Annotated in this window: 37 protein-coding genes; 24 read left to right on the forward strand and 13 right to left on the reverse strand. The window is 58.7% G+C overall.

Translation table 11 applies throughout. From position 1 onward, the window contains the following. Together ABRP64_RS08815 and ABRP64_RS08820 are read left to right on the forward strand one after the other, a co-directional pair. A partial coding sequence (locus tag ABRP64_RS08815) for a site-specific DNA-methyltransferase (protein WP_349866173.1) occupies positions 1–1,997 on the forward strand: 1,997 nt, incomplete at its 5' end. A gap of 1 nt (position 1,998) precedes the next feature. Continuing rightward, positions 1,999–5,076, forward strand: coding sequence for a type III restriction-modification system endonuclease (locus ABRP64_RS08820; RefSeq protein WP_349866175.1), 3,078 nt, complete (start codon positions 1,999–2,001; stop codon positions 5,074–5,076). A 391-nt stretch (positions 5,077–5,467) separates the two neighbouring features. Here the strand turns inward: ABRP64_RS08820 and ABRP64_RS08825 are convergent, their stop codons facing one another. Continuing rightward, the gene (locus ABRP64_RS08825; protein WP_349866177.1) at positions 5,468–7,681 is read right to left on the reverse strand and encodes an NADP-dependent isocitrate dehydrogenase; all 2,214 of its coding nucleotides are present in this window, start codon (positions 7,679–7,681) and stop codon (positions 5,468–5,470) included. 161 nt (positions 7,682–7,842) lie between these two features. Here ABRP64_RS08825 and ABRP64_RS08830 point away from each other — a divergent pair, with 161 nt between their 5' ends. The 11 genes from ABRP64_RS08830 to ABRP64_RS08880 all read left to right on the forward strand — a co-directional run bounded on the left by ABRP64_RS08830 (position 7,843) and on the right by ABRP64_RS08880 (position 17,579). Continuing rightward, the gene (locus ABRP64_RS08830) at positions 7,843–9,126 is read left to right on the forward strand and encodes an MFS transporter (RefSeq protein WP_349866179.1); all 1,284 of its coding nucleotides are present in this window, start codon (positions 7,843–7,845) and stop codon (positions 9,124–9,126) included. A gap of 35 nt (positions 9,127–9,161) precedes the next feature. Continuing rightward, positions 9,162–10,055 carry an exodeoxyribonuclease III gene (locus tag ABRP64_RS08835; RefSeq protein ID WP_284784433.1) on the forward strand — a complete coding sequence of 298 codons (894 nt, stop codon included), beginning with the start codon at positions 9,162–9,164 and terminating at the stop codon, positions 10,053–10,055. Beyond that, positions 10,055–11,002, forward strand: coding sequence for a trimeric intracellular cation channel family protein (locus ABRP64_RS08840; RefSeq protein WP_349866181.1), 948 nt, complete (start codon positions 10,055–10,057; stop codon positions 11,000–11,002). Before ABRP64_RS08835 ends, ABRP64_RS08840 begins: the two co-directional genes overlap by 1 nt. Positions 11,003–11,052: 50 nt before the next feature. Next, positions 11,053–11,244 (forward strand): hypothetical protein, encoded by a 192-nt coding sequence (locus tag ABRP64_RS08845; protein ID WP_023025362.1) that lies wholly within the window; start codon positions 11,053–11,055, stop codon positions 11,242–11,244. Positions 11,245–11,259: 15 nt separating this feature from the next. After that, positions 11,260–11,739: a DinB family protein gene (locus ABRP64_RS08850; protein ID WP_284770118.1), complete on the forward strand. Its 480-nt coding sequence runs from the start codon at positions 11,260–11,262 to the stop codon at positions 11,737–11,739. 11 nt (positions 11,740–11,750) lie between these two features. Beyond that, entirely contained in the window at positions 11,751–12,782 is a 1,032-nt protein-coding gene (gene trpS, locus ABRP64_RS08855; RefSeq protein ID WP_349866183.1) for a tryptophan--tRNA ligase, read from the forward strand. Between the two features lie 94 nt (positions 12,783–12,876). Next, positions 12,877–13,956, forward strand: a complete 1,080-nt coding sequence (locus ABRP64_RS08860) for a YhjD/YihY/BrkB family envelope integrity protein (protein ID WP_284784437.1) — start codon at positions 12,877–12,879, stop codon at positions 13,954–13,956. A gap of 55 nt (positions 13,957–14,011) precedes the next feature. Continuing rightward, on the forward strand, positions 14,012–14,908 hold the full coding sequence (locus ABRP64_RS08865) for an RDD family protein (RefSeq protein WP_349866185.1): 897 nt from the start codon (positions 14,012–14,014) through the stop codon (positions 14,906–14,908). A 37-nt stretch (positions 14,909–14,945) separates the two neighbouring features. Then, positions 14,946–15,866: an adenosine deaminase gene (locus tag ABRP64_RS08870; RefSeq protein WP_349866187.1), complete on the forward strand. Its 921-nt coding sequence runs from the start codon at positions 14,946–14,948 to the stop codon at positions 15,864–15,866. A gap of 31 nt (positions 15,867–15,897) precedes the next feature. Beyond that, complete coding sequence (locus ABRP64_RS08875; RefSeq protein ID WP_023030183.1) at positions 15,898–16,575, forward strand: type 1 glutamine amidotransferase domain-containing protein; 678 nt, start codon at positions 15,898–15,900, stop codon at positions 16,573–16,575. Between the two features lie 179 nt (positions 16,576–16,754). Then, the gene (locus ABRP64_RS08880) at positions 16,755–17,579 is read left to right on the forward strand and encodes an alpha/beta hydrolase fold domain-containing protein (protein WP_349866188.1); all 825 of its coding nucleotides are present in this window, start codon (positions 16,755–16,757) and stop codon (positions 17,577–17,579) included. 159 nt (positions 17,580–17,738) lie between these two features. Here ABRP64_RS08880 and ABRP64_RS08885 read toward each other — a convergent pair whose 3' ends face one another. Genes ABRP64_RS08885 through ABRP64_RS08895 form a run of 3 tightly spaced genes read right to left on the reverse strand, consistent with a single transcriptional unit; the run spans position 17,739 to position 20,219 of the window. After that, positions 17,739–18,977 carry a SatS C-terminal domain-containing protein gene (locus tag ABRP64_RS08885; protein WP_284852083.1) on the reverse strand — a complete coding sequence of 413 codons (1,239 nt, stop codon included), beginning with the start codon at positions 18,975–18,977 and terminating at the stop codon, positions 17,739–17,741. A 54-nt stretch (positions 18,978–19,031) separates the two neighbouring features. Then, complete coding sequence (locus ABRP64_RS08890; RefSeq protein ID WP_349866190.1) at positions 19,032–19,940, reverse strand: C40 family peptidase; 909 nt, start codon at positions 19,938–19,940, stop codon at positions 19,032–19,034. Next, entirely contained in the window at positions 19,941–20,219 is a 279-nt protein-coding gene (locus tag ABRP64_RS08895) for a chemotaxis protein (protein ID WP_349866191.1), read from the reverse strand. Positions 20,220–20,276: 57 nt separating this feature from the next. On the opposite strand from ABRP64_RS08895, the gene upp reads away from it, so the two are divergent. The 4 genes from upp (at position 20,277) to ABRP64_RS08915 (ending at position 24,098) form a co-directional block, all read left to right on the forward strand. Beyond that, positions 20,277–20,912 (forward strand): uracil phosphoribosyltransferase, encoded by a 636-nt coding sequence (upp, locus tag ABRP64_RS08900; protein WP_284770107.1) that lies wholly within the window; start codon positions 20,277–20,279, stop codon positions 20,910–20,912. A 56-nt stretch (positions 20,913–20,968) separates the two neighbouring features. Further along, positions 20,969–21,331 carry a helix-turn-helix domain-containing protein gene (locus ABRP64_RS08905; RefSeq protein ID WP_005281543.1) on the forward strand — a complete coding sequence of 121 codons (363 nt, stop codon included), beginning with the start codon at positions 20,969–20,971 and terminating at the stop codon, positions 21,329–21,331. 78 nt (positions 21,332–21,409) lie between these two features. Further along, positions 21,410–22,600: a M20 family metallopeptidase gene (locus tag ABRP64_RS08910; protein ID WP_349866209.1), complete on the forward strand. Its 1,191-nt coding sequence runs from the start codon at positions 21,410–21,412 to the stop codon at positions 22,598–22,600. Positions 22,601–22,670: 70 nt separating this feature from the next. Next, positions 22,671–24,098 carry an NAD(P)H-quinone dehydrogenase gene (locus ABRP64_RS08915; protein ID WP_005281545.1) on the forward strand — a complete coding sequence of 476 codons (1,428 nt, stop codon included), beginning with the start codon at positions 22,671–22,673 and terminating at the stop codon, positions 24,096–24,098. Between the two features lie 9 nt (positions 24,099–24,107). On the opposite strand, the gene ABRP64_RS08920 is transcribed toward ABRP64_RS08915, so the two are convergent. Continuing rightward, complete coding sequence (locus tag ABRP64_RS08920; protein WP_284770106.1) at positions 24,108–25,421, reverse strand: short-chain fatty acyl-CoA regulator family protein; 1,314 nt, start codon at positions 25,419–25,421, stop codon at positions 24,108–24,110. A 165-nt stretch (positions 25,422–25,586) separates the two neighbouring features. Here ABRP64_RS08920 and prpD point away from each other — a divergent pair, with 165 nt between their 5' ends. From prpD to ABRP64_RS08945, 5 genes are all read left to right on the forward strand, one after another. Then, on the forward strand, positions 25,587–27,098 hold the full coding sequence (gene prpD / locus ABRP64_RS08925) for a 2-methylcitrate dehydratase PrpD (protein WP_349866193.1): 1,512 nt from the start codon (positions 25,587–25,589) through the stop codon (positions 27,096–27,098). Beyond that, positions 27,098–28,030, forward strand: a complete 933-nt coding sequence (gene prpB, locus ABRP64_RS08930; protein ID WP_349866195.1) for a methylisocitrate lyase — start codon at positions 27,098–27,100, stop codon at positions 28,028–28,030. The genes prpD and prpB overlap by 1 nt, the downstream gene beginning before the upstream one ends. 13 nt (positions 28,031–28,043) lie before the next feature. Further along, complete coding sequence (locus tag ABRP64_RS08935) at positions 28,044–29,204, forward strand: bifunctional 2-methylcitrate synthase/citrate synthase (RefSeq protein ID WP_284852087.1); 1,161 nt, start codon at positions 28,044–28,046, stop codon at positions 29,202–29,204. Positions 29,205–29,749: 545 nt separating this feature from the next. Further along, a complete protein-coding gene (locus ABRP64_RS08940; protein ID WP_349866197.1) occupies positions 29,750–33,181 on the forward strand; it encodes a pyruvate carboxylase in 3,432 nt (1,143 codons plus the stop codon). A 110-nt stretch (positions 33,182–33,291) separates the two neighbouring features. After that, positions 33,292–34,634, forward strand: a protein-coding gene (locus ABRP64_RS08945) for an IS3 family transposase (RefSeq protein ID WP_502880528.1) whose coding sequence is annotated in 2 segments (ribosomal slippage) — positions 33,292–33,733 and positions 33,733–34,634 — 1,344 coding nt in all. Because the reading frame shifts where the segments join, the coding sequence is not laid out codon by codon here. 84 nt (positions 34,635–34,718) lie between these two features. Here the strand turns inward: ABRP64_RS08945 and ABRP64_RS08950 are convergent. Both ABRP64_RS08950 and ABRP64_RS08955 read right to left on the reverse strand, forming a co-directional pair. After that, complete coding sequence (locus tag ABRP64_RS08950; RefSeq protein WP_349866199.1) at positions 34,719–35,939, reverse strand: NupC/NupG family nucleoside CNT transporter; 1,221 nt, start codon at positions 35,937–35,939, stop codon at positions 34,719–34,721. A gap of 33 nt (positions 35,940–35,972) precedes the next feature. Next, on the reverse strand, positions 35,973–36,374 hold the full coding sequence (locus tag ABRP64_RS08955) for a cytidine deaminase (protein WP_284770095.1): 402 nt from the start codon (positions 36,372–36,374) through the stop codon (positions 35,973–35,975). A 243-nt stretch (positions 36,375–36,617) separates the two neighbouring features. On the opposite strand from ABRP64_RS08955, the gene ABRP64_RS08960 reads away from it, so the two are divergent. Continuing rightward, complete coding sequence (locus tag ABRP64_RS08960) at positions 36,618–37,904, forward strand: thymidine phosphorylase (protein WP_349866201.1); 1,287 nt, start codon at positions 36,618–36,620, stop codon at positions 37,902–37,904. Here ABRP64_RS08960 and ABRP64_RS08965 read toward each other — a convergent pair. From ABRP64_RS08965 to ABRP64_RS08990, 6 genes are all read right to left on the reverse strand, one after another. Further along, the gene (locus ABRP64_RS08965; protein ID WP_284852089.1) at positions 37,901–39,025 is read right to left on the reverse strand and encodes a DUF1648 domain-containing protein; all 1,125 of its coding nucleotides are present in this window, start codon (positions 39,023–39,025) and stop codon (positions 37,901–37,903) included. The two genes, ABRP64_RS08960 and ABRP64_RS08965, sit on opposite strands and share 4 nt — an antisense overlap. After that, positions 39,022–39,390: a GntR family transcriptional regulator gene (locus ABRP64_RS08970; protein ID WP_284770092.1), complete on the reverse strand. Its 369-nt coding sequence runs from the start codon at positions 39,388–39,390 to the stop codon at positions 39,022–39,024. The genes ABRP64_RS08965 and ABRP64_RS08970 overlap by 4 nt, the downstream gene beginning before the upstream one ends. Positions 39,391–39,477: 87 nt before the next feature. Continuing rightward, complete coding sequence (locus tag ABRP64_RS08975; RefSeq protein ID WP_349866203.1) at positions 39,478–40,983, reverse strand: ATP-binding cassette domain-containing protein; 1,506 nt, start codon at positions 40,981–40,983, stop codon at positions 39,478–39,480. Between the two features lie 157 nt (positions 40,984–41,140). Continuing rightward, positions 41,141–41,608, reverse strand: coding sequence for a hypothetical protein (locus ABRP64_RS08980; protein WP_284784451.1), 468 nt, complete (start codon positions 41,606–41,608; stop codon positions 41,141–41,143). A gap of 22 nt (positions 41,609–41,630) precedes the next feature. Further along, a complete protein-coding gene (locus tag ABRP64_RS08985; RefSeq protein WP_284852092.1) occupies positions 41,631–43,391 on the reverse strand; it encodes an acetyl-CoA carboxylase biotin carboxylase subunit in 1,761 nt (586 codons plus the stop codon). A gap of 150 nt (positions 43,392–43,541) precedes the next feature. After that, positions 43,542–44,405, reverse strand: coding sequence for a sulfurtransferase (locus ABRP64_RS08990; protein WP_349866205.1), 864 nt, complete (start codon positions 44,403–44,405; stop codon positions 43,542–43,544). Between the two features lie 275 nt (positions 44,406–44,680). Here ABRP64_RS08990 and ABRP64_RS08995 point away from each other — a divergent pair, with 275 nt between their 5' ends. Beyond that, positions 44,681–45,154, forward strand: coding sequence for a hypothetical protein (locus ABRP64_RS08995; RefSeq protein ID WP_349866207.1), 474 nt, complete (start codon positions 44,681–44,683; stop codon positions 45,152–45,154). The last annotated feature ends 16 nt before the right edge of the window (positions 45,155–45,170 follow it).

Raw genomic sequence — 45,170 nt, forward strand, 5'->3', positions numbered from 1 at the left:
GAAGCCGAGACTTCGGCTATACTGACCACAGCAGCATAGCTAGCCCCCGATGTGTCCACTTTCCGGGGGTCGGGCCCCTCTTCCCCCAAGTCGTTACCGAGTTAGCCGATGACAACGGGCACATCAGTCGCGCGATCGATTTTGATTTGCTGCGTCAGGAGCTAAGTAACGATCTTGTTGAAGGCCCTAAAGAGCGCTTCCGTTTGGAGTGGCCTGGCAAACGCGCCGCCACCCTGGTCGCGAATGCCCCTATCGCAAAGACACTGCGTCCCGTCCGCGAAGACTCTGTTAACTTCGATACGACCGAGAATCTTTTCATCGAAGGCGATAATTTAGAGGCTCTCAAACTCCTGCAGGAATCCTACCTGGGCAAAGTCAAACTCATCTACATTGATCCGCCGTATAACACTGGCCATGATTTCGTCTACAACGATGATTTTGCCGAATCTACTGAGGAATACCTCAAGCGTTCCGGCCAAGTTACCGACGAAGGCGAACGCCTTGTCACCAACCCCGAATCCAACGGCCGTTTCCATTCTGATTGGCTGTCAATGATTTATCCGCGGTTGCGGCTGGCGCGAAACCTGCTCACCGAAGATGGAGCTATCGTGATCTCGATCGACGATACGGAGTTTGGAAACGTTCAAGCTATAGCCAAGGAAGTGTTTGGCTCTCAGAACTTCGTAGGAACCTTTGTATGGAGCGGTGGTCGCAAGAACGATTCGCGATTTATTTCTTCCTCTCATGAGTATGTCATCTGTTTCGCTCGTGACCTTGCTTTTTTGAAAGAGCAGAAAGCCGACTGGAAGGTCCGCAAGGCGGGACTTGACGATATTTATTCCGCTGCAGCCAAGTTCGTGAAGGAGACCAATGGGAATTATGAGGCCGCTACTGCGAAGTTAAGGGCGTGGTACAAGGATCTTCCATTGGCAGATCCGGCACGCCGGAATAAACATTACAAGAACGTCGATGAAGTCGGCGTTTACTTTCCAGGCGATATTTCATGGCCGGGCGGTGGGGGACCGCGCTACGAGGTGCTGCATCCGAAGACAGGATTGCCAGTGGCCATTCCGAGTCGTGGTTGGCTTTTCCAGAAGTCGGTGTTGGAGCAAAAAATCATCGAAGGTCGCGTTGTATTTGGAGCTGATGAGACCAAAGTTCCCACCTATAAGCGCTATCTCCATGAGACCGAGTTTGAAGCTCCTTACTCCGTGCTTTATCAGGACGGGCGTGCGGCGACGAAACGCGTGAAGACTCTGTTTGATGGCGATAAGGTCTTTGATTTCCCCAAAGATGAGACTATTTTGAAGCGATTCGTCCAGATGATCGCAGGAGAGGATGACGTCGTCATGGACTTCTTCGCGGGTTCATCGTCAACTGCACACGCAGTCATGGAACTCAATGCTGAGGACGATGGAAACCGGAAGTTTGTGATGGTCCAGATCCCAGAGGAGACTTCAGCGAAGTCGGAGGCACGTTCAGCCGGTTATTCCACGATCTCGGAGCTTTCGCGCGAGCGAATCCGTCGCGTGGGTCGCAAGATTGAACAGGACTTCGGGGAGAAGTTAGAGGGGCGTGAACGGCCGCTGGATGTGGGCTTTCGAAGCCTACGTATTGACTCGACCAACATGAACGACGTTATTGCTACGCCGGATGAAGTGAGCCAGTCTAACTTGTTTGATTCAGTGAGTAACGTGAAGGCAGACCGGACCGGTGAGGACCTGCTATTCCAAGTGCTGCTTGACTGGGGTCTGCCACTGGACGTGGAAATTGAGGTTGAGAATATTGAAGGACAGGAGTGCTTCGTTGTTGAAAGAGGTGCGCTCATAGCGTGCTTCGATCCCTCAGTGAGTAAGGAAACCGTGCGGGACATGGCCAAGCGCGAGCCGGTGCGTGCCGTATTCCGAGATGAGGGCTTTGCTAGCGACGCCGAGCGCATCAACGCTGAGCAAGTTTTTAAGGAATTTGCGCCGTCTGCTGATGTGAAGGTGATTTAGGGTGAAGCTGCAATTTAAAAAACAGCAATACCAGCTAGATGCTGTCAATGCTGTCGCCGACGCATTTCTTGGGCAGCCACGAAACGATGGTACCGCCTATCGTATGGATCCTGGTGTTTGGAAAGATGGACGAATCCGCATGTCCGAAGGCGAGGGCATGGGCCTGCGCAACGCGGAAATTCTCTTGACACAGAAACAACTGCTGGAGAATATACAGAAAGTTCAGCGGCAGGGTGGATTAGAGGAGTCACTGTTTCTCAAGGATTCCATTGCAGCGCCAAATGTACCCAACCTTGATATTGAGATGGAAACCGGTACCGGCAAAACCTTCGTCTACATCAAGACGATTATGGAACTCAACCGGCGTTTTGGGTGGTCAAAGTTCATCATCGTGGTGCCCTCCATTGCTATCCGCGAGGGCGTGAAGAAGACCTTTGAAGTCACTGCGGAGCATTTCAAGCAAGAGTATGGGACAGGGCCGCGTGCGTTTGTGTACAACTCCAGTCGGCTGAATGAAATCGAGGCCTTCAGTGAAAACTCTGGTGTGCAGGTCATGATCATCAATATTCAGGCCTTCAATTCGACCGGAAAGGATAATCGTCGCATCTATGAGGAACTGGATGAGTTCGGATCTCGTAGGCCCATCGATGTCATCGCGGCTAACCGTCCCATCGTTATCATTGACGAGCCGCAGAAGATGAGTGCCAAGAAGTCGCTGCAGTCGTTGGCAGAGTTCAAGGCCCTGATGATGCTGCGCTACTCCGCCACACACAAGGACGAGCACACTAAGGTTTATCGCCTCGATGCTGTCGATGCTTATAACCAGCAGCTGGTGAAGCGCATCGGCGTGCGTGGTATCACGGTGAAGGGGCTTGCGGGAACAGATGCGTACCTTTACGTTGAGAACATTGAGGTGTCGCCGAGCAAACCACCATTCGCGCGCGTTGAGATGGAAGTGCAGACCAAGAAAGGTATCAAGCGGCAACGAAAGCACCTGTCAAAGGGGGATAATCTTCATGAGCTATCTAAGGGTATTGAAGCCTACAAGGGGATCTTCGTAGTTGATATCGACGCTACTGCAGACGTCGTACGCCTGAGCAATGGGGATGATGTATTTGCCGGGCAGCTGGCGGACCGAGACGTCACTGAAGAAACCAAGCGGCGCATTCAAATCCGCGAAGTGGTTAAGGCTCACATAGACAAGGAACGGGAACTCTACCCGAAAGGCATCAAGGTACTTTCCTTGTTCTTTATTGATGAGGTCGCGAAGTATCGGGACTATTCCCGCGAGGACACAATGGGTGAGTACGCCCGCATCTTCGAGGAAGAATACACAATGGCTCGTGACGCCCTCTTCGGTGAGCTGGAGCTAGAACAAGAGTTTAGTGATTACCTCAAGTACGTTTCTCGCGATGAAGTCCATTCTGTTCACCAGGGCTACTTCTCGGTGGATAAGAAATCCAAGCATGCCGTGGACGGCAAGATTTCAAAGCGCGGTGATGATAAGGGACAGTCGACAGACTCTGACGCGTACGATCTGATCCTTCGGGATAAAGAGAGGCTGTTAAGCCTAGACGAACCCGTGCGATTCATCTTCTCACACTCAGCCTTGCGCGAGGGTTGGGATAACCCCAATGTGTTCACAATGGGCATGCTGAAGAAAAGCGACAACACGGTGTCGCGCCGCCAGGAAATCGGCCGCGGCCTACGCCTGTGCGTAAATCAAGCCGGTGACCGCCAAGACTCCGTCTCGGTGCCGGGACGTGTTCATGATATCAACGTGCTCACCGTGGTTACGGACGAGTCTTACACGGAGTTTGTAGACGGCCTGCAAAAAGAAATCGCGGAGTCGCTATCGTTTCGACCGCGCGAGGCTAGCGTTGATTACTTCATCGGACATTCCATCAATATCGCTGGCAGCGAGAACTTCAAGGTCACCGAAAAGCAAGCAAAGGTGATGTTTAAGTACCTGCTTAAGAATGAATACATTGACGATGATTGGCACGTGACCCAGGCGTTCAAGGAAGGTCGGAGAGAAGGAGGGCAATTAGAGGATCCTCCAGAGTCTATTCTCGAGGACGAATTCAACGCAATGCTTCCGCTCGTTGATGCCTTGTATATGAATGTTCCGAAGCCGCGTGATGACCGAAAGGCGAAACGTCTGCTGCCTAACGCCAACTTGAAGCGCAAGGAGTTTCAAGAACTGTGGAAACGAATCAACCACAAGGCCGTCTACACAGTGGACTTCGACTCTGTGGAGCTTATTGAGAAAGCCATCCGAGCTCTCAACAAGGATCTCCATGTGACTTCCATGCAATATATGGTCGAGGCCGGTACCCAAAACTTCCGCTTAGTACAAGACGACCTAGAAAAGCGCGAGGGGTTTGGTGATCGCACTTCCGAGCGCCAATCGGAGTCCGTGACTGCGGCATCTTCAGTTAAGTATGACCTCATCGGTGAAATTGCTGAGAAGACCATGCTGACCCGTCGCACGTGTGCAGCAATACTGAAGGGGATAGGAGCCGAGAAGTTCGCCATGTACCGGTTAAATCCGGAGCATTTCATCATGGAAATGTCCCGGATTGTCAATGAGCAGAAGGCGACCGAGGTAATCGAGCATCTGTCCTACAGCATGCTGGAGAGCGAATTTGACACCGCCATCTTCTCAGCCAACCAGACGCGTCAGGTACTGGGGGAGAATGACAAGAAACTGCAAAAACACATCTACGACTACGCGGTCACGGATTCCCTAACCGAACGGGTGTTTTTGGAAGAGCTCGAAGAACAAGCGGAAGTCGTTGTCTATGCCAAGCTGCCCGGAGGATTCTTCATCCCCACCCCGTTGGGAAACTACAACCCCGATTGGGCAATTGCTTTTACCGAAAATTCCGTCAAGCATGTGTACTTCGTTGCTGAAACCAAGGGCAGCATGTCGAGCTTGCAGCTCAAGGGAGCAGAGCTCGGAAAGATTGAATGCGCTCGCAAGTTCTTTGCCAAGCTCAACTCAGCGGACCATAATGATGTGCGCTATGACGTGGTTTCAACCTATGACGACCTTCTAACAATGGTTACTACATAAGTGGGTGCGCCTAGGGGAGCGGGGCGTCGCCAGGCGCGGAGCCTTTGAGTTTCTGAGAGCCCCTCTTTGTACTGCTTGTGTTTGACCATAACGCTGCATGAGCCGGTGAATTAGATTCCAGCAGCATGATTCAGAATGCCGTCGATCAACGCAGCGTAGTTGGTTGGGAAAATCTCACTCTGTCAGTACGGAGGCGCCTGTATTGGCTGAGGAGGGGCCATGGGCCGTTTACGCGTATCCGTGATTCGGGGTATCTCAGATAGTTCACTTCTATGGGCTCGCCGGAACGCGGGGACTAGGCGGTGGTGATTCAGCTTTAAAAGTAAGAAAAGGCCGCCTCGAACCCCGAGGAGGGGTCGAAGCGGTCTTCGGCTAGAAACCTAACGCGGCTTTACTTCTTCAGGCCATCGATGATCTCGTTGAACTGTGCGACAGGCCGCATGACAGAGGAGGTCTTCTCGTCGTTGGGCCAGTAGTAGCCGCCGAGGTCGGCGGGCTCGCCCTGGGCATCGATAAGAGCCTGGGAGATTTCATCGGCCTTGCCGGAAAGGTCGGAGGCGACGTCCTTGAAGGCAGCTGCGAGATCGGCATCCTCGGTCTGGTTAGCCAGCTCCTCGGCCCAGAAGGTGGCCAGGAAGAAGTGGGAACCGCGGTTGTCGTTCTCGCCCACCTTGCGGGATGGGGACTTGCCCTCATTGAGCAGGCGCTCGGTGGCCTTGTCCAGGGTGGTGGCCAGCACGCCGGCCTTCTCGTTGCCGTTGGTCTGGTTCTCGTGGCGGAAGGACTCGGCCAGTGCCAGGAACTCACCGAGGGAGTCCCAGCGCAGGTGGTTTTCTTCCTGCACCTGCTGGACGTGCTTCGGGGCGGAGCCGCCGGCACCGGTCTCGAAGAGGCCGCCGCCTGCCATCAGTGGAACCACGGACAGCATCTTTGCGGAGGTGCCCAGCTCGAGGATGGGGAAGAGGTCCGTGTTGTAGTCACGCAGCACGTTACCGGTCACGGAGATGGTGTCCTCGCCGCGGCGGATGCGCTCGATGGAGGTCTTGGTAGCGGTGACCGGATCCTGGATCTCGATGTCCAAGCCCTCGGTGTCGTGGTCCTTCAGGTACTTTTCCACCAGGGACTGGATATTGCGGTCGTGGCCGCGCTCTGGGTCGAGCCAGAAGATGGTCTTCATGCCGGACAGGCGGGCGCGGTTGACGGCGAGCTTAACCCAGTCCTGGATCGGCTCGTCCTTGGTCTGGCAGGCGCGCCAGATATCGCCGGCCTCGACGTCGTGCTCGATGAGCACCTCGCCCTTGGAGTTGCGGACCTCAACGGTGCCGGCTGCGGGCACCTTGAAGGTCTTGTTGTGGGAGCCGTACTCCTCGGCCTTCTTAGCCATCAGGCCGACGTTTGGCACGGTACCCATGGTGGTGGGGTCAAAGGCGCCGTTTTCCTTGCAGTCTTCGATGACGGCCTGGTACACGCCGGCGTAGGAGGAGTCCGGGATAACGGCGAGGGTGTCTTGCTCCTCGTCGTTCTTGTTCCACATGTGGCCGGAGGTGCGGATCATGGCCGGCATGGAGGCGTCAATGATGACATCGGAAGGCACGTGCAGGTTGGTGATGCCCTTGTGGGAGTTGACCATGGCGAGATCGGGGCCATCGGCAAGCGCGGATTCGAAGGCTGCCTTGATTTCCTCGCCATTGTCGAGCTTGTCCAAGCCTTCCAGGATGGAGCCCAAGCCGTTTTCGCCGTTGAGGCCGGCGGAGATGAGCTCGTCGCCGTACTTATCAAAGACATCGGCGAAGTAGGTGCGCACGACGTGGCCGAAGAGGATGGGGTCAGAGACCTTCATCATGGTGGCCTTCAGGTGGGTGGAGAAGAGCACGCCCTCTTCCTTGGCGCGCTTGACCTGCTGCAGCAGGAACTCATCGAGGGCCTTGGCGGACATGAAGGTGCCGTCGATGACCTCGTCCTTAAGAACCGGCAGCTCCGACAGCAGGGTCTGCTCGCCGTCAGCGGTCTTCAGCACGATGGACAGGGTATCTTCCTCGGGGATGATGACGGACTTCTCGTTGTGACGGAAGTCGTTATCGTCCATGGTGGCGACGTTGGTCTTGGAATCCTTGGACCACTCGCCCATGCGGTGCGGGTGCTTCTTAACAAAGTTCTTTACGGCCTCCGGCGCGCGGCGGTCGGAGTTACCCTCACGCAGGACGGGGTTAACAGCGGAGCCCTTGACGGAATCGTAGCGGGCCGCGATGTCCTTTTCCTCGTCGGTGGACGGGTTATCCGGGTAATCAGGCAGGTCGTAGCCGGCGGCCTGCAGCTCAGCGATGGCCTTCTTCAGCTGCACCAGGGAAGCCGAAATATTTGGCAGCTTGATGATATTAGCCTCTGGGGTCTTGGCCATCTTGCCCAGCTCAGCCAGGGCGTCTTCCACCTTCTGGTCCTCGGTGAGGCGCTCTGGGAACTGCGCGGCGATGCGGGCAGCCAGGGAAATATCGCGGGTTTCTACGTCAATGCCCGCGGTGGAAGCGAAGGCCTCCACGATGGGCTTGAGGGAGTAGGTCGCCAGAAGCGGCGCCTCATCGGTACGGGTCCACGTAATCTTAGCCATGATTCTCCTGTTAAATGTGGGAAAATTTCTTCAGGTGACCAGATTACCGATTTTGTCCGCTCCATGTGGAGCGCTCGGTACATTCCGGGGCTGGGTGGCATCGGTCACGGGGCCATGCGCTGGGTAAATCTCTTCACCTGTCCACGCCCTGAACATGCTTTATGCACAGGTGGGGTGTATCGTCGCCCCTCGTGAAAATTATCGATCAGTTAAGCCCGCGCAGCGCCCATGAACACCGCATTCACCGTCGGCCTTTGCCCCGCCAGACGGAGATTTCTACTGCGCGCCGCACCATCGTCATGGTGGCGATGGCCCTTGGTGCGTTTGCTATCGGTACTACCGAGTTCGTCTCGATGGGCCTGCTGCCGCTGATCGCGGAGGATTTCGGGGTTTCTGAGGATACCGCCTCCACGCTGATTACCACCTACGCGCTCGGTGTGGTGGTCGGTGCGCCCCTGATTGCAGCGTTTACCGGCAAGCTCCCGCGCCGCCGCCTCATTCTCTTGCTCATCGGCTTTTTGGTGGTGGGCAACCTGCTCTCGGTCCTCGCGCCGAATTACTGGGTGCTCATGGTGGCTCGATTCATCGCCGGCATGCCCCACGGAGCGTACTTCTCCGTGGCTAACCTGTCCGCGGCGTCGATGGCCCCTCCCGGCGGGCGCGGCAAGGCCATGGCTTTTGTGGGCATGGGGCTTGCCATCGCCACGGTCATCGGCGTGCCCGCGGCACAGGCCCTGGGTTCCGCGCTGGGGTGGCACGCGGCCTACCTGGTGGTCGTGGTCATCGGCCTTATTACCGCCGTAGCCCTGTTTTTCCTCATGCCGCACATGACGGAGATGAAACAGACCGATATCCGCACCGAGTTCGGAGCCTTTAAAAACAGCCAGGTGTGGCTCACCGTTATCATGGGCGTGGTGGGTTTCGGCGGCATGTTCTCCGTCTATACCTATATCTCCTGGACCATGACCGAGGTCGCTGGCCTGAGCGATAGCCTGATTTGGGTCGTGCTCATGGCCTACGGCATTGGCATGACGATAGGCAATGCCTTCGGCGGCTGGTTGGCGGACCGCAACCTTGAATTCGGGATCATCTTCGCCCTAGCCAGCTTGATCATCATCCTCACCGCCTTCTATTTCCTTTCCAGCCACGCCATCCCGGCCACCATTTGCTTTGGCATGGTGGCGTTTATGGGTTCCACGTTGGTGCCGTCGCTGCAGCTGCGTTTGGTCCACGTGGCAGGCGATGCCCAGACCTTATCCGCCGCGCTCAACCAGTCCGCGCTCAATATCGCGAATGCAGCCGGTGCGACCATCGGCGGCATTGTCGTCGGCGCGGGTCTGGGCTATTCCGCCCCGGCGCTGGCGGGCGCCGGTTTGGCGGCCGCGGGTTGCGTTGTGTGGGCGATAACAATGTGGGATAAAAAACGCCTTGCAGGCCGCAGCTAGAAGTACCACCGCACACGCCTATATTCTGGAGCACCATGAGCCTTACCATCGCTAGCGTCAACGTCAATGGAATCCGCGCCGCGTGCAAGCAGCGCAACGAAAACAATCCCGGCATGAATGCCTGGTTGGAACAAACCCCGGCCGATATCGTGCTGATGCAAGAGGTACGCGCCACCCCGGATCAAGCCAGAAAGGCCCTGGCACCCGCCCTGGAAGCAGGCTGGCACTTGGAGCTTGCCGATGCCGCCGCCAAGGGCCGCGCCGGAGTAGGCATCCTCTCTCGCACGCCGCTTGCCGATGTCGAAATCGGCTTCGGCTCCTTTACCGATGCCGGCCGCTGGATTGCCGCTACCACCCGCGATATCCGCGTGGCCTCGCTGTATCTGCCTTCCGGCGATACCGATTCGCCGAAGCTGGATGAAAAGTACCGCTTCTTGGATGAATTCGATTCCGTGCTGGCAGAAAACGCCGATAAGGACATGGTCATCGGCGGTGACTGGAATATCTGCCACCGTGCCCAGGATTTGAAGAATAATAAGGCCAACGAGAAGAAGGCCGGCCACCTGCCAGAAGAGCGCGCCTTTATGGACCATATCTTCGGCAGCTTTCCGGATGAGGCGCCGCAGGAGAAAAAGAACCTGGGCGAGTGGCTCGGCGTCGTGGACTACGCGGGCACCACCCCGTGGGAGCCGGCCACCGCGCCGCAGTGGTTCGACGTGGCGCGCCGGCTCCACCCAGAGGCCGACGGCCCCTATACCTGGTGGACCTATCGCGGCCAAGCCTTCAATAACGATGCAGGCTGGCGCATCGACTACCAAGCCGCAACTCAGCCGCTGCTCGATCGCGCGCAGCGCACCTGGGTGGATAAGGCCCCGACCGTGGAGCAGCGCTGGTCCGATCACTCGCCGCTGCTGGTGGAATACGTCTGATGTCGCCGCTATTTAGCGTCCTGTACGTCATCGGCATTACCGCCGAGTCCATGACGGCTGCGCTATCGGCCGGACGGCAGAAGCTCGATCTCTTCGGCGTGACGATGATCGCCGCCATCACGGCGCTAGGCGGTGGCACCGTCCGCGATATCGTGCTGGCGGATCCGCCGCTGACCTGGGTAGAACACCCCATCTATCTGGTCATCGTCATCGCTGCCGCCATCGTCACGGTGGGCATGTCCTTCCTCATGCACTATTTCCGCCACCTCTTCCTCATCCTCGATGCCTTGGGGCTGGCGGTCTTTTCCGTGCTGGGTACCCAGATTGCCGCGCACTTGGGCTACGGCTTCATCATCGCCTCGGTATCTGCAGTCATTTCCGGCGTCTTCGGCGGTGTGCTGCGCGATCTGCTTTCGGACCGCATTCCGCTGGTATTTTCCGGTGAGTTTTATGCGGCCATCTCGATTCTGGCGGCCGGGCTCTACATGATCCTCTTGCGCGCCGGGCTATCGGAAGAACCCACGGCGATTATTACTGCCTTGGTCTGCTTTGCCGCGCGCCTTGCGGCCATCTACTTCAAGACGGGCCTGCCCGTCTTTGAATACCGCGATGGTGAGCAGCAGATGGATCCGCGCCTGCGGCTATCGGCGCGCATCGTGCGCGATGGCGCCCGTCGTGCCAAGCGGAAGGCGGGCGCAGCCACCCGCTACGCCAGCCCCATCACCCGGCCGCTGGGCCGCAGCAAGCGCACCGCAAGCGATTTTTCCTCCCCGCTAAGCCTCGAAGAGTTAAATAGCAACCGGATTGCACGGCCGACTGTTCACGCATCGATTACCCGCCCCAGTGGCAAGCACTCGCCTGGGGCGAGGGGAGTGGATGTGCAGCAGCAATGGACCTTCAACAAGGAGGATGTGGGCAGGCAAAGGACCCCCAAGCACAAGCAGTAGTGCTAGTATAAACACGTTAAAAATTTCGAAATCTGCAACGGAGAAAGTTCATGGCTCGCGCAATTATTCCTTTTGTCCTTGGCGCCGTAATCCTCGCCCTGAGCATCTGGTGGTGGACTGCTGTCGGACCGTCCTTCGCCTTCCTTGGCCCCATCGTCCTCATGGGCGTCGGCGGTGCCTTCATGGTGACCGGTTTCGCCATTTTCATGGACATCGTCAGCCCCACCTCCCGCAAGGTCTAAGGGCACGGTCTGGCGATGAAAGCTATCGATCTACTCACAGACATGGCGCAGCGCCCGCTCGATGCGCTCGCCGCATTGCCGGAGTTGAGCAACGAGACCGCCAATGCGCACTTTGGTGATCACCCGAACTCGATCACGTGGCTGCTATGGCACACCGGCCGCATGGCAGACCTGCAGCTTGCGCAGCTGACTGGGGAAGAAGAGCTGTGGCAGCGCTACGACCTCGACCTGCCGGATGCCATGGGCTATGGCCAATCGGCGGAGGAAGCGCGTGCGGTAACCACGCAGGACATCGGCAAGCTCCGCAGCTATACCCAGGAAGCATTGGAGCAGGTCAAGGCGTATGTCGCCTCGCTGGAGGATGACAACCTCGATGACGTGATCGATACCTCGTGGACGCCGCACGTTACCCGAGGTGTCCGGCTGGTCTCGATTTTTGATGACGCCGCGCAGCATCTTGGGGCGGCCAATCAGCAAGCAAAAATGACGGAGTAACATTACCTGACATGACTGATTCCACTGCATCTAATTCCGCATCCCGCGTACTTTCCGGCATTCAGCCCACCGCTGATTCCTATCATTTGGGAAATTACCTGGGAGCGCTCAAGCAGTGGATCGACTTGCAGGAAGGCTACGACGCCTTTTACTTCATCCCGGATCTGCACGCGATTACCGTGGAGCAGAATCCGGAGGAACTGCGCAACCGCACCATGGCCGGTGCAGCACAGCTCATCGCGCTGGGCATCGACCCGGAGAAGTCCACCCTCTTCGTCCAGTCCCACGTGCCCGCCCATGCGGAGCTGACCTGGGTATTCCAGTGCCTGACCGGCTTCGGTGAGGCCTCCCGCATGACGCAGTTCAAGGATAAATCCGCCAAGCGCGGCGCCGATCGCACCTCGGTGGGCCTTTTTACCTACCCCATCCTGATGGCTGCCGATATCCTGCTGTACTCGCCGGATTGCGTGCCGGTGGGCGAGGATCAACGCCAGCACTTGGAGCTCACCCGCAATCTGGCAGAGCGCTTCAATAACAAGTACGGCGAGACTTTCCACGTGCCGGAACCATTCATTCCGGAGGGCGCGGCGAAGATCTATGACCTGCAGGACCCGACGTCCAAGATGTCTAAGTCCGGCCCCAACCCCAAGGGCCTGGTCAACCTGCTCGACGCCCCGAAGACCTCTGCCAAGCGCATCAAGTCCGCCGTGACCGATGACCTGGGTACCGTCAACTTTGACCGGGAAAACCAGCCGGGCGTATCGAACCTGCTGGTCATCCAGTCCGCGCTGACTGGTGAGTCCATCGACTCCTTGGTGGAGAAGTACGCCGGCCAGGGCTACGGTCACCTGAAGGTGGATACCGCGGAGGCACTCGAGGCCTTCACCACGCCGCTCAAGCAGCGCTATGACGAGCTCATGGCGGATCGCGGCGAACTGGAGCGCATCTTGGAGCGCGGCGCCCAGACCGCACAGGAAGTAGCGCAGCCGCTTGTCGATGCCGTCTATGAAAAAGTTGGCTTCCTTCCCCGCCCGCGCAGGTAGTAGGTACCCCTTAACCCACCCCACCGAGGGACAAGTGGGTATTTGCCAGCTACGCTATACGGGATAAACGCTGTGCGAACAAGAAGGGAAGCACGTGTCCACCACCACGCAATCCTCCTCTAAGAAGACGGACCACTACGGCATCGAGCGCGCGAACGCCGATGACCCGGGGGCGATAGATAAAGTCCGGCGCAAGTCGCCCTTTGTTGACCATCTCATGCGCATGCAGGAGCGCTATGCCGCAGAGGGTGGCAACCAGTTTTCTGCTGGCATTACCTATTACTCGGTCCTGTCCATCTTCCCGTTGGCGATGCTGCTGGTGGCCACCATCGCCGCTGTCCTTGCTAACCGCGAAGACCTGCTCAATGATCTTCAGTCCTATATCACGGACTCCATTGACGGGAATCTCAGCGAATCGGTCAATGAGATCTTGGATACGGCCATCGACCAGCGCGGTGCCATGTTCGGTATTGGTGGTTTGACCACCCTGTGGTCCGGACTGGGGTGGATGAATCACCTGCGCATCGGCATTTCTGCCATGTGGGGCATCGATGCCAATGACGGCGGCTCCTTCCTGAAAAAGAAGTTCTCGGACCTTCTGGGGCTTATCGGCCTGATCATCGCCTTTGTCGTCGCCTTCGGTGTGACCGCTGCTGGTTCCTCCGGCCTGACGCAAAAGGTGTTTGACCTCTTAGGCATCGAATCCTTCCCGGGCATGGGCTATGTCTTCTTCTTCAGTGGCTTGTTGCTGGGCCTTATCGCCAACTTCATCGTCATGTGGTGGCTGATTATGATCCTGCCGCGCACGAAGGTGCCTAAGAAGTCCGGCTTTACCGGCGCCGCCATCGGTGCGGTGGCGTTCGAGGCCATCAAGCAGCTGTCCACAGTGATCATGTCCTCTGCCACCGGCAGTCCGGCCGGCGCGGTCTTTGGTCCGGTCATCGTCCTGATGATCGTCATGTACTTGGTGTGGCGCGTGGTGCTTTATATTTCCGCATGGACTGCGACGACCGCAGAATCCCTGAAGTACGCGCACCCGCCGGTTCCAGAACCTGCCGTTATTCGCGTGCGCAACGAGGTACGTGAGGGCGCACCAGCAGGTGCGGTCTTCGGCGTGGGCGCGGCGCTGGGCGCTGCGGCCGTGGGTGTGGCGAAGCTTTTCCGCCGGAAATAAAAATCCTCCCTACGGGTGAGGATTGCCGCGCTCTTTACCTTTAAGATAGGACACTATGAACGCCGATGATATTGCCCCAGACTTCTACGAAAAGTGGGACCTCGACCGCAGTGGTGGCGAGGATGAGCTTTCCGTTTTATTGGAAGCAAAAGATATCAAGCTCGGGCAGCAAGGATATAACTCCGATGAGCCGCGGCGCGTACAGCTACGCATAGCGGCCAGCATCTTGGGCTCGGCGAAAAAGAGGGCCGAATATGATGAAGCATTGCGCACCGGCCTTCGCCCGACGTGGGGCGATCTCGGCACGCTGAGTTCGGTGGGGCAGTGGTCTCCGGCACCGCGCTCGCAGAAAAGCTTCCACGATCAACCGCAGGGTGGTCCGGAGCAGGCGCCGGGTTTTGCCCAGCCCAGCCCATATAGCTCCCCGTACGCGCAAAACCCATTTGGTCAGCACGCATCATCGCAGCAGCAGATGTCGCCGTCGTTCGCTGCCCCGCCGGTGCCCTTCCAACAACAGGCACAGGAACGGCCTTCGCAAAGCACGCGCATTGGCATGGGCATCTTGGATTTCTTCTTGGCCGGTAGCATCAGCAGTGCGTTTGGCGCGGGTGTTGACGAGCTCGTGGATGTAGACGCCCTGTCCTTTGTCGTTTTCTGCATCGTCATGGTGGTCTACGTTCTGGGCAGCGAAGTTTGGTTGGGAGCTAGCCCGGCAAAGATTCTTGCCGGCTATACCGTGCGGGATGTGGATACGAAGGAAAAGCTCAGCCTCAGCCAGTCCGCCAAGCGCCAGTGGTGGCGCCTAATTAACCTGATTCCTGGTATCGGGCAATTGGTGGGCTTGGTGGGCGCGGTGGTGCACGCGACCACCATTAATGAGGAAAACAACCTGCGCGGCTCGCACGACGATCTCGCAAACGCAGAAGTGGTAAAGAGGAAACCGCGCAAGTAGAACGCGGGCATGGCGCAACTTCGGGCAGATACCTACGATGGTGCGCATGCACGATGCACCATTAATTAGCCCCGAAAATAAGGATTCCGCCGAGAGCGTGGTGGAACAACTTCCTAAGGTATCCCTGTGGGAGCCGGTCCGCTCGCAGGCCAGCACCGCAGAAGAATTGAACGCGGATATTCGCGAGCAGTGTGCCCAGCTTGCCGATGACCACGTGGTCTACGCCGAGCTGCAGCTCAACCCCGCGGCTTATTCTTTCGATACGTCAGCGGTCGTACGCGAGGTGGCCGCAGAACGCTTCGGCGACCTTGAGGTTCGGTTTGTCCTCGAGGCAGCAGAGCCGGCGGCTAATGCCGAGGACACTGCGGGCGTTGCGGGCTACACCCTGCCGGAAGGTAGCGCTGCCGCAGCGGCGGAATTCCGCGCGAAGTACCTGCCTACCCAGACCGCGGTGGGCGAGGATTTCGCCGATACCGAAAGCGCGGCGCAGGCCGGCGTCAACCGCTTGCTGCGCCCGGTGAATATGATCGATGATTTCACCGCCGATGTCGATGGAATCCGCCCGGGCAAGGCCTCCGGATGGATCCGCGACCGACACATTCCATTGGTATTTTCGCCCGTGGACGACGTTGAGGAACTGACGGATCATCCGCTGCCGCTGTTGCAGCAGCTTGGCTTTACCTGCTCGGTCTCCTCCGGCGATTCCACGCTGAGCAGGCAATTTCTCGCCTTGAGTGAGACCTTTGGATACGGCTTGGAGGAGTTTTTCGATCTCACCGTAAAGGCGATTGAAAATATTTTCGACACCGAAGAGACAAGGCAGCGTATCCTTGAGACCGTTGTCCTTCCGGCCTACGAGGACCTCTCCGATCCGGAACTTGCCGGCCCCGATACTGAGGAGTCGCTCCAAGATTCCGGGTTCTCAATGAACCTGAATGACAACGCTTCCGAAGAGTAATAGATACTTAATCTACATAAAGGAGGAAGACATGCCTTCCGCACTATTCGTTGTTACCGCCGCTGATAAGTGGACGCTGGCTGATGGCAGCGCCCGTCCTACCGGTTACTGGGCCGAGGAGCTCATCGCTCCGCACCGCGTGTTTAAGAACGCTGGTTGGGATATCGACTTTGCTACGCCGAACGCAAAGGCACCCGTGGTAGACGAGTATAGCCTCGAGGTATTGTCTGAGGGCGACCGCGCCGAGCAGGAGAACTACCTCGCAGAAATCGGTCCAGATCTGGAAGACCCACTGAACCTGGCCGATGTTAAGGAAGCCGATTACGACCTTGTCTTTTACCCCGGCGGCCACGGCCCGATGGAGGACTTAGCTTATGACCAGGACTCCGCCAAGCTGCTGCAGGCGCGCATCGACTCCGGCCGCGCGCTATCCCTGGTCTGTCACGCACCGGCTGCATTGCTCGCGCTGGACAATGACAACTGGCCGCTTAAGGGCTACACCATGACCGGCTTTACCAACGCCGAAGAGGGCGAGGAGACCATCGCCGCCGCCAAGTGGGTTGTTGAGACCCGCCTGCGCGAGCTCGGCGCTGATTTCAAGCAGACCGACCCGATGCAGCCTTATGTTGAGGTTGACCGCAACCTCTACACTGGCCAGAACCCGGCATCCTCTGAGCCTTTGGCACAGCGCATCCTGCGCGACTTTTAATGCGGGTGCTGAAAGCTCTCGCTGCAGGTAGCGCGGTAGTAGGGGCGGCGGCATATATAAAGAGCCGTCGTCCTTATCTGCGCAGCGTTGCACCCGAGCTTCGCAGCCCATTACTGTACCTGCCGCTGCACCTGCTCTCGGGCGATCGATTTGCTCGAACGAGCAGGCTATTTGCCAATATGGACGTGGCACGCCCGAAGTGGCGTCCGGTGGATATCGAAGAGCTATCTTGTTCTTTTAAAGACCAACCATTCCGTGCCCGCGTTATTACTCCACCCGAAGATGGAGCGTCAGCCGAGCAACGTCCCGTGGTGATGTGGATTCACGGCGGAGGTCACCTGCTCGGTGGTCCTGCGATGCATGATCCCCAAACTTCGCTCATCGCATCGGAGCTGGGGGCCATCGTCATCGCACCGCGCTATCACAAATCCACGCAGGAACCTTTTCCTGCGGATCTGGAAGAGTGCTATGCCGCTTTGCGCTGGATGCAGGAAAACGGCGAGCTGCTAGGCGCGGATACTTCGCGCATTGCGGTCGCTGGTGATAGCGCCGGCGGCGGCTTGGCCGCTGGCCTCGCCCAACGCACGGTGGATGAAGGTCATTCCATTCGAGCGCTTGGATTGGTCTATCCAATGCTTGATCACCGCACCATTGCTAAAGAGGGTGCGGTGGGGCAGTTTATTTGTCCGCCGAACTTAAATCGCGGCGCCTGGGATATGTACTTAGGAAAGGACCATTTAGAAACCCCGCTGCCACCGTATGCATCGCCGGCGGCGCGTTCGGATCACTCGGGGATGCCGCCCACGTGGATCGGCGTGGGAGACATCGATCTTTTTCATGATGAATCCGTGGCCTTTACTACCGCACTGCAGGACGCCGGAGTCGAGACCACACTTGATGTGTATGCAGGTGCCTATCACGGCTTCGATCAGGTACGCCCGCGCGCGCCCCAATCGCGCAGAATGCTGGGAGATCTTATCGAGCACCTCGGCTCCCACCTCTAGCCGCACTTGATGCGGAATGAGGTGTAGGTGAAAATGCAGCAACCGCCCCAGTCCACGCTCCACTGTGAGGAGTGGTTGGACCGGGGCGGTCTTCTGTTAGCACCGGCTCCCGGCAGCTGAGGTAGCTAGAGCCGGTAGTCCGCAGGGCAGAGTAAAAACTCAAAAGCGGGAAAAACGCTTAATTAGCATGTTCTCAAGGCCCTTCCAGGACTCCGCATGCTCGTTATACGGCTTCGATGGGACGTAGCCTGCGTGCTCGGTGGAACCGAGCATGTAGCCGAGGTAGTCCTGCAAGCGTGGGTTCGACAGCATATAGGAGTTAATGGAATCGTCCCCGGCCCAGTCCGCGGCATCGGCGCAGACCTCGTAGCAGCGGGCTAGTTGGTCGGAGTCGACCGCTTCCGGTCCTTTTTCAATATCGCGCACGATGCCATTAAAGGAATACTGGTTATCCGGGTGGACTTGGACCTCGAGTTCACCGGCATTGGCGGCTGTGACAACGTCCTGCCAGGTGGATACGCGCGCCAAGTCGTGGTCATCATTATCGATGAGCCACCGCACCAGCGTCTTGGAGGAATCGAAGGTAAAGATTTCGCCCCATTTGCCTAAGAAGATGGGCTTGCCGTCCAAGTAGGTGCGCAGCGTGTAGACGGACTTGGACTGTGCGGTGATTTTAATCGGGTCGATTCCGGCGGCGGCCCAAGGGGACTCGTCATAAGGGTCGGCGGCTTCCGCCGCGGCCTTACGCTTTTCTTCAGCTTCCTTGGCGGCAGCGTCGGCGGCGTCCGCGGCCTCGGAGATGCGGGTTTCGGCATCGGAGATAGCGGAGGCATCGAATTCATCGCTAGGAACGACGCGGACGCTTTTATCCAAATCCGCGATGACCTTCTTCCAATTAGTCAAGATGACCCGTCCGACGCCGGTCCACTCATTCAGCCCCTGCTCGCCGGAGTAGTGATCGGCGCCGCGGGAGACGTTGCGCAGGATGGAGTGGGTGGCGAAGAAGATGGTGGTTTGTTCGGCAGCGGCGACATCGGCAAGCGCAGATGCCACCTCGAGGTTGCGCGCCACGGTTGCGACATTGGCGTGGCTGGGGCGGCCAGCGAGGGCTTCCGGCATACCAATCAGATCGTATTCATCGCGCTTGGCTGGGGTAACGCGGTGCGCTGGGCGGGCGGCAAATTGTTCCCACTGCGGGTGATCTAGCAGGTCATGCTTGGCATCGGACTCCAGGTAGCACAGCAGCTCAGCGGGGGAGTCAAAGACCAAGACGGAGTCATCGTCGCCCAAAAAGGCTTGCCATTCGGAGCCGCCTTCGCGCCACTTGGGCGCCCAGAGGGTATAAAAATCGCCCTCAGTTAGGGAGAGCTTAATAGGCACAATCGCACGGGTACTCATGGCCTTTTAGCATACCCAACGCCCCTGCGGCCCCGCGGAATTGCCGGGCGCTTGTCAGGCAGTCGGCCGCCAAAAGCCCTTAAATTGCATGCCCATATTATTCGTCCGCAGCGGGTTGGTCTGCACGGGGTCGCCGGCCTCCACGATCTCGCCATTGCCGGAATACATCGCCACATGGCCATCCCAAACCACCAGATCGCCGGGCTGGAGTTGGTCAGCGCTGACCGGCTTGCCGATGGCCTGCTGGTCCGCCGTGCGCGGAATATCCACTCCCGCCTGGGAATAGGCCCATTGGGTAAGCCCCGAACAATCAAAACCGCCATTGCCGGTTCCGCCCCAGGTATAGGGCTGGCCCAATTGGCTTTTCGCCGCGGCAACGGCCGCCCGGCCTGCATCCGAGCCGGCTTCTGTACCCGCCGTCGGGCCTGGCGCGGGAGCAGGGGCCAGTTCTGCTGGAGGAGCCAGGGCCGTGTGCGTCGCCGCGGCAGCCGTGGCCTGCTGGGGCTGGCCCACGGCCGATTCGACCGGCCGCTGGGAGATGGGCAACAGGGCCGCGGCGGCGTTGGTGAGCTCGTCTTTCAGGCGGTTGACCCGGGCCATCGCCAAGCCAATGTGCTCGTCTATCACGGTGCGAAGCGAGGCAAGGGCCGCGGCGCGGGAGGCGGGATCGAGGGAGATTAATCCCATCGCGATTGGCGCAGCGGCCTGGATGAGCCGCGTGCCGATGCCAAAGATATCGCCGGCAGCCGCCGTAACGAGGCCGCGGGCCTGGTTAAGTACTGCGGAGATGGTCTCGTTATCGCCGGTGAGGAGATCCGCGGCGGCGATAAGTTGGGAGGCGTCACCGTGCGCGATATCCGCAAGTGGCGGTACGGCGGAGAGATCTGGGACGCGGGGAAGCTGGACATCGGGAAGCGGCGAGGGCTGCAGCGCGGCAATATTTTTAATGGCAGTAGCAAGCACTTATATCGCCGCCCCGAGTAAGTCGCGCAACGCCGCATCGGAGTCTTCCGCCTCGCGCGACATCTGGAAGGAAGACTGCGCAATATGGCTCATATCGCGGCGCAGCATGGTCATCCGCGCCCCAATATTGTCCAAGGCAGCATGGACGGCCTCATTGAACCCGGTAAAGGCCGGATCTTCGGGCAATGCCGGGTGGGGCGGGTTGTCTCCTTGCGCGTTTGAATGCAGGTCACGGGCTAAATGGCGGGCGTGGGCGGTATCGATCTGAAATGGTCTCATGCCCTATTGGACTGGCCAATGGCCCAAGTGGTTCCCAAAAAGTTTAAAGTAGTGGGCATGGATATCCACGTCGTAGACCACCCGCTTGCCGCTTCCCGCCTGACCCTGATGCGCGATGCGCGCAGCGATAACTCCGCTTTTCGCGCCGCGCTCAATGACTTGGGAACCATGCTCGTATATGAAGCCTCCCGCGAATTGGCGGTAGAAAACTTCGATTGCGAAACCCCGGTTGCCACAGCACAAGGCACCCGCCTGCAGGATCCGCCCATCATCGTGCCCATTATTCGCGCCGGGCTCGGCATGGTGGATCCCGCCCTGTCGATGATTCCTGATGCTCAGGTTGGCTTCATTGGTATGGCGCGCGATGAAGAAACCCACGAACCCGTGCCGTACTTGGAGGCGCTGCCGCAAGACCTGACTGGGCGCACCGTCTTCGTCGTTGATCCCATGCTGGCCACCGGCGGTTCCTTGTTGCACGCGTTGCGCCTCCTGGCCGCCCGCGGCGCTACCGATATCACCGCTATCTGCATGGTCTCGGCGCAAAATGGCGTGGATGCGCTGGAGGAATCGGGCCTTCCCGTCCGCCTCGTCACCGCCGCCATTGACCCCGAGCTCAATGCGGATGCCTATATCGTGCCGGGGCTTGGCGATGCTGGCGATCGCCTCTACGGGCCGCGCAATATCGATCTTTAAGCTAGTATTTCTCCCTGAAAGCCCGAAGGTGGCTTTCAAAAAGGGGGAAAAAGATCGTGAGTTTTATTCAACTAATGTGGTCGAGCTACGGCTACGGATTTTCGCAACAACTGCGCCGCGTGCGCGAGCGGCGTGGGGTATCCCAGCAAGTGCTTGCGGATATTTCGGGGGTATCGCGCAGCCAGATTTCCAACTTGGAACGCAATGAAAATGGCCTACACACCATGGCAGACCCGCAATTATCCACGGTGTACAAGCTGGCGCTGGCTTTAGAAATCCCGCCGGCGGTCCTCTTGCCGGCCGGCGGGGACGTGGTGGAGGGCCACTTGGCAGACTCCGCCGTGCTCGGGGTAGAAGATGTCGCGCCCTTTCCGCAGGACTACATCAACCAGCGGCGCTTTAGTAATGCGCGGGGCTAACCACCCTGACTTACTGAACCGCATGGTCTAGTTGTAGACTGCCTCCAAGAGATAGTCCAGCAACAGGGAGGCGTGCGCGTGATCTCGGAGTTTATTAACGAGTGGTTCGATGCTCACCGTGCGGAGGTCATCGCGTGGCGGCGCCATATCCACCGCAATCCGGAAACGGCGAACCAAGAGGTGGAAACCACCAATTACATCGCGAATATCCTTGCGGATTACGGGCTTGAGCCGCAGCGTTTCCCGCACACTGGTCTCATGGTGGATATCGGCCCAGACACGGAGCTTGGCCGCCTGGCCTTCCGCGCCGATATCGATGCCCTGCCCATCACGGAGGTAACAGGGCTGGAGTTTACTTCTGAGAAGCCCGGGACCATGCACGCGTGCGGCCACGACGTACATACCACCGTGGCGCTCGGTTTGGCCTGCGCGCTGGCGGATTTTCAGCGGGTTAATGAGCTAAAGCTGGGCGTTCGCGTCATCTTCCAGCCGGCGGAAGAAGTGTGGGTCGGCGGGGCCACCGACGTTATTTCTTGGGGTGCGTTAGAAGGCGTGCATTCCATCTTCGCCATCCACGCCGAGCCGAAGCTGCGCGTGGGGCGCATTGGCATCCGCGCCGGGGCGATAACCTCCGCAACGGACGTGGTGGAGCTCAAGATTAAAGGCCCGGGCGGGCATACCTCGCGCCCGCACCTTTCCGCGGATGTGGTCTATGCGCTGGGCAAGGTTATTACAGAGCTGCCGGCGCTGCTGTCGCGCCGCGTTGACCCGCGCACCGGCACGGTATTGGTCTTTGGCCAGGTCAATTCTGGCTACGCCCCCAACGCTATTCCGGAAACCGGCATGCTGACCGGCACGATGCGCACCGCCGATATCACCATCTGGCGCCAGATGCAGGAACTTTTCGCGGAGTTAGTGGATCAGATCCTCGCGCCGGTGGGGGTAGAACATGAATTGTCTTATAACCGCGGCGTGCCGCCGGTGCTTAACGATGACGTGGCTACCGCCATGCTCGCTTCTGCCGCACAGTCCATCGACCCGCAAGCCGTGGTTCAGGCCCCGCAGTCTTCCGGCGGGGAGGACTTTTCCTGGTATTTGGAAAAGGTACCCGGTTCCATGGCGCGCCTTGGTTGCTGGTCCGGTGAGGGGGAGCAGCACGATCTGCACATGGGCGATCTCATCGTGGATGAGCGGGCGATTGGTGTGGGCATTAAGCTTTTCGGGGCCGTCGTCGAGCAATTTATGGGGGAGAATGCGCAGGCGGACTAACGCGCTGGGGTTACCTACGGGTTAGACTCGTAGGCGACTTTAAAAGTGGAGCCTATAAAGGAGCAATTGCGTGTTGAACCAGACCAAGCGAATTGTCATCATCGGCGGTGGCCCGGCGGGCTACGAGGCAGCGCTGGCTGGCGCCAAGTACGGCGCGGAAATCACCATCATCGAAGACCAAGGCATGGGCGGCAATAGCGTGGTCTTGGACTGTGTTCCCTCCAAGTCTTTTATTGCCGGCGCTAATATTAAAACGGACTTGCGCCGCGCGGATGACATGGAGCTGAACGAGGGCATCGGCAAGGCACAGCTTTCCATCAGCGCGCTGAACCAGCGCGTGCAGGACTTGGCGGCTAAGCAATCCGGTGATATCCGCAATACCATGGATTCCCTGGGTGCCCGCGTTATCGATGGCCGCGCGCACTTCCCGGAGGATCAGCAGGCCGATGCGTTTGGTGGGCACAAGGTCACCGCGGTTTTCAATGAGGACGGCCACGAGGAGACGCTGGATGCAGACCTCGTTTTGGTGGCTACCGGCGCCACCCCGCGTATTTTGCCCGGCGCCCAGCCGGATGGCGAGCGCATCCTGACCTGGCAGCAAGTTTATAACCTCACCGAGCTGCCGGAGCACCTGATTGTGGTGGGTTCCGGTGTCACCGGTGCGGAGTTCGTATCCGCCTTTGCCGAGCTGGGTGTCAAGGTCACGATGGTGGCCTCGCGCGATCGCATTTTGCCGCACGATGATGCCGATGCCGCCGACGTCCTCGAAACCGTGCTGAGCGAGCGCGGCGTGGAGCTGGAAAAGAACTGCCGCGTGGAAACCGTTAACCGCACCGAGGACGGCAACGTGCTGGTCACCACGCAGGATGGCCGCGAGATCCACGGCTCGCACGTCATTATGTCCATTGGTTCCGTCCCGAATACCAAGGATTTGAAGCTGGAAAATGTGGGCGTGGAGACCGCGAAGTCTGGGCACATCCAGGTAGACCGCGTCTCGCGCACCAATATTGCCGGCATCTACGCCGCCGGTGACTGCTCCGATCTCTTCCCGCTTGCCTCCGTGGCCGCAATGCAGGGCCGTGTGGCGATGTACCACGCGCTCGGTGAAGGCGTCTCGCCGCTGCGCCTGAAGACCGTGGCTAACGCGGTCTTTACCCGCCCGGAGATCGCGGCGGTGGGCTTTACCCAGGCCGAAATCGAGGCCGGTGAGGTCGCCGCCCGCGCCATTACTATGCCGCTGAATACCAACCCGCGCGCGAAGATGCGCTCGCTGCAGCACGGTTTCGTCAAGCTATTCTGCCGCGCTACCTCCGGCCGCGTGATCGGTGGCGTCATCGTCGCGCCGACCGCCTCCGAGCTCATCCTGCCCATTGCAATGGCGGTGACCAACCAGCTCACGGTGAACCAGTTGGCAGATTCTTTCGCGGTCTACCCATCGCTGTCCGGCACCATCACCGAGGCCGCCCGCCGCTTGGTGGCCCACGATGACTTGGAGTAAACTTCGTTCCTAGAACGTGGAGTAGGCCTGTTCCGCAGTGCGGTTGAGCTCGACTTTGATCGGTCTATCTGCCTCCGGCAGGGCGCGTTGCGGACAGAACTCGCGGGGGCAGGCCGTGCAGCCTGGGCCAATCGGGGTGGCGGCGGACATGTCCAGGTTCAGGGCATCGGCATAGACGATGCGATCCGCCTGGGTGATATCGCAGCCTAGGCCTACCGCGAATTCCTTGCGCGGCGTACCCCAAGACTTGGCCGTTCCCTGCACGAAACGCCCGATCCACAGGTAGGCGTGGCCATCCGGCATGGCCGCGACCTGCCGGGTAATGCGGTTCGGGGTTTCAAAGGCGCGGTGGACCACCCACAGGGGGCAGGATCCGCCAGAGCGCGCGAAGTGAAAGGCAGTAGAGGACTGCCGCTTGGAAATATTGCCCGCACGGTCGGTGCGGATGAAGGAAAAGGGCACGCCCTTCAGCCCTGGGCGCTGGAGCGTGGCGAGGCGCTGCGCCGTTGTTTCAAACCCGGTTCCAAAGTAGTTGCACAGCAGATCGATATCGTAGCGGGTATCTTCTGCCATTGTGAGAAAGCGCTGGTAGGGCATGGTGACAGCCGCTGCGAAATACTGCGCAAGGCCCAGGGTGGCCAAGTCCTGGGATTCGCCTTCGGGCAGTTCAGACACGAGGTTGTCACAGATATCGCCGTAGGCCAGCAGGCAGTATTGCAGGGCCATTTCAAAGACCAATTGGGCCTCAGATAGCCCATCGCGTAGCGAGAGTTCGCGCGTATCCGGGTCGAAGCTACGCCGGGGGCCGGGCCGGGAAAAGCGCACGGTAACACCCAGGTCTTCGTGCATGCGGGAGGCCAGTCGGCCGCGGCGCAGGACGCGATCGCCCAACTGGCCGGCGAGTTCTTCTGCGAGCACATCGAGCTCGTGGATGTAGTTATGCGCGTCATAAAAGAAATCGCGCACCACTTCAAAGGGGGAGGGGTCTGCGGCAGGCGCGCGCGAGGCAATATCAACAAACCGCGGCATCAACTCGGGAAAGCGGGAGGCGAGATCCGATAGCGCTTCCTCAGAGGCATCGGGGAAGATGTGGCGGAGCTCGGTAATCGTATGGATATCGCGGTCTTCGGCGAAGTAGCTGGGGTCCACGGTAAAGCGCTGGGCTAGCTGCATTAATACGGTCACGGTCAGCGGGCGCTGGTCGTTTTCCAACTGGTTGAGGTAGCTCGTGGATAACCCCAACTTCTTCGCCATCGCCACCTGGGTGAGACCGCGTTGCTTGCGCAAAGCGTGAATCCGTGCCCCCGCATAGTGCTTGGTCATGCGTCCTCGCCCTTCCTTTACTGCCCATGCGCTGTGAAAATCACAAGTTTTGCAGATTTCACAAAAGAAGTCCGCTAATTTCCACAAACGTTACCTATAGCGTGCACCACATGCAAGCATTTACTGTGATGTGCAACGCATTCTTGATGAAGGAGGACGCAACCAGTGAAAAACCATGAGGTACGCACTCATAAATCCGCCGAGGACTTCCCGTACGAGGAGCACCTGGCGCACAAGGTGGCCGAGGTGGCCGCGGACCCCGTAGAAGTCCCGGAAGAAACCACCGAGATGATCATCAACCGCATCATCGACAACGCCGCAGTAGCTATGGCCTCCGTTGCCCGTGGCCCCGTTACATCCGCGCGAGTGATGGCAGAAGCCCACCCCGTGGACAAGGGTGGTTCCACCATTTTCGGCATCGATGGCACGTATTCCGCGGAGTGGGCCGCGCTGGCCAATGGCACCGCGGTTCGCGAGTTGGACTATCACGACACCTTCCTCGCCGCCGAATATTCTCACCCCGGCGATAATATTCCGCCGCTTCTTGCCGCAGCGCAGCACAACGGTCTGAGCGGCCGTGACCTTATCCGCGGCATCGCGACCGGCTACGAAATCCAGGTCAACCTGGTCAAAGGCATATGCCTGCACGAGCACAAGATCGACCACGTGGCGCACTTGGGGCCATCGGTAGCCGCAGGGCTTGGCACGATGTTGGGCCTGGATAAGGACACGATTTACCAGGCCGTCGGCCAGGCGCTGCACACCACCACGGCAACCCGTCAGTCCCGCAAGGGCCTGATTTCCTCGTGGAAGGCCTACGCTCCAGCCTTCGCGGGCAAGATGGCCATCGAGGCCGTTGACCGCACTATGCGCGGCGAAGGCGCCCCGGCACCTATCTGGGAGGGCGAGGACGGGTTCATCGCCTGGATGCTGCATTCGCCAGAGCGCACCTACACCGTGCCCCTGCCAGAAAACGGTGAGGCCAAGACCGCCATCCTGGATACCTACACCAAGGAACACTCCGCGGAATACCAGGCGCAGGCGCCCATCGACATGGCCTTTGCGCTGAAAAAGACGCTGGAGGATAAGGGCCTGAAGACGGCGGATATCGAGTCCATCGTGCTGCACACCTCCCATCACACCCATTACGTCATCGGTACCGGAGCGAACGATCCGCAAAAGATGGATCCGTCCGCCTCCCGCGAAACGCTGGACCACTCTGTGATGTACATCTTCGCGGTCGCGCTAGAGGATGGCGTTTGGGACCACGAAACCTCCTATTCCCCTGAGCGCTCCAACCGCCCGGAGACCATCGAGCTGTGGCAGAAGATCTCCACCGTCGAGGATCCCGAGTGGACGCGCCGCTATCACTCCAACGACCTTGAGGAAAAAGCCTTCGGCGGCAAGGCCGTTATCACCTTCAAGGACGGCATCGTCATCGAGGATGAGCGCGCCGTGGCTGACGCCCACCCGCTGGGCGCCCGCCCCTTCGCCCGCGAGCAGTACATCGCCAAGTTCAAAAAGCTTGCCGATGGCGTCGTCGACGAGGCCGAGCAAGAGCGCTTCCTCACCGCCGTGCAAGACCTAGAAAACCTCACCGATCTAACCGAACTCAACGTGCGGGTCAGCGATGAGCACCTCGCCACCGCGCCCGAGAAACCGGAGGGAATCTTCTAATGGCTGGACTATTTGGTTCTACAATCAGCAAAGCAGAAAAGCGCGCGAATTTCCGTAAATCCATCGAATCCGGATCGATCACCACGCTGCCGGGCGCGTTTAACCCGCTGACCGCCCGGCTTATCCAGGACATCGGCGGCTTCGACGGCGTCTACGTATCCGGCGCGGTGTTGGCCAATGATTTGGGCCTGCCCGATATTGGGCTGACCACCTTGACCGAGGTGGCCCAGCGCGCCGGGCAGATCGCGCGCGCTACGGACTTGCCCGTGCTTGTCGATGCCGATACCGGCTTCGGCGAACCCATGTCCGCCGCCCGCACCGTCGCCGCGCTCGAGGATGCCGGGCTGGCCGGCTGCCACCTAGAAGACCAGGTCAACCCGAAGCGTTGCGGGCACCTCGACGGCAAGGAAGTGGTGGACAAGGAGGTTATGGTCCGCCGCATCAGCGCAGCCGTCAACGAGCGTCGCGATCCTAATTTCATCATCTGCGCCCGTACCGATGCCGCCGGTGTCAATGGCATCGATGACGCCATCGACCGCGCCAAGGCCTATGCCGAAGCCGGCGCGGACCTCATCTTCACCGAGGCGCTGTATTCCCCCGCGGACTTTGAAAAGTTCCGCGCCGCCGTGGATACACCGCTTTTGGCGAATATGACGGAGTTTGGAAAAACCGAGCTGCAATCAGCGAAAACCCTCGACGGTTTGGGATACAACGCTGTGATCTGGCCAGTCTCCAGCTTCCGCGTGGCCATGGGCGCTACCGAAGAATTCCTGCGCGACTTGCAGGAAACCGGCATCCAGACTGAGTGGCTAGAGCGCATGCAGCACCGCTCCCGCCTGTACGAGCTGGTCCGCTACCAGGAATACAACGAGTTCGACCAGTCCGTATTCACCTATTCCAAAGACAACTATCAACCCACTTTTGAAAGCTAAGGAGCCAGTGACCATGTCCGATAAGAAAAACGAAACCCCAGAAATCCGCAAGGGCCTCTACGGCGTCGTCGTTGATGAAACTGCCGTTTCCAAGGTCGTTCCTGAGACCAACTCCTTGACCTACCGCGGCTACCCGGTCCAAGAACTGGCCCGCTACTGCTCCTTCGAAGAGGTTGCGTACCTCTTGTGGAATGGCAAGCTGCCGGGCCAAGAATCCCTCATCCGTTTCTCCGCGCGTGAAAAGGCATTGCGTCACCTGGACCGCCATCTCATTGACCTCATCATGTCCATGCCACAAAGCTGCCACCCCATGGACGTGCTGCGCACGGCGATTTCCTTCATCGGGGCCCAGGACGCGGAGGAATACACCAGGGACTCCGAGCACGTCCGCCGTACCGCGCTCGAACTCATGGCGAAGATCCCCACCATCATCGCGCTCGACATCCGTCGCCGCCGCGGTGAAGGCTACATCGAGCCTTCCCGTAAGAAGGGCTTTGCCGAAAACTTCCTGTGGATGGTCTTCGGCGATGAAGAAGGCTCCCCGGCGGTAAACCGCGCCGATATCGAGGCCTTTGATAAGTCCCTCATCCTTTATGCCGAGCACTCCTTCAATGCCTCGACCTTCTCGGCACGCGTGGTTACCTCCACGATGTCTGATACCTACTCCGCCATCGTCGCCGCCATCGGCGCGCTCAAGGGACCGCTGCACGGCGGCGCCAACGAGGCCGTCATGAAGAACTTCCTCGAGGTAGACGATCCTGCCAAGGCAGAGGAGTGGACCAAGAACAAGCTGGCTAATAAGGACCTGGTCATGGGCTTTGGTCACCGCGTGTACAAGAATGGCGACTCCCGCGTTCCCACCATGGAGGCCGCCTTCAAGGAGCTTGCCGAGCAGCACGACCAGACCAAGTGGATCGAGATGTACGACATCATGGCCAAGACCATGGAGGAAAACACCTCGATCAAGATCAAGCCGAACCTGGACTTCCCGGCCGGCCCTGCTTACCACATCCTCGGGTTCGATATTCAGTTCTTCACCCCGATCTTCGTCATGGCCCGCATCACCGGCTGGACTGCGCACATCGTGGAACAAAACGAGAACAACTCGCTGATTCGCCCGCTGTCCGCCTACGCCGGCGAAGACCAGCGCTCCGTTCCGCCGAAGTCCTTCTAAACACTTGGCTTCCCGCGCGGTTCGTCCCGCGGCGGACCGTGTAACCCGGGTAAGTGGAACGTAGATGCTCCCCACGCTTGCGTGGGGAGCATTTGTGCATCCCTCCTGCGGTATATCCGCATACATCTGCGTCAAATGTGCATCCTCCTACGGTATAACTGAGCAAACCGCGCCCTTAGATGTCGCATTTTCGCCTCAGATATTGCATAGGAGGATGCACATGTAGCGGCAGCGGCAGCAGATATGGCTGCAGCTGCGGCATCGGTTTCGCCTACGACTCCGGTACCGACTACGGCTGCGACTGCGACACCGACTGCAAAAAATTTGCCGGATGGAAATTTGCAGACTTTGCAGAATTGTTAGGACTGTTATTACTGGTTGGCTGGCAGAAATCGCCTAGGCGGGGTTTAAGTTGCAGGTGAGTGTAGAAAACTCCGTTTTAAAAAAGGGATGATAAAAACTATTCTGATCTCTAAACTGAGAGACGGATCACCCCAGTGGGGACGTTGCAACGCAGCGTCTTCCAAGTTGAAAGGAACACCCAAGTGGCCAATTCCGCCCTTCCATCGTTCGACAAGATTTTGGTAGCCAACCGCGGTGAAATCGCCGTGCGTGCCTTCCGCGCTGCCTTTGAAACGGGGGCGAAGACCGTCGCCGTCTATCCTCGTGAAGATCGCAACTCCTTCCACCGCGCCTTTGCGGATGAGGCAGTGCGCATTGGTGACGAGGGACAGCCCGTCAAGGCATACCTCGATATCGAGGAAATCATCCGCGCTGCCAAGAAGTCTGAGGCGGATGCTATCTATCCGGGTTACGGCTTCTTGTCCGAGCGCGCCGATTTGGCCCGCGCCTGCGAGGACAATGGCATTAAGTTCATTGGTCCTACCCCGGGCACGCTGGATCTCACCGGTGATAAATCCGCTGCGGTTAACGCTGCGAAGGAAGCAGGGCTGCCGACGCTGCAGGACTCGGAGCCGACCACGGACATCGATAAGCTGGTGGCAGACGCCGGTGACTTCAGCTTCCCAGTCTTTGTCAAGGCCGTCTCTGGCGGTGGCGGGCGCGGTATGCGCTACGTGGAATCGGAATCTGAGCTGCGCGAACGGGCGGCAGAAGCCTCACGCGAGGCCGAGGCGGCGTTTGGCGATGGCAGCGTGTACCTCGAGACCGCGGTGATTAATCCGCAACACATTGAGGTGCAGGTGCTCGCGGATTCCCAGGGCAACGTCATCCACCTTTTTGAGCGCGATTGCTCCGTGCAGCGCCGCCACCAGAAGGTCGTAGAAATCGCTCCCGCGCCATCGCTGGATTCGGAGCTGCGAGAGCGCATCTGCCAGGATGCCGTGAACTTCTGCGAGCACATCAACTATGAAGGTGCCGGCACGGTGGAGTTCCTCGTGGATGAGCGCGGCAACCACGTATTCATTGAGATGAACCCCCGCGTGCAGGTGGAGCACACCGTGACCGAGGAGGTTACCGGTGTGGACATCGTCAAGGCACAGATGAATATCGCAGCCGGGGCTTCTTTGGAAGACATCAACCTGTCGCAAGAAAATATCACCATTACCGGCTCCGCATTGCAGTGCCGCATTACTACCGAAGACCCGAATAACGGCTTCCGTCCAGATACGGGTACGTTGACTGCGTACCGCTCGCCGGGTGGCGCTGGTGTGCGCTTGGACGGTGCGACCTCCGTGGGTGCTGAGGTATCGCCCAACTTCGACTCCCTGTTGGTGAAGATGACCTGCCGCGGCACCACGTTCGAGCAGGCCGTCCACCGTGCCCGCCGCGCGCTGAACGAGTTCCACGTCTCCGGCGTGGCCACCAATATCGGCTTCCTGCGCGCGTTGCTCAATAAGTCCGACTTCGTCAATACCCGCGTCGATACCGGGTTCATTACCGATCACCCGGATCTGCTCAAGGCGCCACCGGCGGTAGATGAGTCCGGACGTATCCTGGACTACATCGCGGATGTCACCGTGAATAAGCCCAATGGTGATAGGCCCACCGCGTTGCGCCCGTTTGATAAGCTGCCGAAGTTCAATGCGGAAGAGCCGCTCCCGCGTGGTTCCCGCGATGACCTCTTGGAGCTGGGGCCGCAGAAGTACGCGGAAAAGATTCGCGCTCAAGAGCCTTTGATGGTCACGGATACGACGTTCCGCGATGCCCACCAGTCCCTGCTTGCTACCCGTGTGCGCAGCACCGCCTTGGTGTCTGCGGCAGAGGCCGTGGCGCGCCTGACCCCAGACCTCTTCTCGGTGGAGGCGTGGGGTGGTGCTACCTATGACGTGGCCATGCGCTTCCTCCACGAGGATCCCTGGGTGCGTCTTGATCTGCTGCGCGAGGCCATGCCGAACCAGAACATCCAGATGCTCCTGCGCGGGCGCAATACCGTGGGTTATACCCCGTACCCGGATTCGGTCTGCCGCTCCTTCGTGCAGGAAGCAGCCAAGTCTGGTGTGGATGTCTTCCGCATTTTCGATGCACTTAACGATGTCTCCCAGATGCGCCCTGCCATCGACGCCGTGCTCGAGACGAATACCACCGTGGCCGAGGTGGCCATGGCGTATTCCGGTGACCTTTCTTCGCCGAAGGAAGACCTCTACACCTTGGATTACTACTTGAAGCTCGCCGAGCAGATCGTAGAATCCGGCGCGTACATCCTGGCCGTTAAGGACATGGCGGGACTGTTGCGCCCAGAGGCCGCGCACACCCTGGTCACGGCGCTGCGCAAGGAATTCGACCTGCCGGTCCACGTCCACACGCACGATACCGCCGGTGGACAGATCGCTACCTACTTCGCGGCGGCGCGCGCCGGTGCCGATATTGTCGATGGCGCCTCGGCGCCGCTGGCTGGCACCACGTCGCAGCCTTCGCTTTCCGCGCTCATCGCCGCGTTCTCCAACTCCAAGCGCGATACTGGAATCGACCTGCAAGCGGTCTCGGACTTGGAGCCGTACTGGGAGGCCGTGCGCCAGCTGTACGCCCCGTTTGAAAACGGCATTCCTGGCCCGACCGGCCGCGTGTACAAGCACGAGATTCCGGGTGGTCAGCTGTCGAACCTGCGCGCGCAGGCTGTGGCTTTGGGCCTTGCGGATCGCTTCGAGGTCATCGAGGATAACTACGCCGCCGTCAACGAGATGCTGGGTCGCCCCACCAAGGTCACCCCGTCCTCCAAGGTGGTGGGTGACCTGGCGCTCCACCTCGTGGGCACCGGCGTTTCTCCGGAAGACTTCGCAGCCAACCCGACGAAGTACGATATCCCGGATTCCGTGGATCAATTCCTCCGCGGCCAGCTGGGTACCCCTCCGGGTGGCTGGCCGGAACTGCGCGATAAGGTCCTCGATGGTCGCGCCGAAACCGGCGCGCAGATTACCGATGTCCCGGCAGAAGAGCAGCCGCACTTGGAATCGGACAACTCGGATGAGCGTCGTGCGAGTCTGAACCGCCTGCTTTTCCCCAAGCAGTTCGAGGAATTCAACGAGTTCCGCCGCAAGTACGGCAATACCGAGGCGCTGACGGATACGACCTTCTTCTACGGCCTGACCGAAGGCGAAGAAAAGGTGGTGCACTTCTTCCCAGAAGATTCCACCGATCGCTCCGACCTTAAGCAGATCGTGGTGCGCCTCGATGCTGTGGGTGAGCCGGATGAGAAGGGCATGCGCAATGTCGTGCTCAACGTCAACGGCCAAATCCGCCCGATGAAGGTGCGCGATGAAAACGCCGAGTCCACTGTGGCTACGGTGGAGAAGGCGGACCCGTCCAATGACGGTCACGTAGCGGCCCCGTTCGCCGGTGTGGTCAACCCCACGGCAGAGCCAGGCGACGAGGTCAAGGCCGGCGATCAAGTCGCGGTCATCGAGGCTATGAAGATGGAAGCCTCCATTTCCGCCACCAAGGATGGTGTGGTGGACCGCGTGGCCATTGGCCAGGCCACCAAGGTGGAAGGCGGCGACCTCATCGCCGTAATCAAGTAGCGGCGCCGCCTAGCACAGACGTGTAAATCCCCTCCCGGCTTGGATGAATGAACTGCTCCCCATTAGTTGGACTGAGAAATCAGTTACCGACTAGTGGGGAGTAGTTTTCTTTGAGAGTACGAAGTTCGTTGAGCGAATATCAGCGCGAGCGGTTGGTGGAGTGTTTCGAGCAGGGCATGGGGTGTAAAGCAGCTGCCAATGCTCTCGGGGTCTCCAGACACGCCGTGCGGAGTCTCTACCGTCGGTTTGTGCTGCGTGGCAGGCTATGTCTTGTGGAGAAACCGACTAAGCAGCATTACCCCTTCGAGGTGAAGAAGGAAGTTGTCGAGCGCTACCTTGCCGGCGAGACAAGAATGGATCTTGCCCGCGAGTTTGGACTGTCGTCAGACCTGCTCGTCAAAGACTGGGCGTGGAAATGGCGCAAAGACGGCGTTGAGGCGTTGAAACCGAAATCGAAGGGCAGGCCTAAAGGCTCGGCCGCACCGAAGCGGCTTACAGAAGAAGACAAGCTGCGCCGCCAGATCGCACGGTTGGAAGCTGAAAACGCTTATCTAAAAAAATTGCGGGACTTGAGGAATCAGGGACACGCCTGAAAGTTCAGGCGATCGTCATCCTCAAGTCTCACCACCGCTTAGAGTACCTCCTAGAGGCAGCAGGTATCCCACGGTCGACATTCTTCTATCACCAGAAACGACTCAGCGAGCCAGATAAGCACGCTGCGATCAAGGACGCGATCCTAGAAAGCTTCGAGGCTAACAAGCATCGCTACGGCTACCGGCGGGTGTTGCTGGACCTGCGTAACAAGGGCTGGGTGGTCAATCACAAACTCGTCTACAAACTCATGCGTCAGATGGGTCTTCGAGCCAAGATCCGCCAACGCAGGCCGTATGTTTCCTACGCAGGAACTATAAGCCACATCGCTGACAACAAACTCGACCGCAAATTCACCCCAGACACGCCAAACACCGTCTTTGTCAGCGACGTCACCGAGTTCAGGGTCGCAGGCCGAAAAGTGTATTTGTCACCGGTGATGGACTTGTTCGACCGCTCAATCGTTGCTCACACCGTGGCCACATCGCCGACGGCAGCGTTTACTGCCGATTCTTTGTCCAAGACGATCGCAGCCTGTGCACCGAAGCCTGGGTGGATGATGCACACCGATCAAGGATTCCAGTACCAGCATTCCTCCTGGCGTAACCTGATCGGTGACAACGGTGGTGTTCAGTCGATGTCGCGTAAAGCCAACTGCTACGACAATGCAGTAATGGAGAACTTCTTCGGGCACGTAAAGACCGAGATGTACCACGGGGAAGTCTTCGACACCGTCGAAGACTTCAACCAAGCGATCGACGAGTACATCCAGTGGTACAACACCGAACGCATCCAACAACGACTCAAGGGCCTGACCCCGATGCAATATCGGAATCAGACCCTTGAACCCCTCATCACCTAGAATTAAACCAGTCCAACTTTCGGGGGCCAGTTCAGAATTTCCAGCTAGGAGGGGATTTCTACGTTTGAAGGGTAGCGCGCCAGGCTAGAGAACCATTGGCGCCACGATGACGCCGACGATGGCGGCGTTGAGCATATTAGTAAGGAAGCCGCCGAAGAGCGCGCGTGGGCCAAGCTTGGCCACTTCACCGCGGCGCTCCGGAATGAGGCCGCCGATAGAGCCAATCTGAATACCAATGGAGGACAGGTTGGCAAAGCCAGCGAGGGCGAAGGAGGAGATCAAGATGGCCTTATCGCTGAGCTCATCGACGCTTTCACCAAAAGCGGTGTAGCCAACGAACTCATTGAGGATGGTCTTTTGACCGATGAAGTTACCCACCTCGAGGGCCTCGTTCCACGGCGTACCGATAAGCCAAGCCACGGGGGCGAAGATGATGCCGAAGAGGCCTTCGAGCGACCAGTTATCTTGACCGAAGAGGGAACCAATGCCGCCGAGGATGGCAGAGAGCATCACGATCGAGGCGATGAAGGCGATGAGCAAGCAGGCAACCGAGATGGCGATCTTACCGCCGGCCATGGCACCGCTACTGATGGCGTCAATGATGTTTTTAGATTCGGTATCGCGGACGTCTTTAACGGTGGCGTCGAGGTTCGTCTCTTCCGTCTCTGGCATAAGGCCCTTGGCGACGAGCAGGGAGCCCGGCGCATTCATGAGCGATGCGGCGAGCAAGTATTCCAGGGGCGCGCCCAAGAGCGAATAGCCGATCAACGTGGATCCGGCCACGGAGGCAAAGCCGCCGACCATACAGGTATAAAGCTCGGATCGGGTGAGCTTGGGAAGGTAGGGTTTAATCACCAGTGGGGCCTCGGATTGCCCGAGGAAGATCACGGTGGTGGCCCAGACGGATTCCACCTTGGAGGTGCCCATGAGCCACTTGATGGCGGAGCCGACGTATTCCACGAAGTACTGGATAACCCGGAGGTAGTACAGGGCGGCGATGATGGCACCCAAGAAGATGATCACGGGCAGTACATTGAGGGCAAAGACGAAGTCGTCACCGAAGAGTCCACCGAAGACGAATTGGGTGCCCTCGTTGGTAAATTCCGTGAGCTTTGTCAGCCCATTGGCGATGCCCTTGAGGGCTTTGAATCCAGGATCCCACGCGAGGACTAAGAAACAGAAGACCACCTGCAGGACAAGGCCCACACCAATGGTGCGCCACTTGATATTTTTACGCGAGCTCGACAGGACGTAGATCACTGCAAGAATGGCAATGATGCCGAGCAATCCTTGTAAGCGTTCCATATTTTCTGACCGTTCTTTGAAGGGACTTTTTAGTTAGAGTGACTCTGGGCCAAAGGAATGGGGGAGGATCTCGGCAAAGTCATGGCTACGGGGCTTTCCATCTACGGAAACGATGACGCGCTCGCAGTTAAACTCCCGCAGGACCTGGCGGCAGGCGCCACAAGGGTAGCAAGGTGCAGACTTTAAGCCGATAATAGCGACGGCTTTAATCTGCGGAATGCTGGGCAAGTGGCCATCGGTAGCCGTCACGTCGGCGGTGGTGACCACGTGGGCGGCGGCATTGCGCTCGGCGCAAATGCCTAGCGGGCTGGAGGCGTTTTCGACATTGGAGCCGGTGACAATGCGGCCATCGGCAAGCAGCAAAGCCGCACCGACTGGGAAAGAGGAATAAGGCGCCCAGGCGTGGTGGGCTGCTTCTTCTGCGAGGCTGAGCAATTCGGCATCGGTAGGGGGGGCGAATCCGGGGTGGCGTTCATTGCGGTATGGACTTTCTTTCTACGGGGGAAGAGAGATTGGGTTAATCCTCTATTAGAACAAAAAGAAAAACACTCATTGACATCTGTTCTATAGGGAATGATAATTGGACGTGGTGGAGTGTACAACCACTATATATAGTGTGGTAAATCACATCATGTGCTTGTATGTTTCGGTGTCCAAATCATTACAGGAGGAGTCGTCATGGCTGAGAAATTCGATGCGGTAGATGTTATTCGTACCAAGCGCGACAAGGGGGTATTTAGCCCGGAGGAAATCGATTGGGTCATCGATGCCTATACGCGCGGGGTCGTGGGCGATGAGCAGATGACCGCACTCAACATGGCGATTTTCCTCAACGGCATGAACCGCGAGGAAATCTCGCAGTGGACTAAGGCGATGATTGCCTCCGGTGAGACGATGAGCTTTGAGTCCTTGTCCAAGAAGACCGCGGACAAGCACTCCACCGGTGGCGTTGGCGATAAGATCACGCTGCAGCTCGCGCCTCTCGTTGCCGCCTTTGGCGTGGCGGTCCCGCAGCTTTCTGGCCGCGGCTTGGGCCACACCGGTGGCACCCTGGACAAGCTGGAAGCCATCCCGGGCTGGCAGGCGGATATTTCCAATGAGCGATTGATGGAAATCCTGGAGGATCCGGGCTGCATCATCTGCGCGGCAGGCTCTGGACTAGCGCCCGCGGACAAGAAGATCTATGCCCTGCGCGATATCACCTCCACCGTTGAGGCCATTCCGCTTATTGCTTCCTCCATCATGTCGAAGAAGATCGCGGAAGGTACCTCGTCGCTGGTCCTCGATGTCAAAGTGGGCTCCGGCGCCTTTATGAAGGATGAGACCTTGGCCCGCGAGCTGGCGCAGACCATGGTGGACTTGGGCAATGATGCCGGCACCGCCACCACTGCACTGTTAACGGATATGTCCACCCCTTTGGGCCGCAAGGTGGGCAACGCGCTCGAAGTTGAAGAATCCGTCGAGGTCCTAGCCGGCGGCGGGCCAAGCGATGTCGTCGAGCTGACCCTGGCACTTGCGCGCGAGATGCTGGAAGCAGCTGGCGTGCACGATGCCGACGTGGAAAAGGCGCTCAAGGATGGCCGCGCTATGGACAAGTGGAAGCAAATGATTAAGGCACAGGGCGGCGACCCAGACGTCAAGCTTCCTGTGGCGACGCATACCCACGATGTCATTGTTGAATCCGATGGCTACCTGACCGAACTCGATGCCCTGTCCGTCGGTGTAAGCTCCTGGCGCTTGGGCGCGGGCCGCGCGCGGAAGGAAGACCCAGTACAGGCGACCGCGGGCATCGAATTGCACGCAGTCAAGGGTGAGAAGGTATCTAAGGGTCAAAAGCTTTTCACCCTGCACACGGAGACTCCGGAGCGCTTCGAGCGTTCCCTCGAGACTTTGCAGCAGAGCTTTAAGATTACGGACGCCCCGCTGGATAAGGAGCGCCAGATCATCCTGGACCGCATTGGTTAAATCAGAATTAACGGAAGCGCAATCGACCCGATGATGATGATCGCCATGACGGCGAGGAAGACCTTCGCCTGCCACGTGGCGTAGTTGAAGGACACTCCGACGCCTAGGCGCTTGTCCACCAGCACCGCTGGGTCATCGGGATTGTAGTACAGGATCCCCCACTTATAATGCTCGTCATTATCGGGGGATTCTTTGTCGCTATCCGGAAATTTCACCCCGCGCAGCTGTTCCTCGAGCTGCGATTGGGCGCGCAGGATCATCGCCACGATGGCTATGGTGCCGCTAATGGTCATCACCACCATGGTGATAAAGGAGAGCCCAGCCAGGTCCTGGTAGCCGGGTACTGGGCTGGTGATCTGTATAAACGACAGCCCGAGAGACATGAGAAGCAGCAGGGTGCCCATCGCTTCGTTGGAGGCTGCAAGGTTTGCTTGATTCCGTAGCCGCGCCTTGATGGAGCGCTCCGAGCGTGGCTGAACCGCGGTGCGTTGGATAAGCCAGCAGATGCCGGCGAAAAGCAGCCATACTCCCAGCGCGATGAACGTGATGAAAAAGACGCTGCCGATGGATTTATCGCTCCAGCTATCGGGCTCCATAGAGTCATCCCAGTGTACTGGGACGGGATCGGGGATATCGGACCAGTGGGCAGCGACGATGAGCGCGCCGGCGATGATGACCAACAAGGAACCTAGCATGGTGAGCCAGGGAAAAGATGGGGTTGGTACATCAATATCCTGCACAGCGTCGGCGTCTCGCCCCGCTACTCGGGCACTGACCGCGGTTTCTACCCCGTCGAACCAGCCACCGTCCTTCTTAGCCGCGATGATGTGGCGGCGCTGCGAGAGATAGGCCCACGTGCTGCCGATAATGACCAACAGGGAAGACAAGGCCGCCACCCATGAATGGTTAACGTAGAAAAGCGAGATAACCGTCGCGGCGATGCCCACAATCCACGTCCGGGTTTTGAAACCGGAAATTGCGTCGACCACAACCGGATCAGAAAGGTGGCTTTGGGGAACGCGAACGCCGAGCGGGGCACCTTGTGCCGCCAGCGCCGGGATTGTGGTCATTATCCACGTTATGGCCAGCGTAGTGGCGGCCATGAGGATGGTGAGAATCATGATAGCTCCTTCAGTGTGGAGTCGAGATAGCCGTGGAGCTCATCGGTGGAAAAGCCCTGGGCGCGGGCAAGCGCCGCCACGCGGTGAAGGCGTTGCCGTACCTGCTGTTCTTGCGCCGCGGTGTGCGCGCCGAGTCGAACGATTGACCCCGACCGGCCCGCAGTTTCGACGAGGCCATCAGCCACGAGCAGGTCATAGGCGTGTTTCACGGTGGCTGGGTTGATGCCAATATCCGCGGCGACATGGCGCACGGGATCGAGCTTTTCGCCAGCAAGCAGTTGCCCGCGGGCGATGGCCAACACGAGTTCATCGTGAATTTGCTGGAAGACCGGCACATCCGTGTCAGGGTTGAGAGTGATGAGCATGAGCTACCTCCTTCCACTATTTTTTGTACTACTAATAGTAGCACAATCTGTGTCAGTAAAAGTAATACAGAATGGAGGCTAAGATACCTAGATATGAACCTGCGAGGTTAAGTTGAGTTCCTTGCAGAAACCCTCATCGTGGCTGACCAACAAGTATGCGCCCTCGTAGGACTCAAGAATCTGCACGAGCCACTTTATGGTGGTGATATCCAAATTATTGGTGGGCTCATCAAGCAAGAGGAATTGAGGGCTGGGCTCGGCCAAAAGCACCCGGGCAAATTCCGCGCGGAAGCGTTCGCCGCCGGATAGCTGGCCGGTGCGGCGGTGCACTTGGTCATCGCGAAATAGTAGCTGTGCCAGTTGATCGCGGATGAATTGTGGGTGAGCCGTGGGATTGGCCTCCGTGACCATTTCTAAGATTGTGCGATCTTCTGGCAGGGTGATTTTCTGCCGCAAGTATCCACAGTCCAAGCTGTACTCAACGTCACCGCGCGCAACCTTATTAAGGAATGTGGTTTTCCCGCTGCCATTTGGCCCCATGAGACGTACATGTTCAGGACCGGTTAAGTCTACGATGCTGCTGGTGAGCACGCGGGTGCCATTGGGCAGCTGCGTGCCCGGGAGATCAAGGTGTACGTGCTCGTCCGGGCGGATTTTATGTTGCGCAGCTTGATAGGCAGCAAATGCTTCCTTTACCGAACCCGCTGCCTGAGCTGAGCGCTTAGCCGCGGTATTTTGGGAGCGATTCTTGTCGTTGCCCATTGCCATCCCGGGCTTTCGGCGGTTGTGCGAGAAGGCTTTGCCGCGGCGATTGTCCCGGGAAATGCGCACCTGCATCGCCTCGCGCTCGCGCACTTGCTTACGGTGTTCGGCTTTGGCCTCGCGCGTTTCTGCTTCGGCAGCGCGCTGTTCGGTTTCTATGGCCTCCCGGTAGGCGTGATAATTTCCGGAAAATAACCGCAAACGTCCCGCGTAGAGTTCTGCAATGTGCTCGACATGGGAGAGCAGGTCTAGGTCATGGGAGATGACGAGCATGGGCGTAGAAGAACTGGAAATAAGCTCGGTGACCTTGGTTTTTCCTGCTGCGTCCAAGTTATTGGTCGGCTCATCGAGGATAACAAAGTCTGGGTGATCAAAAAAGGCGGCGTTTAGCGCGATGGTGACCGCTTCGCCCCCGGAAATCGTGCCGATGGTGCGATCTAGCGGGTGGGCAACGCCTGCGTTATGGAGGCAGGCATGAATCCTGTCTTCGATATCCCAGTCGTTGCCAATGGTTTTCAGCAGTTCCTCGGAGTAATTTCCCGCTTCAAGTGCGTGGAGCGCGGCAATCTTTTCCGCTGCGCCAAAAACGTCGGCGATGGTTAAAGAGTCATGTAGACCAAGATCTTGGTCTAGGTACGTGACTTCTGGTGCCGAGAATGTGCCCGAGGATGGTGCGATCTGGTGGGGCAGGACCTTAGCAAGGGTTGATTTTCCGGATCCATTATCGCCAATCATCCCAGTAGCCGAGTCAGGGATTGTTGCGGAAAGTTGAGAAAAGCAGGGCGTGCCGTCTGGCCAGGACAGGCTGAGTTGAGAAAGAGAAATCGGCATGAAGAATCCACCTTTAAAGAACGAGTGTGCAAGGTACGTCGTACTAGGCGGAAATCTTCATAGCCCTTAACGATAGCAGCTGTGGTGCAGAACACAAGGTCTTCGTTGAAATTTATCTCCTGCAGGCCTTGGACGCCTGCAGGAGATTGGGGCCAGATTAAAAGCGGCGGAAGAACTTACCCGAGGTGAGTTCCTCGAAGCCAGGTAGCGGCGTGGCAGACGCGATGCCGGGGGCGGTTTGCTCGGCCGCGAGGTCTATAGCGTTGGCAACCAGCAGGTCGTGGGCACGGGAAGCCTCGTCGCTGGTGCCGTCGGTGCCGTCGGTGGCGACGATGAGCTCTGGGATGTCCTCGGGATCGAAGGGGGTGAGCCAAGTGGCATCGTCAAGCGGGTCAGCATCCGGATCGCCGAGGAAGGCTGGGCCTTTCGTTGCGGCGGGGTAGTAGCGCAGGAGCGCGGCTCCCACGGGTTCTATGGTTGGATCTTCGTTGGCGGCAAGGGGCAAGGCGATGACGCCGCCATCGACGATGGGGGACCAGTCCGCGATATAGGAGGGGAAGAGGCCCGCAAGGTAGTCGCGGTCCTCTTCCTTGGCCAAGCGAACACCAAGAGAAGAATCAGTCATTCTTCCAGGTTAGCTGGCATGGTTACTTAATTTCCAGCAGCTGCGCGCCCTTGGTGGTGGACGCGCCAGCCTCGACCGCCAGGCCGGTTACGGTGCCGGACTTGTGGGCCTTGACGGGGTTTTCCATCTTCATGGCCTCAAGGACCATGACGATATCGCCCTCTTCTACCTCTTGGCCCTCTTCCACGTTGACCTTGATGACTGTGCCCTGCATCGGTGCGGTTACGGCATCACCGGACACTGCGGCCTTGGCACCGGCACCCTTGCGCTTTTTCCGCTTGCGCGCGCCGGTAATGCCAAAGGTGGCGGGCAATGCTACCTCGATGCGGCGGCCATCGATTTCCACGGTGTGGACCTGGGAGGCCTCGGGCGCGCCGGCTTCCGCATCGGTGGAATCATCGTGCGGCGTCAGCTGGTTATCCCAGGCCTCCTCAATCCACTTGGTGTAGACATCGAAGGAGCCGTTTTCCGCGGTAAAGGCGGGATCGGCGACGATGGCCCTGTCAAAGGGCAGCACGGTGGGCAGGCCCTCAACCTGGTATTCAGACAGGGCGCGGGCAGAGCGTCGCAGGGCGGTTTCGCGGTCCGGACCCCAGACAATGAGCTTGGCCAGCATGGAATCGAATTGCCCGCCGATGACGGAGCCCTCGATGACGCCCGAATCCACGCGCACACCTGGGCCGGCCGGCTCGGAGTACTTGACGATGGTGCCAGGGGCAGGCATAAAACCGGCCGCGGCGTCTTCGCCGTTGATGCGGAACTCAAAGGCATGCCCGCGCGGCGTTGGGTCCTCGCTTAGCGAAAGCTCTTCGCCCTGCGCAATCCGGAATTGCTCGCGCACGAGGTCCAGCCCGGTGGTTTCCTCAGAAACGGGGTGCTCCACCTGCAGGCGGGTATTGACCTCGAGGAAGGAAATCAGGCCATCGGCACCGACCAAATACTCCACGGTGCCGGCGCCACAGTAGTCAGCCTCACGGCAAATGCGCTTGGCGGATTCGTGGATGGAGGCGCGCTGCTCGTCGCTTAGGAAAGGCGCCGGTGCCTCCTCTACGAGCTTTTGGAAGCGGCGCTGCAGGGAGCAATCACGCGTGCCGACGACCACAACATTGCCGTGCTTATCCGCCAAGACCTGGGCCTCAACGTGGCGGGCCTTATCGAGGTAGCGTTCGACAAAGCACTCGCCGCGGCCAAAGGCAGTGGTGGCCTCGCGGGTAGCGGATTCAAAAAGCTCCGGAATCTCTTCAGTGGTGTGTGCCACCTTCATGCCGCGGCCGCCGCCACCAAATGCCGCCTTGATGGCTACGGGCAAGCCGTGCTCATCCGCGAAGGCTTTGACCTCGTCTGCGTTGGCTACCGGGTCCTTGGTGCCGGGGGCCATGGGGGCTTCGGCCCGCTCGGCGATGTGGCGGGCGGTGACCTTATCGCCCAACGCGCGGATGGATTGGGGAGGCGGTCCAATCCAGGTCAGGCCGGCATCGATAACCGCCTGGGCAAAATCGGCATTCTCGGACAAGAAACCATAGCCGGGGTGGATGGCATCCGCGCCGGATTTGTGGGCGGCATCCAGAATCTTGTCAAAGACAAGATAAGAATCCGCAGAGGTAGAACCGCCGAGGGCAAAAGCTTCATCTGCCAGCGTGACGAATGGTGCCTGCGCGTCCGGCTCGGCATAAACGGCGACTGAGGAGATCCCGGCATCGCGAGCAGCACGAATAACGCGTACGGCGATCTCACCTCGGTTCGCTACGAGAACCTTGGAGATCTTCTTGGTTTCTACTGCCACGGCAGTAACCTCCTGAATACACTTCGTTCACTACGGGATCTATTGTTGCACACCAAAAAATAAAGTCGTCCGTTTAGCAATGATCGTTACGTTTAAACAAAAATAAACCCACATCGCCGTGATGTGGGTATTTATTAGCCCAACGAAAATCTACTTTTCAATCGGCATATTGACCATGTTGCCCCACTCGGACCATGACCCATCGTAGACCTGCGCCTTTTTAAAGCCCAAAAGGTAGGTGAGCACGAACCACGTGAACGCGGCCTGCGCGCCCACATGGGAATACAAAATGGTGTGGGTATCAGGCTCCAGCATGCCGTAGTTGACCTTCAGGTCATCAACGTTGCGGAAACAGGAGTTGGGGTACGTTGCGCGATCCCATTCCAAGTTGATTGCGCCCGGAATGTGTCCGTGGCACATGGTCGTGCCATAAGGCGAGTTTCCATTCGGGTCGAACTCCGTCGCCTCACCCGCGAATTCTTCCGGCGGCCGGGTATCAACCAGGGAGCCGGTTGCTTCGCGTATGTCGGCGACAAAGGCGCGCAGGAGGGAATCGTCTCGGGTTACCTCGGGATAGTCGGACTCGGGGAATTCTGGGACCATGAAGGAGGTATCGCGCTCCTCTGACATCCACGCATCGCGCCCGCCATCGAGGAGGCGAACGTCCTTGTGGCCAAAGAGGGTAAACACCCACAGTGCGTAGGCCGCCCACCAATTGGACTTATCGCCGTAAAGGACAACGGTATCATCCTCGTGGATGCCCTTTTCCCGCATCAAGCGGGTAAATTCCTCACCGTTGATAAAGTCACGCGTCAGCGAGCTCAACAGCTCAGTACGGAAATTGATCCGCGTCGCCGTGGGAATGTGTCCGATATCGTACAAAAGGGAGTCTTCATCGACCTCGATGACGCGTAACCCTTTAATGCCCAGGCGCGCGGACAGCCACGGAGCGGAGACAAGCCGCTCTGGGTGCGCATATTGCTGGAATGGGGGATAGGGGTCTACTTCTGCCACTGCCCGCCTACCTTTCTGATAAAACTATATTTTTCGCTCCCACCACTTTAACTCGAATTTTCCCGATTTATCACTTTGGAGTAGTGAAAGTGGTTTTCCCTACATAATTCGTTTGGAATGAATCGACCGGTAGGAGCCGCGACGCTGCGATGGGGTGAGCCGCCTCGGAGATGGATAAATTTTAGGTTGACACTGTAACCTGCTTAGTGGCCCCACGAATCAGTGTCGTGGGACACTTTCCTACCTACCCTGACTACAACTAAAAGGACCAGATAATGGCTGAAAACGACCGCATTTCTGACTCCCCTCAAAGCTTTACGCCCCGTGATTTTTCGGAACAACCCCGTCAGAACGCTGAAACTCCTGAATCTTCCGTTCCTGAATCACAGGACGAGCAGGCGCAGAAAAATAGTGGACAGGAGCCTCGTGCTCAGGAGACCAAAGAACCTGATACGTCTGCTGAGAATGCGGCTTCAATGCCTAGCGGCGATCAGCCTGCAGGTGCTGGTTCGGACAAGCCCGGCCCCCAGGATTTTCAATCGTCCGCAGCAGGTGTAGAGTCCGCACCGCAGGACTACAAATCTGCTGCTGGTTCGGAGCCCTCGTCCGCAAACTCCGCAGAAAATAACCACCGGCCGGCTAACGATGCTGGGCCAGACGCTGGGTGGGGCACGGGACAACAATCACAGGGCCCGACCCCCGGAAAGTGGACACATCGGGGGCTAGCTATGCTGCTGTGGTCAGTATAGCCGAAGTCTCGGCTTC

Source organism: Corynebacterium sp. KPL4015 (assembly GCF_040225725.1).
Taxonomy (GTDB): domain Bacteria; phylum Actinomycetota; class Actinomycetes; order Mycobacteriales; family Mycobacteriaceae; genus Corynebacterium; species Corynebacterium rhinophilum.

Bases quoted from the DNA above. Each gene is read 5' to 3' on its own strand.
- ABRP64_RS08825 (WP_349866177.1), bottom strand. From the start codon at position 7,681: ATGGCTAAGATTACGTGGACCCGTACCGATGAGGCGCCGCTTCTGGCG.
- ABRP64_RS08830 (WP_349866179.1), top strand. From the start codon at position 7,843: ATGCACAGGTGGGGTGTATCGTCGCCCCTCGTGAAAATTATCGATCAG.
- ABRP64_RS08835 (WP_284784433.1), top strand. From the start codon at position 9,162: ATGAGCCTTACCATCGCTAGCGTCAACGTCAATGGAATCCGCGCCGCG.
- ABRP64_RS08840 (WP_349866181.1), top strand. From the start codon at position 10,055: ATGTCGCCGCTATTTAGCGTCCTGTACGTCATCGGCATTACCGCCGAG.
- ABRP64_RS08845 (WP_023025362.1), top strand. From the start codon at position 11,053: ATGGCTCGCGCAATTATTCCTTTTGTCCTTGGCGCCGTAATCCTCGCC.
- ABRP64_RS08850 (WP_284770118.1), top strand. From the start codon at position 11,260: ATGAAAGCTATCGATCTACTCACAGACATGGCGCAGCGCCCGCTCGAT.
- trpS (WP_349866183.1), top strand. From the start codon at position 11,751: ATGACTGATTCCACTGCATCTAATTCCGCATCCCGCGTACTTTCCGGC.
- ABRP64_RS08865 (WP_349866185.1), top strand. From the start codon at position 14,012: ATGAACGCCGATGATATTGCCCCAGACTTCTACGAAAAGTGGGACCTC.
- ABRP64_RS08870 (WP_349866187.1), top strand. From the start codon at position 14,946: ATGGTGCGCATGCACGATGCACCATTAATTAGCCCCGAAAATAAGGAT.
- ABRP64_RS08875 (WP_023030183.1), top strand. From the start codon at position 15,898: ATGCCTTCCGCACTATTCGTTGTTACCGCCGCTGATAAGTGGACGCTG.
- ABRP64_RS08880 (WP_349866188.1), top strand. From the start codon at position 16,755: ATGGACGTGGCACGCCCGAAGTGGCGTCCGGTGGATATCGAAGAGCTA.
- ABRP64_RS08885 (WP_284852083.1), bottom strand. From the start codon at position 18,977: ATGAGTACCCGTGCGATTGTGCCTATTAAGCTCTCCCTAACTGAGGGC.
- ABRP64_RS08895 (WP_349866191.1), bottom strand. From the start codon at position 20,219: ATGAGACCATTTCAGATCGATACCGCCCACGCCCGCCATTTAGCCCGT.
- upp (WP_284770107.1), top strand. From the start codon at position 20,277: ATGGATATCCACGTCGTAGACCACCCGCTTGCCGCTTCCCGCCTGACC.
- ABRP64_RS08920 (WP_284770106.1), bottom strand. From the start codon at position 25,421: ATGACCAAGCACTATGCGGGGGCACGGATTCACGCTTTGCGCAAGCAA.
- prpB (WP_349866195.1), top strand. From the start codon at position 27,098: ATGGCTGGACTATTTGGTTCTACAATCAGCAAAGCAGAAAAGCGCGCG.
- ABRP64_RS08935 (WP_284852087.1), top strand. From the start codon at position 28,044: ATGTCCGATAAGAAAAACGAAACCCCAGAAATCCGCAAGGGCCTCTAC.
- ABRP64_RS08950 (WP_349866199.1), bottom strand. From the start codon at position 35,939: ATGGAACGCTTACAAGGATTGCTCGGCATCATTGCCATTCTTGCAGTG.
- ABRP64_RS08960 (WP_349866201.1), top strand. From the start codon at position 36,618: ATGGCTGAGAAATTCGATGCGGTAGATGTTATTCGTACCAAGCGCGAC.
- ABRP64_RS08965 (WP_284852089.1), bottom strand. From the start codon at position 39,025: ATGATTCTCACCATCCTCATGGCCGCCACTACGCTGGCCATAACGTGG.
- ABRP64_RS08970 (WP_284770092.1), bottom strand. From the start codon at position 39,390: ATGCTCATCACTCTCAACCCTGACACGGATGTGCCGGTCTTCCAGCAA.
- ABRP64_RS08975 (WP_349866203.1), bottom strand. From the start codon at position 40,983: ATGCCGATTTCTCTTTCTCAACTCAGCCTGTCCTGGCCAGACGGCACG.
- ABRP64_RS08980 (WP_284784451.1), bottom strand. From the start codon at position 41,608: ATGACTGATTCTTCTCTTGGTGTTCGCTTGGCCAAGGAAGAGGACCGC.
- ABRP64_RS08995 (WP_349866207.1), top strand. From the start codon at position 44,681: ATGGCTGAAAACGACCGCATTTCTGACTCCCCTCAAAGCTTTACGCCC.